General features: G+C 31.4%; 55 protein-coding genes (2 of these 55 cut by a window edge). 23 read left to right on the top strand and 32 right to left on the bottom strand.

The annotated features are described in order from the left end of the window. The 11 genes from ETU08_RS02635 to ETU08_RS02585 all read right to left on the bottom strand — a co-directional run. A protein-coding gene (locus ETU08_RS02635; RefSeq protein WP_146261462.1) for a class I SAM-dependent methyltransferase crosses the window boundary here: on the bottom strand, nucleotides 1–391 show its 5' portion. The gene continues 209 nt to the left of window position 1, outside the view; 391 of the gene's 600 nt are visible here — the first part of the coding sequence; it begins with the start codon at nucleotides 389–391; its stop codon lies beyond the left edge, outside the window. 178 nt (nucleotides 392–569) lie between these two features. Further along, complete coding sequence (gene argH, locus ETU08_RS02630) at nucleotides 570–1,850, bottom strand: argininosuccinate lyase (protein WP_146261461.1); 1,281 nt, start codon at nucleotides 1,848–1,850, stop codon at nucleotides 570–572. A gap of 23 nt (nucleotides 1,851–1,873) precedes the next feature. Next, entirely contained in the window at nucleotides 1,874–2,956 is a 1,083-nt protein-coding gene (locus ETU08_RS02625; protein ID WP_146261460.1) for a M20 family metallo-hydrolase, read from the bottom strand. Beyond that, entirely contained in the window at nucleotides 2,957–3,739 is a 783-nt protein-coding gene (argB, locus tag ETU08_RS02620; RefSeq protein ID WP_146261459.1) for an acetylglutamate kinase, read from the bottom strand. A gap of 90 nt (nucleotides 3,740–3,829) precedes the next feature. Beyond that, complete coding sequence (locus tag ETU08_RS02615; protein ID WP_146261458.1) at nucleotides 3,830–5,173, bottom strand: hypothetical protein; 1,344 nt, start codon at nucleotides 5,171–5,173, stop codon at nucleotides 3,830–3,832. An 83-nt stretch (nucleotides 5,174–5,256) separates the two neighbouring features. Continuing rightward, the gene (locus ETU08_RS02610) at nucleotides 5,257–6,207 is read right to left on the bottom strand and encodes an N-acetylornithine carbamoyltransferase (protein WP_146261457.1); all 951 of its coding nucleotides are present in this window, start codon (nucleotides 6,205–6,207) and stop codon (nucleotides 5,257–5,259) included. Nucleotides 6,208–6,229: 22 nt separating this feature from the next. Continuing rightward, nucleotides 6,230–7,357 carry an aspartate aminotransferase family protein gene (locus tag ETU08_RS02605; RefSeq protein ID WP_146261456.1) on the bottom strand — a complete coding sequence of 376 codons (1,128 nt, stop codon included), beginning with the start codon at nucleotides 7,355–7,357 and terminating at the stop codon, nucleotides 6,230–6,232. A gap of 14 nt (nucleotides 7,358–7,371) precedes the next feature. Further along, a complete protein-coding gene (gene proC / locus ETU08_RS02600) occupies nucleotides 7,372–8,166 on the bottom strand; it encodes a pyrroline-5-carboxylate reductase (RefSeq protein WP_146261455.1) in 795 nt (264 codons plus the stop codon). Nucleotides 8,167–8,192: 26 nt separating this feature from the next. Continuing rightward, a complete protein-coding gene (gene argC, locus ETU08_RS02595) occupies nucleotides 8,193–9,173 on the bottom strand; it encodes an N-acetyl-gamma-glutamyl-phosphate reductase (protein WP_146261454.1) in 981 nt (326 codons plus the stop codon). Nucleotides 9,174–9,209: 36 nt separating this feature from the next. Next, nucleotides 9,210–10,397, bottom strand: coding sequence for an argininosuccinate synthase (gene argG / locus ETU08_RS02590; protein WP_221410534.1), 1,188 nt, complete (start codon nucleotides 10,395–10,397; stop codon nucleotides 9,210–9,212). Nucleotides 10,398–10,457: 60 nt separating this feature from the next. After that, nucleotides 10,458–11,081, bottom strand: coding sequence for a GNAT family N-acetyltransferase (locus tag ETU08_RS02585; RefSeq protein WP_146261452.1), 624 nt, complete (start codon nucleotides 11,079–11,081; stop codon nucleotides 10,458–10,460). 521 nt (nucleotides 11,082–11,602) lie between these two features. Here ETU08_RS02585 and ETU08_RS02580 point away from each other — a divergent pair. Further along, entirely contained in the window at nucleotides 11,603–11,890 is a 288-nt protein-coding gene (locus tag ETU08_RS02580; protein ID WP_146261451.1) for a rhodanese-like domain-containing protein, read from the top strand. A gap of 249 nt (nucleotides 11,891–12,139) precedes the next feature. Here the strand turns inward: ETU08_RS02580 and leuB are convergent, their stop codons facing one another. From leuB to ETU08_RS02540, 8 genes are all read right to left on the bottom strand, one after another. Next, nucleotides 12,140–13,210: a 3-isopropylmalate dehydrogenase gene (leuB, locus tag ETU08_RS02575; RefSeq protein ID WP_146261450.1), complete on the bottom strand. Its 1,071-nt coding sequence runs from the start codon at nucleotides 13,208–13,210 to the stop codon at nucleotides 12,140–12,142. A 30-nt stretch (nucleotides 13,211–13,240) separates the two neighbouring features. After that, nucleotides 13,241–14,755: an alpha-isopropylmalate synthase regulatory domain-containing protein gene (locus ETU08_RS02570; RefSeq protein WP_260390978.1), complete on the bottom strand. Its 1,515-nt coding sequence runs from the start codon at nucleotides 14,753–14,755 to the stop codon at nucleotides 13,241–13,243. 90 nt (nucleotides 14,756–14,845) lie between these two features. Continuing rightward, complete coding sequence (gene leuD / locus ETU08_RS02565; RefSeq protein WP_146261449.1) at nucleotides 14,846–15,442, bottom strand: 3-isopropylmalate dehydratase small subunit; 597 nt, start codon at nucleotides 15,440–15,442, stop codon at nucleotides 14,846–14,848. A gap of 21 nt (nucleotides 15,443–15,463) precedes the next feature. Beyond that, nucleotides 15,464–16,858 (bottom strand): 3-isopropylmalate dehydratase large subunit, encoded by a 1,395-nt coding sequence (gene leuC / locus ETU08_RS02560; protein WP_146261448.1) that lies wholly within the window; start codon nucleotides 16,856–16,858, stop codon nucleotides 15,464–15,466. Between the two features lie 40 nt (nucleotides 16,859–16,898). Next, on the bottom strand, nucleotides 16,899–18,389 hold the full coding sequence (locus tag ETU08_RS02555; RefSeq protein ID WP_146261447.1) for a 2-isopropylmalate synthase: 1,491 nt from the start codon (nucleotides 18,387–18,389) through the stop codon (nucleotides 16,899–16,901). A 221-nt stretch (nucleotides 18,390–18,610) separates the two neighbouring features. Continuing rightward, the gene (locus ETU08_RS02550; protein WP_146261446.1) at nucleotides 18,611–20,245 is read right to left on the bottom strand and encodes an ArnT family glycosyltransferase; all 1,635 of its coding nucleotides are present in this window, start codon (nucleotides 20,243–20,245) and stop codon (nucleotides 18,611–18,613) included. After that, nucleotides 20,235–20,903 carry a lipid-A-disaccharide synthase N-terminal domain-containing protein gene (locus tag ETU08_RS02545; RefSeq protein ID WP_146261445.1) on the bottom strand — a complete coding sequence of 223 codons (669 nt, stop codon included), beginning with the start codon at nucleotides 20,901–20,903 and terminating at the stop codon, nucleotides 20,235–20,237. The genes ETU08_RS02550 and ETU08_RS02545 overlap by 11 nt, the downstream gene beginning before the upstream one ends. Further along, nucleotides 20,900–21,616, bottom strand: a complete 717-nt coding sequence (locus ETU08_RS02540) for a glycosyltransferase (RefSeq protein ID WP_146261444.1) — start codon at nucleotides 21,614–21,616, stop codon at nucleotides 20,900–20,902. Before ETU08_RS02540 ends, ETU08_RS02545 begins: the two co-directional genes overlap by 4 nt. A 162-nt stretch (nucleotides 21,617–21,778) precedes the next feature. Between ETU08_RS02540 and mdh the strand changes: the two genes are divergently transcribed. Next, nucleotides 21,779–22,717 carry a malate dehydrogenase gene (mdh, locus tag ETU08_RS02535; RefSeq protein WP_146261443.1) on the top strand — a complete coding sequence of 313 codons (939 nt, stop codon included), beginning with the start codon at nucleotides 21,779–21,781 and terminating at the stop codon, nucleotides 22,715–22,717. Nucleotides 22,718–23,156: 439 nt separating this feature from the next. Continuing rightward, the gene (locus ETU08_RS02530) at nucleotides 23,157–23,348 is read left to right on the top strand and encodes a hypothetical protein (RefSeq protein WP_146261442.1); all 192 of its coding nucleotides are present in this window, start codon (nucleotides 23,157–23,159) and stop codon (nucleotides 23,346–23,348) included. A 151-nt stretch (nucleotides 23,349–23,499) separates the two neighbouring features. On the opposite strand, the gene ETU08_RS02525 is transcribed toward ETU08_RS02530, so the two are convergent. Beyond that, nucleotides 23,500–25,305 carry a MutS-related protein gene (locus tag ETU08_RS02525; protein ID WP_146261441.1) on the bottom strand — a complete coding sequence of 602 codons (1,806 nt, stop codon included), beginning with the start codon at nucleotides 25,303–25,305 and terminating at the stop codon, nucleotides 23,500–23,502. Between the two features lie 155 nt (nucleotides 25,306–25,460). Between ETU08_RS02525 and ETU08_RS02520 the strand changes: the two genes are divergently transcribed. After that, the gene (locus ETU08_RS02520) at nucleotides 25,461–25,886 is read left to right on the top strand and encodes an HU domain-containing protein (RefSeq protein WP_146261440.1); all 426 of its coding nucleotides are present in this window, start codon (nucleotides 25,461–25,463) and stop codon (nucleotides 25,884–25,886) included. 5 nt (nucleotides 25,887–25,891) lie between these two features. Here the strand turns inward: ETU08_RS02520 and ETU08_RS02515 are convergent, their stop codons facing one another. Both ETU08_RS02515 and ETU08_RS02510 read right to left on the bottom strand, forming a co-directional pair. Beyond that, complete coding sequence (locus tag ETU08_RS02515; protein WP_146261439.1) at nucleotides 25,892–26,683, bottom strand: UDP-2,3-diacylglucosamine diphosphatase; 792 nt, start codon at nucleotides 26,681–26,683, stop codon at nucleotides 25,892–25,894. After that, nucleotides 26,662–27,105, bottom strand: a complete 444-nt coding sequence (locus tag ETU08_RS02510) for a 6-pyruvoyl trahydropterin synthase family protein (protein ID WP_146261438.1) — start codon at nucleotides 27,103–27,105, stop codon at nucleotides 26,662–26,664. The genes ETU08_RS02515 and ETU08_RS02510 overlap by 22 nt, the downstream gene beginning before the upstream one ends. Nucleotides 27,106–27,153: 48 nt before the next feature. Between ETU08_RS02510 and ETU08_RS02505 the strand changes: the two genes are divergently transcribed. Next, a complete protein-coding gene (locus tag ETU08_RS02505) occupies nucleotides 27,154–27,822 on the top strand; it encodes a ComF family protein (protein WP_146261437.1) in 669 nt (222 codons plus the stop codon). Nucleotides 27,823–28,016: 194 nt separating this feature from the next. Here ETU08_RS02505 and lon read toward each other — a convergent pair whose 3' ends face one another. Both lon and ETU08_RS02495 read right to left on the bottom strand, forming a co-directional pair. Further along, on the bottom strand, nucleotides 28,017–30,428 hold the full coding sequence (gene lon, locus ETU08_RS02500) for an endopeptidase La (protein WP_146261436.1): 2,412 nt from the start codon (nucleotides 30,426–30,428) through the stop codon (nucleotides 28,017–28,019). Nucleotides 30,429–30,615: 187 nt separating this feature from the next. Then, on the bottom strand, nucleotides 30,616–30,969 hold the full coding sequence (locus ETU08_RS02495) for a T9SS type A sorting domain-containing protein (protein ID WP_146261435.1): 354 nt from the start codon (nucleotides 30,967–30,969) through the stop codon (nucleotides 30,616–30,618). A gap of 164 nt (nucleotides 30,970–31,133) precedes the next feature. Here ETU08_RS02495 and ETU08_RS02490 point away from each other — a divergent pair, with 164 nt between their 5' ends. Both ETU08_RS02490 and ETU08_RS02485 read left to right on the top strand, forming a co-directional pair. Then, the gene (locus ETU08_RS02490; RefSeq protein WP_146261434.1) at nucleotides 31,134–32,117 is read left to right on the top strand and encodes a hypothetical protein; all 984 of its coding nucleotides are present in this window, start codon (nucleotides 31,134–31,136) and stop codon (nucleotides 32,115–32,117) included. 225 nt (nucleotides 32,118–32,342) lie between these two features. Continuing rightward, nucleotides 32,343–33,320 carry a polyphosphate kinase 2 family protein gene (locus ETU08_RS02485; RefSeq protein ID WP_146261433.1) on the top strand — a complete coding sequence of 326 codons (978 nt, stop codon included), beginning with the start codon at nucleotides 32,343–32,345 and terminating at the stop codon, nucleotides 33,318–33,320. Between the two features lie 370 nt (nucleotides 33,321–33,690). On the opposite strand, the gene ETU08_RS02480 is transcribed toward ETU08_RS02485, so the two are convergent. The 8 genes from ETU08_RS02480 to ETU08_RS02440 form a co-directional block, all read right to left on the bottom strand. Beyond that, entirely contained in the window at nucleotides 33,691–35,001 is a 1,311-nt protein-coding gene (locus ETU08_RS02480; protein WP_146261432.1) for a hypothetical protein, read from the bottom strand. Nucleotides 35,002–35,714: 713 nt separating this feature from the next. Next, complete coding sequence (locus ETU08_RS02470; RefSeq protein ID WP_146261430.1) at nucleotides 35,715–36,212, bottom strand: hypothetical protein; 498 nt, start codon at nucleotides 36,210–36,212, stop codon at nucleotides 35,715–35,717. A gap of 9 nt (nucleotides 36,213–36,221) precedes the next feature. After that, nucleotides 36,222–36,800, bottom strand: coding sequence for a DUF3119 family protein (locus ETU08_RS02465; RefSeq protein ID WP_146261429.1), 579 nt, complete (start codon nucleotides 36,798–36,800; stop codon nucleotides 36,222–36,224). 101 nt (nucleotides 36,801–36,901) lie between these two features. After that, complete coding sequence (locus tag ETU08_RS02460; RefSeq protein ID WP_146261428.1) at nucleotides 36,902–37,483, bottom strand: hypothetical protein; 582 nt, start codon at nucleotides 37,481–37,483, stop codon at nucleotides 36,902–36,904. Then, entirely contained in the window at nucleotides 37,480–38,553 is a 1,074-nt protein-coding gene (locus ETU08_RS02455) for a LysM peptidoglycan-binding domain-containing protein (protein WP_146261427.1), read from the bottom strand. The genes ETU08_RS02460 and ETU08_RS02455 overlap by 4 nt, the downstream gene beginning before the upstream one ends. A gap of 5 nt (nucleotides 38,554–38,558) precedes the next feature. Next, nucleotides 38,559–39,581, bottom strand: a complete 1,023-nt coding sequence (locus ETU08_RS02450; RefSeq protein ID WP_146261426.1) for a phage baseplate assembly protein V — start codon at nucleotides 39,579–39,581, stop codon at nucleotides 38,559–38,561. Beyond that, nucleotides 39,581–40,747, bottom strand: coding sequence for a phage late control D family protein (locus ETU08_RS02445; RefSeq protein WP_146261425.1), 1,167 nt, complete (start codon nucleotides 40,745–40,747; stop codon nucleotides 39,581–39,583). The genes ETU08_RS02450 and ETU08_RS02445 overlap by 1 nt, the downstream gene beginning before the upstream one ends. A 328-nt stretch (nucleotides 40,748–41,075) precedes the next feature. Further along, entirely contained in the window at nucleotides 41,076–41,840 is a 765-nt protein-coding gene (locus ETU08_RS02440) for a Kdo domain containing protein (RefSeq protein WP_185145261.1), read from the bottom strand. Between the two features lie 118 nt (nucleotides 41,841–41,958). Here ETU08_RS02440 and porW point away from each other — a divergent pair, with 118 nt between their 5' ends. From porW to ETU08_RS02360, 16 genes are all read left to right on the top strand, one after another. Next, nucleotides 41,959–44,301: a type IX secretion system periplasmic lipoprotein PorW/SprE gene (gene porW / locus ETU08_RS02435; protein WP_146261423.1), complete on the top strand. Its 2,343-nt coding sequence runs from the start codon at nucleotides 41,959–41,961 to the stop codon at nucleotides 44,299–44,301. Nucleotides 44,302–44,410: 109 nt separating this feature from the next. Next, nucleotides 44,411–45,535 (top strand): 5-(carboxyamino)imidazole ribonucleotide synthase, encoded by a 1,125-nt coding sequence (locus tag ETU08_RS02430; RefSeq protein ID WP_146261422.1) that lies wholly within the window; start codon nucleotides 44,411–44,413, stop codon nucleotides 45,533–45,535. Beyond that, on the top strand, nucleotides 45,532–46,047 hold the full coding sequence (purE, locus tag ETU08_RS02425) for a 5-(carboxyamino)imidazole ribonucleotide mutase (protein ID WP_146261421.1): 516 nt from the start codon (nucleotides 45,532–45,534) through the stop codon (nucleotides 46,045–46,047). The genes ETU08_RS02430 and purE overlap by 4 nt, the downstream gene beginning before the upstream one ends. An 89-nt stretch (nucleotides 46,048–46,136) precedes the next feature. Continuing rightward, nucleotides 46,137–47,846, top strand: a complete 1,710-nt coding sequence (gene recJ, locus ETU08_RS02420; protein ID WP_146261420.1) for a single-stranded-DNA-specific exonuclease RecJ — start codon at nucleotides 46,137–46,139, stop codon at nucleotides 47,844–47,846. A 17-nt stretch (nucleotides 47,847–47,863) separates the two neighbouring features. Further along, entirely contained in the window at nucleotides 47,864–48,439 is a 576-nt protein-coding gene (nadD, locus tag ETU08_RS02415) for a nicotinate (nicotinamide) nucleotide adenylyltransferase (protein WP_146261419.1), read from the top strand. Nucleotides 48,440–48,492: 53 nt separating this feature from the next. Then, the gene (locus tag ETU08_RS02410; RefSeq protein ID WP_146261690.1) at nucleotides 48,493–49,116 is read left to right on the top strand and encodes a 7-carboxy-7-deazaguanine synthase QueE; all 624 of its coding nucleotides are present in this window, start codon (nucleotides 48,493–48,495) and stop codon (nucleotides 49,114–49,116) included. Nucleotides 49,117–49,333: 217 nt separating this feature from the next. Continuing rightward, nucleotides 49,334–49,972, top strand: coding sequence for a peroxiredoxin (locus ETU08_RS02405; protein ID WP_146261418.1), 639 nt, complete (start codon nucleotides 49,334–49,336; stop codon nucleotides 49,970–49,972). Nucleotides 49,973–49,996: 24 nt separating this feature from the next. Continuing rightward, nucleotides 49,997–50,311, top strand: a complete 315-nt coding sequence (locus ETU08_RS02400; protein WP_146261417.1) for a thioredoxin family protein — start codon at nucleotides 49,997–49,999, stop codon at nucleotides 50,309–50,311. Next, a complete protein-coding gene (locus tag ETU08_RS02395; protein WP_146261416.1) occupies nucleotides 50,292–50,549 on the top strand; it encodes a DUF6952 family protein in 258 nt (85 codons plus the stop codon). Before ETU08_RS02400 ends, ETU08_RS02395 begins: the two co-directional genes overlap by 20 nt. A gap of 149 nt (nucleotides 50,550–50,698) precedes the next feature. Then, nucleotides 50,699–52,879 carry a peptidylprolyl isomerase gene (locus ETU08_RS02390; RefSeq protein ID WP_146261415.1) on the top strand — a complete coding sequence of 727 codons (2,181 nt, stop codon included), beginning with the start codon at nucleotides 50,699–50,701 and terminating at the stop codon, nucleotides 52,877–52,879. 102 nt (nucleotides 52,880–52,981) lie between these two features. Further along, on the top strand, nucleotides 52,982–53,230 hold the full coding sequence (gene yidD, locus ETU08_RS02385; RefSeq protein WP_146261414.1) for a membrane protein insertion efficiency factor YidD: 249 nt from the start codon (nucleotides 52,982–52,984) through the stop codon (nucleotides 53,228–53,230). Then, the gene (lgt, locus tag ETU08_RS02380; RefSeq protein WP_146261413.1) at nucleotides 53,227–54,075 is read left to right on the top strand and encodes a prolipoprotein diacylglyceryl transferase; all 849 of its coding nucleotides are present in this window, start codon (nucleotides 53,227–53,229) and stop codon (nucleotides 54,073–54,075) included. Before yidD ends, lgt begins: the two co-directional genes overlap by 4 nt. A gap of 6 nt (nucleotides 54,076–54,081) precedes the next feature. After that, nucleotides 54,082–55,116 (top strand): glutaminyl-peptide cyclotransferase, encoded by a 1,035-nt coding sequence (locus ETU08_RS02375; RefSeq protein ID WP_146261412.1) that lies wholly within the window; start codon nucleotides 54,082–54,084, stop codon nucleotides 55,114–55,116. A 41-nt stretch (nucleotides 55,117–55,157) separates the two neighbouring features. Continuing rightward, on the top strand, nucleotides 55,158–56,516 hold the full coding sequence (gene pyrF / locus ETU08_RS02370) for an orotidine-5'-phosphate decarboxylase (RefSeq protein WP_146261411.1): 1,359 nt from the start codon (nucleotides 55,158–55,160) through the stop codon (nucleotides 56,514–56,516). Nucleotides 56,517–56,530: 14 nt separating this feature from the next. Beyond that, entirely contained in the window at nucleotides 56,531–57,088 is a 558-nt protein-coding gene (gene ruvC / locus ETU08_RS02365) for a crossover junction endodeoxyribonuclease RuvC (protein WP_375764688.1), read from the top strand. Beyond that, on the top strand, nucleotides 57,085–57,671 hold the 5' portion of the coding sequence (locus ETU08_RS02360; RefSeq protein WP_146261409.1) for a UbiA prenyltransferase family protein. 187 nt of this gene lie beyond the right edge of the window; only the first 587 of its 774 coding nucleotides appear in the window; the start codon lies at nucleotides 57,085–57,087; its stop codon lies off the right edge, out of view. Before ruvC ends, ETU08_RS02360 begins: the two co-directional genes overlap by 4 nt.

Below are 57,671 nucleotides of genomic sequence, written 5' to 3'. Positions count from 1 at the left end.
CGGGTTTTAAAACTCTATAAACTTCACTAAGTAGAAGATTAGGATTGTCAACAACAGCAATAACATGTGGTAGAATAACATAATCAAAACGATCATCTTTAAACAAAAGATTTTCTCCATTCATACAAATTAATTCAATATGTTCATAGCATCTTAAATACATCTTAGCTTTATTTAACATAGCCATTGATGTATCTATGCCTGTAATTTTGTGATTTTTATAGAATTCTAAAGTTTTGCCGTTTCCTATTCCTATTTCTAAAAGTTTTCCTTTAGGTAAACTATTTACTTTATCTATAAGTAAATTATTTTGAGATTTGAAAAAGGGTTCAATAAAATAATAAAAATTAGAAATCCGATCATAAAATTTATTGCTTTTAGCAGGTTTCATATATTAGAGACAGTAAATGTGATATATTTTTTTTACTTAAAAGTAAAAATTGATTACCCAAATAGCTTGTAAACTTATTTACGCAGTGTTTTAAAGCATATACTGGTAGTGATGCATGATCATGTATTACCTATAAGGGATTTTAAAATATTCATAATAGTTTTTATTTAGTTTTTAGTTATATAATTTTTGACATCTTCTTTTTAATTTCTTCTAAACATAAATTATTTATACTCCCTTCGTGGGTGTGGGTTGTTTTTTTAGGAGATGTAAAAGTTCCTTTTTCTACTTGTTCACCAATTATTTTATAGGCATCTCGAAAAGGTATTCCTTGGTTGACTAGCTCATTTAAGGAATCTACGGTAAATAAGTAATCGTATTTAGGATCATCTAAGATATTATCTTTAACCTGTATATCTTTTAAAGAATAATGTGCCATCTCTAGGCAAGATTTAATAGTTTGGATGGCAGGAATTAAACCTTCTTTCAATAATTGCAAATCCCTATGGTAACCGCTGGGAAGATTATTGGTGATAAGAGTAAGTTCATAGGGTAAAGCTTGAACTTTATTGCATTTACCACGAATTAATTCAAACACATCCGGGTTTTTTTTATGAGGCATAATGCTGGATCCGGTAGTAAGATGTGCAGGAAGACTAACAAAATTAAAATTTTGGCTCATGTATAAGGTTACATCCATGGATAGTTTAGCAAGAGTTGAAGCTAAGCTACTCAGTGCAAAAGAAGTACTTTTTTCAGATTTTCCCCGGCTCATTTGTGCAGCCACAGAGTTGTATTTTAATGTCTTAAAGCCCAGTTCTTGGGTTGTATAACTTCGATCAATAGGAAAAGAGCTTCCATAACCAGCGGCAGAACCTAGAGGATTTTGGTCTACAACTTCTAATGCCGCGTTTAGGAAAATTACATCATCAATTAAACTTTCCGCATACGCAGAAAACCATAAGCCAAAGGAGGAGGGCATAGCAATTTGGAAATGAGTATATCCAGGAAGTAAAACATTTTTATATTTCTCTGCAGCTTCCATTAACAAATCAAACAACTCCTTGGTTGAATCTTTGATTAGATTTAATTCATCTTTAAGATATAAATTCATGTCTACCAAAACCTGATCGTTTCGTGATCTTGCCGTATGAATTTTTTTACCCGCATCTCCTATTTTTTCCGTTAATAAGAATTCTACTTTGGAGTGAATGTCTTCAAAATCTTCTTCAATAGAAAAATTGCCTACTTCAATTTCGTTCAAAATTTCATTTAAAGCTTTTAAAAGATTCTCTTTTTCTTTTTCAGTAATTAAACCTACTTTACAAAGCATCTTCGCTTGTGCAATATTTCCTAACACATCGTATTTAGCTAAAACTAGATCAAGTTCTCGATCGTTTCCTACAGTAAAAAAATCAATTTGTTTATCAGTAGATATTCCTTTTTCCCAAAGTTTCATTTCAATTTTTTCTTTTTAAAAGTTTAAGATATAGTTAGGGTATGGTTTAATAATTCAATATATAGTGGTATGGCTTCTTCAATTTCTTTTCTATAAATAAACTCGTTAGCAGTATGAGAGCGCAAGGAATCTCCTGGGCCCATTTTTAAAGAAGGACAGTAAAGAACTGACTGATCGGAAATTGTAGGAGAACCATAGGTTTCTCTTCCCAATTTTATACCTGCTTGTACCAAAGGATGTTCTTTAGGTATGAAGGAGGATTTTAAATGCAAAGATCTGGGGGTTATAATCACTTTGTCTGATCCTATATTATTTACAATCGTGGAAAGAATATCTTCATTGGTATAGCAATCATTTACACGAATATCAACAACAATTTTACATTCATCCGGAACTAAATTGTGTTGTTGTCCGGAATTAATTTGGGTCACGCTCATTTTTACAGGGCCCAAAACCTCAGATTTTTTTTCAAACTCAAAAGTCTGAAACCATTGAATAATATTTATGGAATTATAAATAGCATTATCTATATTGGTATGTGCTGCATGGCTAGATGTACCTTTGATAATAATATCTAAAACAAGTAAACCTCTTTCAGCAATGGCTAAGTTCATTAAAGTAGGTTCACCTACAATGGCGCAATCCAACTTGGGTAAAAGTTCAAGAATACTTCTTAAACCATATTTGCCGCTGTTTTCTTCTTCTGCACTGGCGGCTATAACTAAATTATAATTTAAATCTTCTCTTGAATAAAAATAGGTAAAAGTAGCCAATAATGATACTAAGCATCCACCCGCATCGTTGGAACCTAACCCGAAAATTTTCCCATCTTTTTCTAGCGCTTCAAACGGATCGTGGGTATAACCTTTGTTGGGACGTACTGTATCTTGGTGTGAGTTAAGTAATAACGTAGGTTTACTACTATCAAAATGTTTATTAAGTGCCCAAACATTATTTTTTTCTCTTTGAAAGGGGATTTGGTGATGAATAAACCACGCTTCAATAAGTAGAGCAGTTTTATCTTCTTCTCCAGAAAAAGAAGGAGTTTCAATTAAGTTTTGAAGAAGAATAATCGCTTTTTCTGTTAACTTCTGTATAGATTTCATTTACATTGAAATATAGGTATGGGGTAGGTTTGGGTTTTTAATAATTTCAGGATTTGCAATCCTAATTTCCTTAACTCCTAATTGTAGAGCTTGGAAGCAATTTTCTAGTTTTGGAAGCATACCTGAATGGATAATATTTTTAGTTTTGAGTTCTTGAAAGTAATTAAAATTTAAACTTTCAATGACGCTGTTCTCATCATCTATATTTAAAAGTACTCCTCTTTTCTCAAAACAATAGGTTAAAGAAACATTAAATAAGTGAGCCAAACCAGTAGCTAAAGATTGGGCAATGGTATCGGCATTTGTATTTAGTAATTGACCTTTTTTATCGTGAGTAATAGCACAAAAAACTGGAGTAGTTCCAATTTCTAATAGTGATTTTATCCAAGAAGAATTTACTGAGATAACATCTCCAACAAAACCGTAATCAATATTAGAATTCTCTCTTTTTTTTGATAATATACTGTTGCCATCTGCTCCGGTAAGCCCCATGGATGGGGTACCCAATGCTTGTAACTTAGCAACAATTTTTTTGTTACACAAACCTGCATAAGTCATAACCGTAACATCCAGCATATCCTTATCGGTAACCCTTCTCCCATCCATCATAATGGTTTCAATTCCTAGTTTGCTGGCTAAACGGGTTGCTTCTTTTCCTCCGCCATGAACTAAAATTTTATATCCTTCTAAATTTGAAAAGTCTTGTAGAAATGAGGACAGTATTTTTGAGTCATCAATGACATTACCCCCTATTTTAACTATGCTTAGTTTTTCACTGTTCATCCTAACAACAAAAGTAGGAATTTTTTTTTCTATTAAATTTCAATACTTCATGATTTAGTGTATAAACATTTCATTTTTTCTCTAAAACTGTTAAAAATTAATGTTTATATCAAAACGCAATCGATTGCTGGATTTTTTGTAAGAAGGATCAATACCGTATAAACCTTTAATTTGTTCCATAAAAAATAAACGAGATTTAAATTCTAGGAATTTATTTAGTCGGTAGGAAATAGCAAATTCAGGTCCTTGGATATTGGTGGAAGCCCATGGAACGAAATCGTACTGTGCAAAGTAATCCATGGCGGCATATTTTTCCATGTATAAATAAGAGATGCCAAAAAAAATATTTTTAGGGATGGAAGAATTTCCTAAAGATACAGTACCTATAAAACCATTTCTTTGTTTCGTAAAATTAGGGGCTGTTTCTGAATTGAATTCTTTAGAGTTACTAAAAGAATTATATCCACTAGCATTATAGATATAAGAAGAAATGGGGTTTCTCTTATAGTTTTTCATATTATAGAAATAATCAAAGGCAAAAGTTAAATATTGCAATTTGGGTAAAGTTAAAGCCCAATGGTTTGTCCATATCATATAATCAGGAGCTAGATCTCCATCCATGTAAAGGTTATTTCCATTATTGTTCCAATCTTTAGTATACTTGGTGGGTAATTCGTTGGCTATTAAGAGTCCAGTTTCAAAAGTCCATGAAATATTTTCTTTTTTCTGTTGAATATTTATAGCTCCCCCATAAATTTTACCCTGTTCTTTAAAGGAGGTATTCCCTTTGTAATTTTCAATAAATAAAGCAAATTTAGGATTTAAGGTTAAAGAGCCTAGTAAGTATGAACTTTTAAAACTAATCCCATCGTGAGTAGGAACATCAAAAAGTACGCCTTGTTGATTTGTCCATATACGACTAGCATTTTGTCTTCCCAGCCGGAATTGGTTTTTTGAAAACTTCCAATCTAGCCATAATTCATCTAGAATGATGTTAAACCTCTCATCTGAATTACCACCAAAATTTATAAAACTATATTGTTTATTTCCCGTGCGTATTCTCGCATGAAAATCAAAGTTTGGAGATAAAGCCACATCAGTCATTAAATGAAAATTAAATCGAGACCAAAAACGTGTATGATCTTTGATTTTAACACCGTTGGTGGGATTTAAAGAATTTTGATTAAAATCCCATTCTCCTACTCTTAGGGTTGATTTTCCACTAAAAATTATTTTTCCTTTTAAAAAGGATAAGTTTGGGGAAGAATCTGATTGTTGGGTCTTTAATTCCTTTTTTTGAATATTTAATTCTTTTTGTACCTCAGTTCTTATTAAGTCTTGCAAATCTTTTTTAGAAATAAGTAAGGTATCTTTTTCTTGAGAGTAAGATAGAAGGCTTATAAAAATAAAAAAAACAAATAATCCCTTTTTCATTTAATTGTTTTAAATTAAACAAATATAAGATAAAAAAAGGGATTTTTATTTTAAATTAGGTTAGTAGAAAAATAATTTTATACCTATTCTAGGTTGTTTAATAAGCTTGTGATTATGGTTTGTGCAGAGTATGTGCGATTATTGGCTTGTGGAATTACGATGGATGAATCACTATCTAAGATTTCATCTGTAACCACAACATTTCTTCTGACTGGCAGACAATGCATAAATTTAGCATTATTAGTTAAATTCATTTGTCTACTTCCAATGGTCCAAGTAGGATCATTATTGGTGATTTCACCGTAATGAATGTAATTGCTCCAATTTTTTCCATAAATAAAATCTGCGTTTTTAAAAGCTTCATCTTGATTATATTCTATGCTTACACCTTTAGTTATTTCTGGATTTAATTCATAACCTTCTGGATGTGTAATTACAAAATCAACATCCATTTTTTTCATCATTTTTATAAAAGAATTGGGTACGGATTGTGGCAGTGCCTTAGGATGAGGTGCCCAACTAAGTACCACTTTTGGTCGTTTAGTTGTCTTATATTCTTCAATGGTTAAAGCATCAGCTAAGGCTTGTAGTGGATGTTCGGTAGATCCTTCTAAGCTTATTACTGGAACTGTGGAATGCTTTACAAATGACGATATAATGGATTCAGCTGCATCTTTTTCTTTATCTTTTAAGGAAGGAAAACTTCTAATGCCTATAAGATCGCAATATTGAGAAATTACTTTTGCTGCTTCTTTTATATGTTCGGAAGAAGAGCCGTTCATAATTGCTCCATCTTCAAATTCTAAAGTCCAACCTTCACTATTTAGATTCATAACTATACATTCCATACCTAAGTTTTGCGCGGCTTTTTGTGTGCTAAGACGGGTGCGTAAACTAGGATTGAAAAATAATAGACCTAGGGTTTTATTTTTTCCTAATTCTTTATAGTCAAAAGGATTTTCTTTAATCTTTTTAGCAAGTTGTAATATTTGATCTAAATTTTCAATATCGTCAACAGAAGTGTATTTTTTCATTTTCAATTGAATTATTTCTTATTTATTGCACACAAGATTTTAAGCTTTCAAATAGCGTATCTATTTCCTGATTTTTAATTGTAAGTGGAGGTAAAATGCGTAGTAATTTTTTGTTGTTTGAATTGCCGGTGAAAATATTTTTTTCGTAAATGAGTTTTTTTCTTAAATCGGCAATTTCAAAGTCAAATTCTAAGCCTAGCATTAAACCTTTTCCTTTAATTCTTTTTATTTGAGGAATAGTTTTGAATTTTTCTATAAAATATTGAGATTGTTCATTTACATTATCTAAAATTTTTTCATTTTTCATAACTTCTAAAACGGCTAAAGCGGCAGCACAAGCCAAATGATTCCCACCAAAGGTGGTCCCTAGTAAACCATAAGAAGCCTTAAATTCTGGAGATATTAGAATTCCACCCACAGGAAAACCATTTCCCATTCCTTTAGCTAAAGAAATAATGTCAGCTTTTATATCGTGATATTGATGCGCAAAAAATTTTCCAGATCTACCATAACCGCATTGTATTTCATCTAATATAAGAACCACTTGGTTTTGTTTGCATAATTTTTCAAGCTCTCTAAAAAAATCGGTAGTTCCTTCCTCTAATCCTCCAACTCCTTGTATGGCTTCTATAATAACAGAAGAAACATCGCCTTTTTCAAGTTCTTTTTTTAGTGAATCTATATCATTTAATTCTAGGAAAGTTACCTTTTGTTGAGCGTTTATTGGCGCTACAATTTTAGTATTATCAGTAGCAGCAACCGCAGCAGAAGTTCTTCCATGAAAGCTATTCTTAAAAGCAATGACTCTAGATTTTTGTGTATGGAAAGAAGCAAGTTTTAGTGCGTTTTCATTAGCTTCAGCCCCTGAGTTGCATAAAAACAAACTATAATCAGGATAGCCGGAGAATTCAGGGAGTATTAGACCTAATTTTTCTTGTAGTGGATTGATGATGGAATTGGAATAAAACCCAATTTTATTTACTTGTTCTGTAAGATAATTTACATAGGTTGGGTGAGAATGCCCGATTGAAATAACTCCATGCCCTCCATAAAAATCAAGATAGGGGATTCCTTTTTTATCCCAAACAGTTGCGCCTTTTGCCTTTTCTGGAGTGATATTATAAAGTGGGTAAACGTCAAATAAGCTCATGTTGATTGTGTTTTTTATTTATCAGTAATATGATTAACTTTATGAAAAGATGCAATAAGCCCCTTGATAATTGAGGAACTTAATCCATGATGTTCCATTTCATTTAAACCGGTAATGGTGCATCCCCCCGGTGTAGTTACTTTGTCAATTTCTTGTTCCGGGTTGTTGTTAGTTGATTTTAAAAGTTTAGCTGCCCCAAGACAAGAATGAATGGCCATATCTAGGGCTTCATCAGCTTCAAGCCCCATTTCCACAGCTCCTTCTGTGGTGGCGCGTAACATTCTCATCCAAAATGCAATTCCGCTTCCACAAATAACTGTAGCAGCAGACATATGTTTTTCAGTAATTTCTAAGGTATGTCCTAATGAATTGAAAATATTTAAAGCAAGTTTCATTCTTTCAACCCCACTTTTGTTGGAACATATACAGGTCATAGACTGTCCCACTGCAATTGCCGTATTAGGCATCGCTCGTATAATGGGGTGTTGAAAACCTATAATTTTTTCAATATTTTCAGTAGTATAACCCAACACTACTGAGATGATAGTTTTTTCATTGGTAAAAAGGTTTTTGTTTTGAATTAATATTTCTTCCAATTGATAAGGCTGAATTGCGAATATAATTACATCAGAATTTATTATAGCCTCTTGATTGTCACGGGTAAAGTGAATTTTATCAGAGGTTTTTAATTCTTTGATAGTATTAATATTTCTTTTTGTAATGTATAAAGATTTATATAGATCACTTTTTATAATGCCCTTGGCTATAGATAAGCCTAAATTTCCTGCTCCTATGATGGCTATTTTCATTGTAATATTTTTTTGTGTTTTGAAATTTAAAAGCCAATAGATTTTAAATGTAAACCTTCCATTTCATTGAAACCAAATAGTAGATTCATATTTTGTACCGCTTGCCCAGAGGCTCCTTTAGTTAAATTATCAATCACTGAAGTGATTAATAAAACATCCTTATGTTTTTGAATCTCTAATAAACATTTATTGGTATTGAGTACCTGTTTCATTGATAGAGGTTGATCGGAAACAAATGTAAAAGGATGTTCTTCATAATACTCATTATAAATATCTATAGCTTCCTCTCTAGATAGATCAGATTTTATATAAACTCCTGCTAATATTCCTCTTGGAAAGTCCCCCCGCATAGGAAGAAAATATAATTGATGTTTGTTTTGACCTAATTGGTAGATACTTTGTGAGATTTCCGCTTCATGCTGATGGCTAAATTCTTTATAAAAAGAGGCATTGTTGTTTCTCCAACTAAAATGTGTAGTTGGAGATAGGGATTGTCCTGCACCGGTCGAACCGGTTACAGCATTTATATGAATGTCTGAGTTTATTATTTTTTTATAAGCTAAAGGTAATAGGGCTAGTTGGATTGCTGTTGCAAAGCATCCAGGATTAGCAATATGTTGAGCCTCTTTTATTTTTTCTTTATGAAGTTCAGGTAAACCATAAGTAAAAACCTTTTTTTGAAAAGTATGATTGGGTTGAAGTCTAAAATCATTGCTTAAATCTATGATTTTGGTATTCGTAGAAAAAGGATTTTCTTCTAAGAATTTTTTTGAATTTCCATGGCCTAAGCATAGAAAAACCACATCAGATTCATAGTCTAAAGTATTAGTAAATACTAATTTAGTTTCTCCCAACAAATCGGTATGAATTTGGGTTATAGGATTTCCTGCATTCGTAGTACTATATACAGATTTTATTTCTACTCTAGGATGATGAATAAGAATTCGAAGCAATTCTCCGGCTGTATATCCTGCACCTCCAACAATGCTAACTTTTAATTTTTTCAATTTTTATTCATTTAAATTTAACAGGATTCTTATTGTTTAATTTTTATCTTTTAAGTTATGGTAAATTTTTAACTGATTACCAAAAATTTTTATAAATCCTTTTGCGTCTCTGGAATCCCAAGCATCATTCTCCTCACCATAGATGGCTACTTTAGACTGCATCATATCGTAAGGGGACTCTATACCGATCATTTTAAAATAATAGGGATTTAATTCTATGTGTACTTTTCCAGTGACATGATTTTGGGACGATTCTAAAAATTTTTCAATATCTCTCATTATAGGATCTAGATATTGAGCTTCGTGCAATAGAGTTCCGTACCAATTCGCTAAAGAATCTTTATGTAAAAGTTGCCAACGAGAAAGGGTATGCTTTTCAAGTAAATGATGTGCTTTAATTAGTAAAACTGGAGCTGGAGCTTCAAAACCAACTCTTCCTTTAATCCCTAGAATTGTATCTCCGATATGAATGTCTCTACCAATTGCATATTTACCTCCTATATCGTTTAATTTTTGAATGAGAGAGACAGGCTCCAATCTTTCTCCATTGAGTCCTATAGGCTCACCTTTTTCAAATTCCAATTCTATTTGTAAAGGATTATTTTCCGATAGTTGGGTGGGGTAAGCCTCCTCGGGAAGTGCTTGATTGGAAGTAAGGGTTTCCACTCCACCTACAGAAGTTCCCCAAATGCCCTTATTAATGGAATATTTTGCTTTTTCCCAATTCATATCAATACCCTGATTTTGCAGGTATTCGACTTCTTGTTGTCGTGATAGTTTTTCATCTCGTATGGGAGTTATGATTTTTGATTGTGGTGAAATTATAGCAAAGGCTAAATCAAAACGAATTTGATCGTTACCGGCTCCAGTACTGCCATGTATTATATATTCAGCATTTATTTTTTTTGAGTACTCGGCAATAGCTATAGACTGAAACATTCTTTCAGCACTTACAGATAGGGGATAGGTATTATTTTTTAAAATATTACCAAAAATTAGATAGCGTAAACATTCCTTATAAAATTTTTCAGTAATATCAATAGTTTCATGATGTTTGGAACCGAGCTGATAAGCTCTTTTTTCTATGTTTTTTAGTTCCTCTTCTGAAAATCCTCCTGTATTAACGATGACTGTATGAATTTCCATGTTTTGTTCTCTGGAGAGATTAACTAAACAATAGGAGGTATCTAATCCACCACTGTAGGCTAAAACTGCTTTTTTCATGATTGAATAACTTTTAGTTTAAATTAGGTTTTAAGTAAGGTTTTTAATTTTAATGATTGGTTATTTAAGCAACAAAGATTCTTTAATTTTTTTTAAACGATTAAGTATTTTTTTATCAAAAGAATTTTTCTTTTCCTGCGTAGAAGATTTTGTTTCAGTCTTAGGGTCAAATAGCATACCAGTGCACAAACACATTTTATTTTGTTTACTTTGTAATATATTAAAATTGGTGCAAGTTTTACAACCGTTCCAAAACTCTGGGTCTTCAGTTAATTCAGAGAAAGGTACTGGTTTGTATCCAAGCTCAGAGTTGATTTTCATTACTGCTAACCCGGTAGTAATCCCAAATATTTTAGCCTCAGGAAATGTTTTTCTAGTGTAATCAAACACAAATTTTTTAATTTTTTTTGCTAAACCAATGCTTCTGTAATCCGGTTGAACGATTAAGCCGGAATGAACTACAAATTGTCCATTTTGCCATTTCTCAATGTAACAAAATCCTGCAAATTTTTCACCATCTAAAGCTATTATTGCTTGACGTTGATCCATTTTATTTTGTATATATTCAGGAGTTCGTTTCGCAATTCCGGTTCCTCTTACTATAGCAGATTGGTATATGGTTTCGCAAATTTCCTCAGCATATTTGTAATGCTCTTCTGTAGCAACAACAATATTAATTTTCATATTGTAATATTGATAATGAGTTTGGTTAAAGTTTTAAATTAAAGAAATGCAGTGAGAATTTCTATAAGTCATGTAGTAGCGGCTTTGTAATTGATTTAAATTATAATCAAAGCCTAATCTGCCTATAAAAGGAATTTAAATAAAAAGAAATATTTGAATTAATCTTTTTCAATTATTATTCTTGTATTGAATTTCAATCCAAAATTAAATAAAAAAAATAAAATATAATTATAATTATAATTTTAATTTTAATTTTAATTTTAATGTTTTATTTATGTTAAGAAAAAATTATATTCTACAAAGCTGATTAGTAATTTATAGGTTATTAAATTTTAAAAAATTATTAAAATATATTTATATAAATAGCTCAATAAATTTTTTGCTGATAAAAATGGTTCTGAATTCATTTTATATGTTTCTACTTCTTAAATAGACATACATAAATTTCTTAAAGAGTAAAATGACTAAGATTTAAAGTGTATTTGTATTTTTGCTTATAATAGTTAAAGTATAAGTGAATTATGGAAATTGATAAAATAATAAAAGAACCTACAGTTACCTTTCTAGATGTTAGGGAAAAAGAGGAATTAATTAATGAAGGTGAAGTTAAGGGTGCGATTTTAATCCCCATGAGAGAAGTTCCCGAAAGATTGGATGAAATCAAATTGTTTTCTAAACCCTTAGTTGTGTTTTGTCGTTCCGGGAATCGTTCAGAGAACGTAGTTAATTTTTTAAAAGATCAAGGATTAACAGAAGTATATAACGGAGGAGGTTTTAATGAAGTTAATGTGCTTTTAAATGATCATTAAAGAATGTATTGAAAATTTTATAAACACAAATTCGGAATTAGTAAATGGTTGAACTAATTAATAGTGAAACTGAAGTAGTTGCTATTATATATTTAAAGTTAGAATTATTGGAGATGTAAAACACTCAAATATCTAAATACTTATTAAAGGGTTATTATTTTTAAATATTAACTTTCTGTGTAAACCAAATATAAATAGAAAAGACCTTTAATACAAAGGTCTTTTTTACTTCTTTATAAGTCAATAATTCTAATTATTTTTAATAAAATTAATTATCCATTCTCCGACTTCAGAGGTGGAATATGCTTTTTCTCCAGAGGCTATATCTTCTGTAACTACTTTTGCATCCATAGAAGCATCAACAGCTTTTCTAATTAATGCTCCTTCTTCTTTTAAGTCAAAAGCGTATTCAAGCATTAGGGCAGCTGATAAAATGGTAGCTAAAGGATTGGCTATATTCTTTCCTGCTGCTTGAGGGTATGATCCATGGATCGGCTCAAATACAGAAGTATGTATTCCAATAGAGGCAGAAGGAAGCATTCCTAAAGAACCAGTGATCACAGATGCTTCATCTGTAAGAATATCTCCAAATAAGTTTTCAGTAACTAAAACGTCAAATCGTTTAGGCCATTGTATAATTTGCATTGCAGCATTATCCACGAACATATATTCTGTTTCTATATGCGGAAATTCTTTTTCAATTTCCTGTGCTACTTGTCTCCATAAACGTGAAGTACATAAGACATTCGCTTTATCTACAATGGTTAATTTTTTATTTCTTTGTTCTGCCAATTTATAAGATAGCCTAACAATTCTTTCGATCTCTTCTCTGGTATATACACAGGTGTCGTAGGCCGTATTTCCATCTTCACTTCTACCTTGGGGGCGTCCAAAATACAAGCCTCCGGTTAATTCTCTTACGCACATAAAGTCAGCTCCATCTACCAGTTCTGCTCTTAATGGGGATTTATGAATAAGTGAAGGGAATGTATTAATGGGTCTTAAGTTTGCATATAAGCCCAAGTCTTTTCTCATTTTAAGTAAGCCTTGTTCTGGACGAACTTTTGCTGAAGGATTATTGTCGTACTTAGGATCCCCGATAGCTCCAAATAATACAGCATCTGATGCCATACATAGTTCATGAGTTTCTTGGGGGTAGGGTACACCTGTTTTATCGATGGCAATGGCTCCTACTAAAGCCTCTTTGTATGATAATTCATGATTGAATTTTGAACAAATAGCTTTTGTTACTTCTAAAGCTTGAGTAACAATTTCAGGACCTATTCCATCGCCTGGTAGAACTGCTATATTTAATTTCATGTTGTTGTGGGTTATATTAAATAAATTTAATTACATTTTTTCAATGATGTTGAGCATTTTTTCAGTGGCTTGAATTGCTGCTTCTGTCTGGTCAGCATCTAGACCACGAGTTTTAAATTCATGATTGTTATACTTCCATGAAATAACCGTTTGAACTAATGCGTCCGTATGTCCTCCAGGAGGAATTATAACTTTATAATTGGTTAAGATAGGTTTGGTTTTATTTAGTTTTTGATATATAAGTGCAACAGCCTTAAAAAAAGCATCGTATTGCCCATCTCCCGAAGAGGTTTGCTCATAGATTTTATCGTTAATTTCAACTTGAATAGATGCTGTGGGATGTAGCCCTTTGCTTAAGACTAAAGCATAGGATTTTATTTTTACCTTTTTTTCATTTTCATTGGTATTTAATACATCGGAAATAATAAAAGGTAAGTCTTCTTGAGTAATAATTTCTTTTCTATCCCCCAGTTCAATTACCCGATTGGTTACCTTTATCATTTCATCATTGTCCAGTTCAATACCTAAGGCTTCCAAATTTTTTTTAATGTTTGATTTTCCTGATAATTTGCCTAAAGCATATTCACGTACGCGCCCGAACCGATCAGGATACAAGTCATTGTAATATAAATTGTTTTTATTATCCCCATCTGCATGTATTCCAGCGGTTTGTGTGAATACATTTTCTCCTATTATGGGTTGGTTGGATGATATATTTAAACCGGAATATGTTTCTACAACACGACTTACTTTGTTAAGCAAACTTTCCTTGATAGAAGTTTTAATTTTCATTTGATCGTGTAAAACAGCTACTACGCTTGGCAATGGAGCATTACCGGCACGTTCTCCTAAACCATTCATGGTAACATGAATTCCTTGGACACCAGCTTCAACTGCTGCCATTACATTAGCAACTGCTAGATCATAATCATTATGAGCATGATAATCAAAGTGTAATTTTGGATATTTAGTTATAACATCTTTGCAGAATTTTTTTGTCGTATTCGGATTTAATATTCCTAAAGTGTCAGGAAGCATGAATCTTTTTATAGAAGTATCCTTTAGTTCATCAAGCATTTGATAAACATATTCAGGAGAATGTATCATTCCGTTAGACCAATCCTCTAAATATACATTTACCAGTATATTCATTGAATTTGCTAATTCTACATTTTTTTTTATATCATACAGATGTTGCTCAGGAGTTTTTCTAAGTTGGTTGGTTACGTGATTTAAGGATCCTTTAGTTAGTAAGTTAATAGTTTTACACCCGGATTTTTTAATCCATTCCAAAGAAATGCCATTATCTACAAAACCTAAAATTTCTAATTTATCTAAATGTCCAGAATTCTTAGCCCAATTAGCAATCTTTTGCACAGTGTTAAATTCACCTTCTGATACTTTTGCAGATGCAATTTCAAGGCGGTTTACACCCATTTCAGTTAATAAACGCGTGATACTTAATTTTTCCTGCGTGGAAAATGATACTCCTGAGGTTTGTTCTCCATCTCGGAGAGTTGTATCCATGATCTCGATTGTACTCATTTTTATTATATCCTTGACTTTTAATAAACTTATAGATAAATTTTAAAATAAGTCAGTTTACAAATATTTGTAAACTGACTTAAAATTATTTTAATAAGAATAAACTCTATTTTTTTCGTATTCTTCTATTTTATCTTTTTTAGATAAAAGATAATCTATGTCATCCAGTCCTTTTTGTAAGCACTCTTTTTTATAAGCGTTGATTTCAAAAGATTCACCTTCTCCAGTATGATTGTTGGTTATTATCTGTTTATCCAAATCAATGGTTATGGTATTTTTAGGATCGGCATGTATACTTTCAAATAGCTCTGATAAAAATTCTGGGCTAACAACTACTGGTAAAACACCGTTATTTAAAGAGTTGTTTCTAAATATATCTGCAAAGTAGCTGGATACTACTGCTCTAAACCCATAGCCGGAAACTGCCCAAGCAGCGTGTTCTCTACTTGATCCACTACCGAAATTTTTTCCTGCAACTAATATTTTTCCTGAGTAGGTAGGGTTGTTAAGAACAAAGTCTGGTTTAGGACTTCCATCCTTATTATATCTCCAATCAGCAAATAAGTTGTCTCCGAAACCTTCTTTATCTGTGGCTTTTAAAAAACGTGCAGGTATGATTTGGTCAGTATCAACATTTTCTATGGGAAGTGGGACACAGGTTGATGTTATCGTTTGAAATTTTTCCATTTTTTTAAGATTAAATTAGAATTAGTTAAGTTTTCTTGGGTCAGTTATTTTTCCGGTTACAGCTGCGGCAGCTGCTACTAATGGACTTGCCAATATGGTTCTAGCTCCTGGTCCTTGTCTTCCTTCAAAATTTCTGTTGGTGGTAGAAACTGAATATTTTCCAGCGGGAACTTTATCGTCATTCATGGCTAGACAAGCAGAACACCCCGGTTGGCGAACCTCAAAACCTGCATCTACAAGTATTTGATATAAGCCTTCTTCTTTCAATTGTTTCTCTACTCTATGACTTCCAGGTACTAACCAAGCAGTAACATTTTCTGCTTTTTTCTTCCCTTTTACAAAGTTTGCAAAAGTTCTGAAGTCTTCAATTCTTCCATTGGTACAACTTCCAAGAAATACATAATCTATAGGTTTACCTTCCATTTTATCTCCTGCTTCGAATCCCATATAGTTTAAGGATTTTTGAAATGATATTCTTCCGGTTTCATCCAATCCTTCAAGGGTAGGAATATTTCCAGTTATAGAGACCCCCATTCCTGGATTGGTTCCATAGGTAACCATAGGTTCTATTTTGCCAGCGTCAAATACATATTCACTATCAAACTTAGCTCCTTCATCAGTTTTAAGGGTTTTCCAATATTCAACGGCTTTTTCGTAAGCTTCTCCTTTAGGGGCAAAATCCTTACCTTTTATATATTCAAAAGTAGTTTCGTCCGGTGCGATCAAACCTCCTCTTGCTCCCATCTCAATACTTAAATTACAAAGAGTCATTCTCTCTTCCATATTTAAGTTTCTTATGGCTTCACCTGCGTATTCTACAAAATAACCGGTTGCACCTCCAGTGGTTAATTGTGAGATCATATACAATGCTAAGTCTTTAGCGGTAACTCCCTTTTGTAATTTTCCGTTAAAGGTAATTCTCATTGTTTTAGGACGGGATTGTAGGATACATTGAGTCGCTAATACCATTTCAACTTCACTGGTTCCTATACCAAAGGCAATTGCTCCAAAGGCTCCATGGGTGGAGGTATGGCTGTCTCCACATACAATGGTCATACCCGGTTGCGTGTATCCATTTTCAGGACCTATGATGTGTACAACTCCATTTCTTTCATTTCCAAGAGCATATAAAGTTAATCCAAATTCTTCAGCGTTTTTTGAAAGAGTATCTAATTGTTTTTTAGATATAGGATCTTTCACCGGTTGATCTTGATTACAAGTTGGGGTATTGTGATCTGCCGTTAGAGTGGTTTGGTTAGGTCTAAAAACTTTTAGTCCTCGCTCTCTAAGTCCATTAAATGCTTGGGGGCTGGTTACTTCATGACAGAAATGTCTATCTATGTATATTTGCGTAGGACCTTCTGGTATTTCTGAAACAGTATGCGCATCCCAGATTTTATCAAATAACGTTTTCATGTTTTTATTAGTATTTTAATATTATTAATCTTATTTTAATTTATACAGGAATTTTATTTATAGCATCAATAAAAGCTTCTACAGAGGCCGTTGTAATATCAGTATTGGCTGAGAATCCATAATAAACTACGTCGTTATATTCAATTTGCATATGTACTTTTCCTAAATCGTCGCTTCCTTTATTAATGGCTTGAATAAGAAATTCCTGAATTGTCACTTGTCTTTTAATAATCTCTCTCACGGCTTTAATTGCTGCATCAACAGGTCCATTTCCAAAGGAAGAATTTGTGAATTTTTCTCCAGCTATGTTTAAAGTAACTACTGCTACAGATTTCATTCCTTTCCCTGATGAAATTTGTAAATATTCCAGCTTAATTCGGTTAGTGCTGTTTAATTCTCTTCCGCATAAAATTAATAAATCTTCATCATTGATATCTTTTTTTCGGTCTGCCAACTCTAAAAATTTAGTATAAATTTGACTTAATTCGTCTACATCAACTTTTATATCTAATAAGTTTAATCTGCTTTTTAAAGCATGTCTACCACTTCGTGCAGTAAGAACAATGGAATTATCTTTTATACCCACTTCTTTAGGATCAATGATTTCGTAAGTAGATAAATTTTTTAAAACACCATCTTGGTGAATTCCTGAAGAGTGAGCAAAAGCATTTCTTCCTACTATTGCTTTATTGGGTTGAATTGGCATATTCATTAAGTTAGAAACCATCTTACTTAATGGATATATTTTTTGTGTATTAATATTTGTTTCTATATTTAATTCTTTGTGGCTTTTTATAGCCATAACAACTTCTTCTAAGGAGGTGTTACCGGCACGTTCACCAATTCCATTAATGGTAACTTCTACTTGTCTTGCACCATTAATTACACCCATAATTGAATTTGCGGTAGCCATACCTAAATCTTGATGACAATGGGTAGATAAGATTGCGTTTTTCATATCCACATGCTCAACTAAATATTTTATTTTCTCTCCGTATTCAGTAGGTAAACAGTAACCCGTGGTGTCAGGTATGTTAATAACTGTAGCACCTGCATTTACAACTGCTTGAACTACTTTAGCTAAGTATTCATTGTTAGTTCTACCAGCATCTTCTGCATAGAATTCGACATCTTCAACAAATTTTTTTGCATAGGATACTGCTGCAACAGCCCTATTTAGTATTTCCTCTTGGGTGGAGTTGAATTTATATTTAATGTGTAAATCAGAGGTTCCAATACCAGTATGTATTCGTTTGTTTTTTGCATATTTAAGGGCTTCAGCGGCAACTTCAATGTCTTTTTCAACTGCTCGAGTTAGTGCACAAATGGTTGGCCAAGTAACAGCTTTAGATATTTCGACAACTGAATTAAAATCTCCAGGGCTGGAAACAGGGAAACCTGCTTCAATTACATCAACTCCTAGTTCTTCTAATGCTTTTGCGACTTCAATTTTTTCAATTGTATTTAATTGACAACCAGGGACTTGTTCTCCATCCCGTAATGTGGTGTCGAAGATAAATAATTTCTCCATTGTACTTTTTATTCCTTGTTTATTTATGAAAAAAGCCTTTCTCTATACTAGGATGAGAAAGGCTTTTAATATTTTGTAATCATTTACTACATAAGCATTACTCATCCTGAGTTACGTCAGGATTAGAATAATACCTAAAATGTTAGTAAATATATTCATGTTCTTATTTTTCTGTACAAATTTATATACTTTTTACATTAAAAGCAAAACAAAACAAGATTTTATTTTTGGTACATTATAACAAAAGTTTTGTAAAGTCTGTCATTATAGTTTTCATTGTCAGGCGAAACTATATTTAGGTCAATATAAGAAACTTTCTTTACGTTAAATTTGTTTCCATACTCTTTTTGTAAATGTTTTATTTCTTGGGGTATACAAATTAAACCTATGTGTTTGTCTTTCATGTGTGGTAACATTTCTTTTAAACCATCATCTGTAATTGTCGGTATTTTTTTACCGTAATCCCACACAATTTCTGGGGTCATATATTTATAAGAATACAATTCTATATTAGTTTTTATAAGAGTTCTTAAATCTTTAGCAGATTTAAAATTGGTGTTGTGTGTAAAGCTTTTTGCTAATGGGAATACAAATACCATAATTATGCATTGATAAGCAATTAAAGTATAAAATCCTTGCTTGAAATTTTTTTTTAGTGAAAAATAAATTATTAAGCATCCAGTAAAGAACATGAATAGAGATGAGATGATTGCCCAGTTGAGTTGGGAAGAAATTTTTTCGTAAAATCCTAAAAATAGAACTAGGGGATACAATACCCCAACGATACCTAATAATATAAAATTAAACATTCCTAAAATTCTATCTTTTTTATTTTTCTTTCCATTAATCAGATATTCTATAAAAAATCCGGTATTTAGGGCTAGAGGTATTAAAGTAGGTAATAGGTATCGTACTTTTTTTTCAGGAATAATACTTAATAAAATTAAAGAAGATACAGTCCATAGAAGTGTAAATGTATAAGCTTTTTTATTAGAAACTTTATTTTTTAAATAAAAGTATTGAAGGCTAATTAAACTAGAAATACTCCAAATTCCTGATTGTAGAAAAAAGTCCCAATAATAGTAAAAGGGTTTTGAGTTGTAGTCACTAATCCATCTGGATGTTTCTATTTTCGTCATTGCAGCTAAGGGCTCAGGGTCTTTAAAATGTATATATATAGACCATGAACTTCCTATAATTACACCAATAATTATGTAAATCAATATGGATTTATTGACTTGTTTATTTCTTAAATTGAATTTATAGGTAAATCCATAAGCAATTATAAAAGGTAGCAATAATGCATACAAGGAAATGGGACCTTTGCTTAGGATTGAAAAAGCTAAAAAAATTCCACCTAGTAAAGTATTCTTTAAAGGCTTTGAATCTGATTGCAAAAGATTCCATAAATAATAAATGGATACAATCATAAAACTATGACAATATATATCCCATTGATTATCCCTGCCTGCAAAATATATATAAAAGGATGTTATTAGTATAAGTGCATTATTTAAACTAGATTTTTTTGATAAATTTAATTTTAAAGAGAATTTATAAATATAAAACACCATAATCATGGTAATTATGGCAGATGGTAACCGAAGGAAAGTGGTAGTTTCAAAATCTAAAACAAAACCAAATGCTGCTGTAATCCAAGTGGGAAGTGGAGGCTTCTCGTATCTGGGCATACCATTCATTGTGGTTAATAACCAGTTTCCATCTTCAACCATTTCACGGGCTGTAATAAAATTACGAGCTTCCATGATGTTTATGGGGATAATACTTAGATTTGCTAAAAGAATGATAGCTGATACAATAAAGATTAAGGTATATGTAGCTTTATTAGATTTCATTATTTTTTGTTAAAATAATTATATTTCTTGTATACACAATTATTCCCATACAATGTCCAGCAAATAACACGGGGTCTCTTCTTATAATTGAATAGATAAATATTATTAAAGATCCGGCTAAGCTTAGTATCCAAAAACCCATGGGTAGTTCAGATTTTTTGAGCTTTTCAGAATACAACCATTGGTAGATAAATCTCATAGTAAATAAAAGTTGTCCGACTGTTCCTGCAATTAATAGCCATAACGGCATTATTTCTTTGCTGAATAATTTAAATATATCAATAGTGCCATTCCATAAACCTAAGCTTATTGATAGTATAGGGAAAAAATAAATAAAAAATCGGAAAACAACAGGGTATTTTTTCCATGCGTTATGGAGCTGTATGTTTCTAATGTATATATAGTAGGTTATCAATTGTCCGAGCATGATTGAAAAATCATGACGTAGGTATCCGTAGATAAATAAAAAAAAAGAGGCAACTAAGCTCACTTGCCAAAAAATTAGATCTGAAGTTACCTTTTTGTTTTTTTCTGCGGAAATCCATTGAATAATCATACGGCTGGAAAAAAGTATTTGAGCTGTAAAACCAAGACCTAATGTTAAATAATAAATAAGATTATGAGGGGTAGAAGATATATCTAGTAGAGTAAAAGTCATATTTTCTTTTCTTCTACTTTATAATTAATATATTTTTTTTTCATCCATAAATATGCAAAGCAATCACTAAAGGGACCTATTAATCGGTTCCAAAAATGAAACTTAGATTTTCCAGCCACTCTTTCAAAATGTTCAATAGGGGTTTGGATTATTTTTCCATTTTGTAGCAAAATCATGGCAGGAAGAAAACGATGCAAACCTTTAAACATAGGGATTCTCTTAGCATATTTAGTTTGTAAAATTTTTAAAGGGCATCCTGTATCATCCATTCCGTCATGAGTGAATGTGCGACGAATTCCATTAGCTATTTTAGAAGATAGATTTTTAGTTATAGAATCTTTTCGATTCGCTCTTACTCCTGTTATAAGTTGGTAATCATCTGCGTAAGGTAAGAGTAAATTAAAATCCATGGGGGATGTTTGTAGGTCGGCGTCTATGTAACCTACCCAAGGGGTTTGTACATGATCAAACCCTGCTTTAATTGCAGGACTTAAACCATAGTTTTTATCGAATGAAATATATGAGAAATCGGTATTATTTTGACAAATTTTTTTAATAATATTTAGACTATTATCCTTTGATCCATCATTGACAAATAGAACTTTAGACTTTTTTTTTGCGCTTTTAATAAAGCGTTCCATTTCTTCTTTAACTCGTAAAAGGTTTTCTTCCTCATTGTATACCGGTATAATGACCGTTAATTCATATTCCATTGAAATCTGGATAAAAATAATTTTCAAATTTATTAAAAAATAACTAATTCTTTGCTTACAAAAAAATGTTAAAAACTGATATATTATATTTTTTTAATGAGTAATATAAATTACTTTTGAAAGTAATTGAAAATTAAAACATTAATATATAAATAGTAAAGTATGAAAGTAACCGTAGTAGGAGCTGGAGCTGTTGGTGCAACATGCGCTGATAATATAGCCAGAAAGGAAATAGTTGATGAATTAGTAATCGTTGATATTAAGGAAGGAGTAGCTGAGGGTAAGGCGCTAGATCTTACTCAGACGACTTCAATTTTGGGTTTTGATACATCAATTATTGGAAGTACAAACGATTATTCTAAAACTGCAGGAACTAACGTGGCTGTAATTACATCAGGTATTCCAAGAAAACCAGGAATGACTAGAGAAGACTTAATAGGTACGAATGCTGGTATAGTTAAAGATGTAGCGTCTAATATATTGAAATATTCTCCGGATGCAATTCTAGTAATAATTTCTAATCCTATGGATACAATGACATATTTAGCATTGAAATCTTTAGGGTTAAATAAGAATAGAATTATTGGAATGGGTGGAGCTTTAGATTCTTCTAGGTTTAAAACTTATTTATCTTTAGCATCAGGAGTATCTCAAAATGATATTCAAGCAACTGTGATTGGAGGTCACGGAGATACAACAATGATTCCATTAACAAGATTAGCCACTTGCCAAGGAATTAACTTTTCTAAGTTATTATCTTCGGAACAATTGCAAAAGGTGGCGGAAGATACTATGGTAGGAGGAGCAACGTTAACTAAATTATTAGGTACATCTGCTTGGTATGCACCAGGAGCAGCAGGTATGGCTGTTGTAGAATCTATTATTAGGGATGAGAAAAAGATAATTCCATGTTCCGTTTATTTGGATGGAGAATACGGTGAATCTGATATTTGTATTGGAGTTCCAGTAGTGTTAGGTAAAAATGGTGTTGAAAAAATTATAGAATTAGATTTAAATGAGATAGAAAAAGAAAAGTTTAAAGCCTCTGCTCAAGCTGTAAGAAATATGAATCAAGTATTATTCGACATGAATGTTTTATAAAACTATTTTATTCAAATCTATTTGTTACAAATAGATTTGAATATTTATTGCGTTTTTAATAGTTGATATTGTTAAATATTAATCGTATAATTCTACCATCTATCACATTAATATAGGATTTGCCTAACTTTTTGATCATAAATTATTTCATTTATTTTTCCAGTCATTTTAACTCGGTATTATTTCAATAAATTCTTTGAACTGTCTTGACTAATATTAAAATACAATTGAAATTTTTTAATGGAATGTTTCATTATATTATACTTTTCATTTATTGTATTTTCCATGTATTATGCAATTATTTATCATATAATAGTGTAGTGTTTGTTTAATTCGATGTTGTAATATTATAAATATATACAAAAAATGTTTACAAAATGTTTTTAAAATAAACAATAGGTTTATATATTTGTAATTATTTATTGAAATTAATATAGTCATGAATTTAAAGGAGTTAAAACAAAAAATGGAAATTGGAGATTATATTCTAGCTTCAAAGATGCTTAAAATTACACCAGAAAATGTAAGAATAAGGTTTTCAAGAGAAAAAAAAGATGTTCTTGAAGTTTTAAAATTGATTATAGATAATCGTGAAAAGTTAATAAAGAAATTCCAAGAAAATGAAAATTAAGTATTGTAAATACTACATTAATTATGGTTTGCAATAGTAAAATAGGAATTATATAAGTTTTTTTATTCTTTAATTTATTACATACACAGATATATAAAATAAACAAATTTAATTGCAGGATTCAAGGATTTGATAGATTGTAAAATTTAGACTATAATCCTGTAATTCCCATTTGTTTCATTAAAAAAGTTGCATTCATATTCTCAGCTATTCCTCTTTGCATTTTATAGGAAAAACTAAGTTTATTATCAATAATATGGGATTCAAAACAATAGTTTTCAATATGGGAGGGGTATTGAACCTCTAATTTTCCTAATTCAAGATCATGAGTGGCAATCATTCCGTTGGATTTTAGATGGATCAATTGTTGTAATAAAGCAATTGATCCTTTTTGTTTATCTTCAGAATTTGTTCCTTTTAATATTTCATCAAGAATAATAAATAAATGTTCTCCAGATTTTAAACGATCGATAATCATTTTTAATCGTTTCAATTCTGAAAAAAAATAAGATTCATTATTAACCAAGGAATCAGAGGTTCTTAAATTGGTTACTAAATTACTTGGGGTAAAAAGGAAATCCTCTGCATAAACAGGCGCACCTAAACACGCAAGTAAATAATTGGTTCCAATTGTTCGAAGATAGGTACTTTTCCCAGCCATATTTGCTCCAGTTATAACCATAAAAAAAGATTTTTTATTTATGGTAATATTATTTTTAACACAAGTATTTCTAGATAGTAAAGGGTGCCCAATTTCTTTTCCTTCCAATATAAATTGTTCATTGGTGGGGTTAGGGATAATATATTCAGGATGATTATAAGAGAAGGTTCCTAGGGAAACAAAAGCATCAAATCTTCCAAGGGCTTGCATCCAAGGAAAAATAGATGAATGATAGTTAGTTAACCACTTTTCTATTAAATAAGCATAACGAACATTCCAAAGAAAAACAGGATTGAAAAATAAAACGATTGGGTAAGCCAAACCCATGTTTAGGTTGGAACAATATCTAGAGAGTTTATAAATAATTCTAGATGCTTTTTCTTTATGAACTAGTAGTAGGTTTTGATTAGTTTTTAATAATTCACTAGCAAAATTTTCATCTTCAATAATCTTAAATAGGTAAGAGTAAGAGGAAAGAACATCCGTTTTTTTATCAAAAATATCAAGAATTTTATTAACTGTTTTTATTTGTAAAGTGCTTATGGTAAAAGTTATGATCCATAGTAAACCTAGCCAATATGATGAAATGATACCAGTTAATGCTAAAATTAAACCTATGAGATATGTAATTGGGACTAGATATATGAATAAGCTCCAGAGTTTATTTTTATAAAAATAAATTTGGTTAGGTTTAAAAGATTTAGAAAATTTTTCAATGCAAATATCTTCCTTTTTATCAATAGTTCCCGATACCCTAAAGTGATTCATTAACTTAGGTTTATTTTTAAGTTCCTGAATAGCTTTTTGACGATTTATGATTTCATCCTTATTCGTAGAGGGCGTAACAAAGTATTCAATTAAAATATTTTTACCTAATGAACCTATGGTTCTATTTATAGATTGAAATAGGGATTGATCTCCAAATATATCAAGATCAAAACTGAAGCTATGTTCAGGATTAATTTCTTCTGGGGCCCCATCAAATGAAGAAAAATTATTATTTAAACCTTTTAATTCATTTTCAGCCAGATGAATTAAGGCTAAAGAGTATTTCTTCTTATAAAAAAGTTTCTCATGAACTTTTAGTAATAAGATGAAACTTATTAAAAAAAATAAGAATAATGTGAAAGTTAAATAGGTATTCTCCCAGAATCTATAACAAAAAATAATTCCTAAGAGAATACAGCTCATGCGTAAACAGGCTACAATTAAAATTTTTTTTTGTAGTGAATGAATGTTTTCCTTTTCTTTATTTATGATTTCATTGTACGATTTTTCAATGTGTTCAATACTCATGTAATAAATGTACAAACTTTTTTAAAAGTTTATATAAATATTAAAATAATTGATATTATATAAAATTTTAAATGATAGGTTATTACTTAAATTTTTAGATATAAAACAAGTTGAAAAGTTTTTTACGATATTTGTAAAAAATGTATCATCTATTTATGGAAATAATTACTTGTATTTTATCTTTATTAGATAAAAATAAAGAAGTTGTTGTGCCAACCTTTGGAAAATTTAGTCTAAATTTTTCTTCAGTTACAGAGGATCATAGTACTGGAAAAGTATTACCTCCCCAAAAATATGTTGCTTTTGAACAGCCTCATAAGCTCAATGATATCTATTTAGTGAAAGAATTACAGGCTTATTTAAATATAAACCAGGATGAAGCAGAGAAAATCATGTTGGAAGAGATAGTGAAATGGAAAAATACTTTAAAAAATAGCAATTCCCTAACGTTAAAAGGTTTAGGGTCTTTTACACTTGATAAAGAAAGAATTACTTATGAAGTAAGCAAAGATTGTATTTTTAATTATAGAAATTATGGTTTGCCTGAATTGTATGTTTCGTTAAAAGATATTAAGGCTTAGAATTGTTAAGATTCTTTATAGTTTAATAATTCTAAATTCTGTCCATCAAAGACCGCATAGGTAAAATAAACAATCCAATCCCCCAAATTAACATATCGACTTTCCATGGTTGAGCTTAGAGATAAGTTCATAGGTAAATGCCTATGTCCAAAAATAAAATAGTCATAAAACTTTTCTTTTAATTTTTCTTTAGAAAACAGGATTAACCATTCATTATCCTCTCCTAAAAATTTAATATCTTCAGCTCCGCTAATTAATTTATTTTTTCTAGATAGATAATTCCCCAATGCAACTCCTATGTCTGGGTGTAACCACTGAAATAAAAATCTAGCAATAGGATTTGTAAACAATTTTTTCATCCGTTTATACCCTAGGTCTCCAGGTCCTAAACCGTCACCATGAGCAACAAAGAAGCTTTTTCCGTTTATAATAAATTCTTGTTCTTTTGTAAATAAAATTACTTGAAGTTCTTCCTGTAAGTAATCATTCATCCATAAATCATGATTACCTGTAAAAAAATAAATTTGAATTCCACGATCAGAAAGTTCTGCCAACTTGCCCAAAACCCTAATAAATCCTTTAGGAACTACCGTTTTATATTCATGCCAAAAATCAAATAAATCCCCTAACAAAAAAAGAACTTGTGCATCGTTACTAATTTTATTTAAAAATTCAATAAATATTTTCTCTCTTTTTTTAGAAGAATATTCATTAGGAGCTCCAAAATGCTGATCAGAAGCAAAATAAACCTTTTTACCTTCCAGTAATTCAATATTTATTGATCTTCCAATATCCATTCTCCGTAGGAAGTTTCAGTTTCAAATAATTTTAGTTTTGTTAAAACAATAGGCTCAGGAAGTTGAGAACTTATTTTGGAGGCAAAGTCCAATAACATATTTTCACAAGTAGGTTGATAGGGGGTAAAAACAACTTTATGACCTTCCAAAAGAAGTTTTTCTCCCAAATCTTTGTGTTTTGAGTTTACATTCAACAATATTGCATGGTCTAAAGGATCTATAATTAATTTTTTGATTATAGACTTTAAATCACCAAAATCCATTACCATTCCATTTTTTTTATGATTTAAATCCTCCAGAGGATTTCCTTTAATAGTAACATAGAGTTTGTAGGAATGTCCATGAATATTTTTACATTTTCCATCATAGCCCCATAAGGCATGAGCAGTTTCAAACGTAAAAATTTTAGTTAAACGAATCACTTTGTTTTATTTTTAATTACCTTTAAGCAAAGGTAAAATAAAAATACAATGTGGCAAACGTTCTTATCTAGCCTATTTCCTCTAAGATGTTTTGGTTGTGGGTTAATTATCCCTACACATCAAAAATATTTATGTGAAAAATGTCTGGGAAGGATGCCTTATACACATTGGCGGTTAGATTCTGAAAACTGCATGTACGAGAAAATTAATTCTTTAGTAAATATAGAATCGGCAAGCGCATTACTGTTTTTTGATAAAGATAATTTAACACAAAAACTGATTCATTTTCTAAAGTATAAAAATTATCCAGAACTTGGATCATGGATGGCTGATCTATGGTTTGAAAATCACAAAAATCAAACATTTCTTAAAGATATTAAATCTGTGGTTCCAGTACCCATACACCGTAAAAGATTAAAACTAAGAGGTTATAATCAAGTGGTGCCGTGTGCTCAAAGATTGGCTCATCTTTTAAATTGTGAGTATAACGATTCAACATTGGAAAGAACCTTACATAAAAAATCGCAGACAACGCTGAACAAGTTTGATAGAATAGCAAAAATGAAAAATACTTTTACACGTATAAACAATCACTCCTCTCATTATTTAATTGTTGATGATGTTTTTACTACAGGTTCTACGATTGTTTCATGTGCAGAAGAACTATTAAAAAATCCCCAATCAAAAGTTAGTGTTTTTACCTTAGCCATAGCGTAGAGGGATTTCAAGTGCTTAAATTCTAAATAAAATTTTAGGAATGTTTAAAGATTGATATATATATATATATATATATTAGAAGCTCATAAAAAGTGTTATAAATTCACAAGTGAAAATTGATTTATAGATAAAAAAAGATTCAAATTCGTTTAAGAATTTGAATCTTTTGTAAGTTAATTAAACCTTTGTAAATTTTAAACTTCTAAAGCTAAGTTTAAAACTTCAGACATTTCACTAACGTAGTGTACATTCAATCCTTTTATATATTCCGGATTTATTTTTTCAACATCTTTTCTATTCTCTTTACAAAGAATAACATCGGTGATACCGGCGCGTTTTGCTGCTAGAATTTTTTCTTTAATTCCTCCTACAGGCAGAACTTTCCCCCTTAAAGTAATTTCACCGGTCATGGCCCATTTGGATTTTACTTTTTTATGTGTAAATGAGGAGACTAAAGAGGTTAACATGGCAATTCCAGCCGAAGGTCCATCTTTAGGGGTAGCTCCTTCAGGAACGTGAATATGTACGTTATTATTTTCAATGGTATCTGTATCAATGCCTAAATCTTTGCTGTGGGCTTTTATATATTCTAAGGCAATAGTGGCTGATTCTTTCATAACATTACCCAGATTTCCGGTCATGCTAAGAGTTCCTTTGCCTTTGGATAATATACTTTCAATAAAAAGAATATCTCCCCCTACTTGTGTCCATGCTAGCCCGGTTACCACACCAGGAACTTTGTTTTCTTCAGATTCTTCTGGCATCATAGGAGGCCCTAATATTTCTTCAATCTTAGCCTTATTAATTTTTTTGGTATACTCAGTTTCTCTAGTAATTAATAATGCAATGTGTCGAACAATTTTTGCAATTTTTCTTTCTAAGTTTCTTACCCCAGATTCTCTAGTATAGGCTTGAATAATAAACTCCAGCTCTTTTTTTCCAATGGTTAGATCTTTTTTAGCTAATCCATGTTCAGAAATTTGCTTAGGCAATAAATATTTTGCAGAAATTTCAATTTTTTCTTCAATGGTATATCCGGATAGATCAATAATTTCCATTCGATCTAATAAAGCCGGTTGTATAGTTGCTAAATTATTAGCGGTAGCAATAAATAGAACTTTTGATAAATCATAATCAATATCTAAGAAATTGTCATGAAACTTATTGTTTTGTTCCGGATCTAAAACTTCTAGAAGAGAAGAGGAGGGGTCTCCATGTCCGCTTGTACCAATTTTATCAATTTCGTCAAGAACAATAACAGGATTAGAAGTTCCTGCTTTCTTGATGGACTGAATAATTCTACCCGGCATTGCTCCTATATAGGTTTTTCTATGCCCACGTATTTCAGATTCGTCATGCAATCCCCCCAAAGCAATACGTATATATTTACGACCCAGCGCAGAGGCTACTGATTTTCCCAAAGATGTTTTACCAACACCCGGAGGTCCATAAAGGCAAATGATTGGAGATTTCATATCTCCTTTTAGTTTTAAAACCGCTAAATATTCTAAAATTCTCTCCTTTACATCCGTCAATCCAAAATGATCTCGATTTAAAATCTTTTCTGCGTGTACAATGTCAAAGTTATCCTTGGAAAAGTGCTCCCATGGAAGCTCTAGCATTAGTTCTAAATAATTTCTTTGTACTCCATAATCAGGGGTTTGAGGATTCATTCGAACTAAACGGTTCAATTCTTTTTCAAAATGTTCATTGACTTCTTTGCTCCATTTCTTTTTGGAAGCTTTTTTTCTCATTTCTTCTGCTTCCTCTTCATGGGAAACGCCCCCTAATTCCTCCTGTATGGTTTTTATTTGTTGTTGTAAGAAATAGTCTCTTTGCTGTTTATTTAAATCTGAATTAACTTTATCCTGTATGGAATTTTTTAAAGTAATTTTTTGCAATTCAAGATTTAAGTGTTTTAAAGTTTCTGAGGCTCTGGATTCTAGGTTATTGATCTCCAATAATTCTTGTTTCTCTTTTACAGACAAATTTAAATTTGAAGCAATAAAATTAATCAGAAGAGTTGTACCTTCAATATTTTTTAAAGCAAAAGAAGCCTCAGAAGGAATAGCCGGATTTTCATGAATTGTTTTTATGGCAGTTTCTCTTAAGCTTTCAACAAGAACATTAAAATGTTCTGAATTTTTTTGGCTTACTTTCTTATCATTTAAAAGAGAAATTTCTGCTTTAAAATAAGGTTCTTCTTGAACAATTGAATTTAATGAAAACTTACGCATCCCTTGTAAAATAGCCATGGAACTGCCGTCAGGCATTTTAAGTAGTTTAATAATTTTTCCAATGGTACCTACTTTATACAAATCGTTTATTCCGGGTTCATCAATATTAGTATCCTTTTGTGTAATTACAGCAATGATTTTATCTTTTTTCTGTGCTTCAAGCAATAAGGATTTAGATTTACTTCTACCTGCAGTGATAGGAACTACAACCCCAGGAAACAAAACTACATTCCTAACCGTTAGTAAAGGCAATACGGTTGGAAACTCCTCATTCATCATTTTATCTTCCTCGTCTTGGGTGAGTAGAGGTATAATCTCATTTTCACCTTGTATGGCTTGGTTAAGTGACAATATGTCTAAATTAATCATGTTTTTTTTTTAAATTATAGGACAAATTTTCTTCTATTTTTAATAAGAAGACCATGTGAGTACTAAGCTATATTGTTAATTACTTGAAAACAAGCAGAATAGATAACAGTTGACCAGCTTAGCAGATAGTAAAATTCAATTAATATGCCAAAGGAAAGAGGGGGGATGTAGGCGATAAATGAAACAATTATATCTTAATTAAATTTAAAATTTCTTGACTTCCATTATGGTAAGAAATTTTAACAAAGTATCTACCACTAGGCAATCTAGAAACGTTTATGGGTTGTTCTTCCAGCTGGTTTCCCAGATCTTTATTAAGCATAGAACTGCCCACCATGGAAAGGATGGATATATTTTTAATTGGTAAGCTAGAAGAATTTTTAATTTGAATGTAATCGCGAGCAGGATTAGGGTATAATTTTGACTTGGTGCTAGACTGCTGTTCAATAACAGGGGTGTCATTCTCAATAGTTTCTGCTTGTGCAGGTAAAGAGATTAACAAAAGACTATATAGTAAAGTAAAAAATAAATTTTTTTTCATGCAATAAAGAGATAAAATAACACTTAGCAAAATTAATAAAATAATTTTTAATTTTTATCGTTTATAAAAAGTTAATTTTTATTGTTTATAGAACCTAATATTTTCAGTATATTTGCAGGATTTTTTAAAAAATCTTGATAAAAATAATTTTTCTTTAAAATTTAATGAAATATACTTCAAAACTACTAATTATTCTGAGTTTTTATTGTTCAACGATAAATTGTGTTAAAGGTCAAAATACTTTTGGTAATGTTAGGTCAGAATCCATATTTAAGGATTTTCCTTATACCAAATTTGTAGATATTGCTTATAGTCCTAGTACTTCTTCAGATTATAGAATAAAACAAGAAGGTTCTAAAATAGAAACGGGGAAGTTGCATGAGGAGAAAATGAGGATAAATTTTTTGGTGCCTGTGTACAAAAAACCAGGAAAATTTGAAATATTAGCAGGAGGTTCTTATAAGTACCAAACTTACCATTTTACAGAGGTTGAAAATGATAAAACAAATCCATCATTTTTCAATCTTAATTCTAAAGAAGAAACGCATTATTTTTCAGGAAACCTAACTGGAATTTATTATGCAAAAATCATGAATAAATTAGTGGTTTTAAATGCCAATTTGTTGGTGGATGGTTCCAACCAAGGTTATGAAAGAACAATTGCTAGTTTTACGGCGACCCTTCCGCTTTATAAAAGTGATAAAACGTATTTTGCCTTAGGGGCTTATTTTACCACTTCACATTCTCGCTTGTTACCCCTAATGCCTACCCTTATTTATCAACATAAAATAAAGGACGGTCCTTGGTATATAGATGCTGTTCTGCCTAAATCTTTGTATTTAAGGCGAATGATTAATGAAAAAAGTAGGTTTTCTGCCGGTTTTTGGTTAGATCCTTCTGCTTCCTTTATTTATCCAGACCAAAAAGGGTTTAAGCAGGTCTATGTTTTTAATAAAGTAGAGGTTAAATTGGATGTAAAATACGAACAAAATTTGAATGAGAATTTTGGGTTTCAAATACAGGGTGGAATTTCTCAACCTTACAAAGGAGTTTTTCGTGAAACCAATTCCAGCCGAAATTTTGCTGACTTGTACCAAGACATGAATTTTTACCTCAATGCCGGGATTTTTTATAAATTAAAAAAATAGGTCTCGCAAAAGTAATTTAGCTCTAAAAATTAGAGCTATAAACTAAGGCTTAAATATATATAGTTTTATCTAAAAACAAATTTTTATTATATTTAGATAAAATACAACTAAGCTTCTCAATAAAATGATCCTTTGGTTTTAGGTTGTTAAAGTTAAAAAAGTAAAGGTTTCCATTTTTTGGGTTTGTCTTTTAGTATGTATAACACTTATAATTGTATTGAAAGGATGGAAAAAAAAGTATTAAATAAATTTTTAGCTAAACCCAAAGAGAAACATAAGGTTGCAGATTTTAGTTCTAATTATACAGCAGATATAACCAAAGAAGAAGCGGAAACTTTATTGCAGAATAATATTCTTGAGATGAGAAAATTGCAAGATCGTTTGTATGCACAAGACCAGCATTCTGTGCTTTTAATTTTTCAAGCCATGGATGCTGCCGGTAAAGACGGAACTATTAAGCACGTAATGTCGGGGATTAACCCGCAAGGTTGCCAGGTATTTTCCTTTAAACAACCATCGCAAGAGGAATTGGATCATGATTTTCTTTGGAGAATTCATAAAGCCATTCCTGAAAAGGGTAGGATGGGTATTTTTAATCGCTCGCATTATGAAGATGTATTAATTACCAAGGTTCATCCTTCTATTTTATTGGGAAGTAAATTGCCACATATACAATCTCTGAAAGATGTGAATGAAGATTTTTGGAACCGTCGTTATAAACACATCAACGATTTTGAAAATTATTTGGTGGATAACGGAACGCTTATTCTTAAATTTTTCCTTAACGTTTCTAAAGATGAACAAAAAAATAGATTTCTGTCTCGTTTGGAAGATGAAACTAAAAATTGGAAATTTTCAATTTCTGATTTAAAAGAAAGGGCTTACTGGGACGATTATATGAAAGTGTATTCAGACCTTTTAACCGAAACTTCCACGGAGGTAGCTCCATGGTATGTAATTCCGGCGGATAATAAATGGTTTATGAGGTATGTGGTTAGCCAGATTATTTGCGATAAAATGAGAGAATTAAACGTACAATATCCTACTTTAACCCAAGAAGATAAAGAGAATTTAGAAAAAGCAAAGCTTTTACTCCAAGAGGAAGAAAAGAAGAAAGAGGATAAAAAGGACGACAAACCCAAGGTTGAGCCTACCTTAAAAGATAAGAAAAAGGATAAAAAGAAAGCCAAGAAGAAAAATTAATTTTTTTTCTTTCTACCAATTCAAAGAAATATTCCCAGCCTAAGTTTGTAAACTTAGGCTGAGTTTTTGGTAGTAGAAAACAACCTGTATTGTGTACAAATTTTAGCAAAAAAAGCAAATCTGTCTATTATTGATTGTTCATGCATTTCATAAACCCACTCCTAAATTTTTAAATTCTTTCATCGAAGATTACGAATGATTAACCAATAGTTTCCAACTAGTATTTAGTTGATCTAAATTTTATTTTCTCCCTTATAGATCCCAAGTTATATTGGCAGTATTTACTTTTTTCATATTTTGAATATTTCATGAAATGAAAAGCGCAGATATATTTTTGTATTTCATATAAATATTCCAACAATTGAAGGAATTAATCAATGGGCGTATTGGCAACAATATGGGTTCCGGCTACTTTTAAATCTTTTGCGGCTGCTCTTGCCAAATCAGAACGAGAGGCTTCAGAAAATAGCGTGGAAATAAAGGGCATTACAAATAAAACTCCTTGGGCAGTTGTTGTTAAACGAGTTTTGGTTGCTTCTGCTCCATCTTTTACCATAGTAGGATTTATTCTTCGTGGATTATAATTTTCCATGTCTCTTACTTGTTTGGAATATTTGCCATTATTCAGTTCTTCCAATAATTTTTGTGCCTCCGGGTCTCTATTCAACACCGGTCTGGACTTTCCTTTGTGCTTAGCCAATTTTATGTTTAGTTCAGCGTCTTTTAAAGTGTGAGGTAAATTTTTGGTTCCTTGAATTAAATTTTCTAAATAAATAATGTTGTATTTTCCGTTTGCATCTACGCCCACCTTGGCTATGTCCGAAACATCTTGTGTTACATCGTCCGGTTTTTCTACGGAGGGCCAAAAAGTATTTTTATCGATATTTGTCTCCTGTTCTTTTCCATTCACTACTTGGGTTTCTTTGTAATTGTTCATGGCATCGTAGGTAGCATTGTCTTTTAAATCGCCAATGTTTTCGTTCCATGTTCTTATACCTGCTCTTTCTGCATAAAAAATAGCACTAAAGGCAACAAATCCGGCTGCAAATTTCCCTGTAATAATACTTCCTGCCATAAATTTACCACCCAAGGTGGTTGCAGAGCCTACGGAGGCAAAGGCTGAGGGAAGGAAAAACCCGGCACCAAAGGAGGCTGCGGTATTCAACCCCAGTTCCCAGCGGTTGTTGGAAGCAATAGCTTCTGCGGCTTTTTTAGCAGTGGCTTCGCTAAAAAAAGGGGTTAGAACCCCACCGTTTCCACATTTTAAAATGGAAGAACGGGTAACTGCCGTATAACCGTTAAAGCGAACGCTTCCATGTACCAAAAACCATTTTCCGCCCCCTAAAGGGTCTGTGCATTTATGACTAGCTGCTTTTACTAAATAACATACTCCAATAGTAGCTGTTACTCCAACTGCAATCCAACCTATAGGTCCACTTGCAACTAAGGCTAATCCAGCAGCAAATGCTAAAAATGAACTAGCCAACGCCCAAGGAGATTTACAGGTAAAAGCCTCATTTAAATTTCGATCTTGAATGGTTAAAAGAACTTTTTCTCCACTGCTTTTGCCGTGAAAAACGCTCGGTTTATCACGCGAATGCGAGAATTTTTTAGGGTTGGTCCCTAGTTGGTAAGTGCAAACTGAAAAAACCTCATCTTTGGATAAATAAGAAGTGCCCATATTCTAATAATTTAAGTAATTACTTATAAATTCTAAATGTTGAAACCAACCTGTATTTCCCGTTAATAATGAAAATAAAATTATAAGGACAAACAAAAAAGCAGATAATATTAGTAGAAAAGGAATTAAAGCTATACTATAAATAATATAATCTAAGAATATTTGTTTTTTTGTGACTTTTTGTATGAAGGAATTTTTAAGAAGTGCAATGTTAGAGTAATCATCCCCACTCCATTTCATATTCTTATTATTTGTAGTAATCCAAAAATAAAAATTATCTTTTTTATGATTTATACGTAGTACATAACCTAACTTTTTCTTAGGAAATAAGGGAAACAGATTAAAATTTAAAATATCTGAATATAAAAAAATTTTGTTTTCTTTTCCATCAATTAATAATTGATTTTCTTTAAAAATTAAATTAAAAAACTTAGTTGATTTCTGTTCAAGTGCAATAAGAGATCCAACTATAACGATAAGTGAAAATATAATAAAATATATTCGATCATAATTGAATCTGCTGGAGATATTCATCACAAGTGTGAGTGAAAAAATTAACACTACTATTGATATAATAAATATTTTAAAATTTATAGTCCTTAATTGTATTTTTTTATTCATCATATTAAATTTTTAAAGAAAGAAAATTAACCAGATAAAAATGCCGAGAAGTATTAAAATCGAAAGGATGGCAATGATCCAAGGGAAATAGCCTAAAATTTTAAAAATGTATCTTGATAAGTTTCTTTTTTATTGAGAAGTAACATATTAAAATATTTATATATCTTGATAAAGTCTTGATCATCTGAATTTTGTCTATTATCAAAATTTTTAGGGCATATCCAATAATAATGATTTTTATTAGATTTGATTCTTATCATAAATCCCATTTTCTTTATAACCAAATAGTAAATATTATAATTCTTTATTTGATTGTAAGGGATATAGTAAACTTTATCTTCTTCACTATTTATAATTAATGAGTCCGAGGAAAAAGTGAAAGTAAATAGTTTTGCCATTCTTTTTATCCAAAAATAACCAGCCCCGGTAATTATAGATCCAAAACATATAATGAACATGGTTTGATTAGATGTATTTTGGATATTTTCAGCTAATTTAGCCATTAGAATAATAGCTAAAAAAATTATAGGTATAGATATTAAATATACCTTATTATCAAGTACACGCAATTGTATTTTTTTGTTCATCATGTTAAATTTTTAAAGAAAGAAAATAAGCCAAATAAAAAAAGTTAATAAGCATAAAAGTGATAATATTAGTAAACTCCAAAATAAAGGTTTCCAAAGTAATATTATCTTATCCCAAAAAATTTTCTTTTTATATAGAGGTGAAAGATTCAAAAATTTGTATATTTTTATATGATCATCATCATCAGTGGTCTGTTTCTTAAAGAAATTTTTAGGACAAACCCAATAGAAATAATTCTTATCTGCTTGAAATCTAATTAAATACTCTCTTTTTTTAAAGCTTACATAATATAAGTTGTAATTTTTTATATTGGAATAGGGGAAAGATAGCTTTTGCTTATCTTCTTTATAAATATTTAAAGAATTTTCAGTAAATTCAAAGGTTATTAGTTTTGTGCTTTTCTCTACGATAATAGCATAAATACCACCCACCAAATAACATAAACCTATTACAGCACCAGTTATATATGTGGTATTATGAATATATTCAGATATTAAATATGAAAATATCCCAAAAACCATAGCTACAAATATGAAACCGATAAAAAACACTTTGCTGTTTATAGTTCTTAATTGTATTTTTTTATTCAAAATATCTGTTTTTAATTATAAATATTAATCAAAATTTTAAGCTTTATTATCCTTAAAGTGTATAAATAATAAAAATAATAATAATTTAAGATAAAATTTAATTATTTATTATACAGATATAAAGAAATAACTACTACAATAATTGATAAAAATATAATAATTAAAGGCACATAAAATAAAAATAATATAAAATAATCTATTAATATTTTACCTCTATTAATATTTTTCTTATTAAAATTATTAGTTAGCTTTAAATAATCATCTTGTTTTATTATATGATCTTTATTCCAACTAATCCAATCGACAACATATAAATAATTTTTATCAGCTTCTATTCTTACTATATATCCCATTTTTTTTAAAATTAAATGATATAAATTATAATTTTTTATGGTAGGGTAATAGATGCTATATGTTCTCTTATTTTTTGAGATCATTTTTTCTTCTATAATTTCAATTTCATTATCTTTAAAAGAAAAAGTAACTTCTATCATTTGTTTTCTTAACAATGAATAAGCGAGAATTAAAAATGTAGTTAAAGAAAAAATTATAAAATAAGTTTGATTTACCGTTTGTTTCAACCATCCAGCAATAATATATATACCATAGGTTATCGGGAGAATTAGTATAAGCCAAAGAAAAACAACTTTTAATTTTACCGCTTTTATAATTACTTTTTTCATAGTTCTACCTGTTTAATTGTAAATTCAGTCATAGCTTCAAAATTATTTTTTATTTTTTCACATAAAGCTGCTTTTGCCTCTAGCAAATGGTTATTTTTATTTTCAATAGTATAAGTGATTCGGTATACATAAGAAAACTCCGTGTAACTATATTTAATAAGAGGTTTGTACCATTCGTTGTACATTTTTTCCAGTTCTTCCTCTAATATATGGGTACGATCCAAGGTACCTACCAAACGGTAGGTAGTTGTAAAATTATCTTCTTTTACTTTAGATTTTACAACAGGGATAGTAAGTTCTAAATTAGGAAAGAGCTGAGAAAACTGTTTAAGAGTATAATCCTTCAATTCATCTCCTACATTGGCACGGAGTAAAATATGGAAAAATAAATTTTTCCCTAATGTGCTACCTAAAAGCTGGGAGGATGAAAATTCTTTATTTCCCGTATCTATTACATCTTGTGCCTGTTTCGGGGTTTGTTCTTTTAAACTTTGATAAAGAGCATCAGTAGGCAAAACCTTATTTTTAAAGTTGTCCCATTCTTGTCTTAATTCCCCTAAGTTTAAGATTTCTCTTATTTCTCCTTTATTGTTCTGGGAAAAAGAAATTTTTTTCTTTAGCTCTTCAATTTTCTTTGCAAATTCAAAAGCTCCTTTAAAATGGATGGGTTCTACGGATAGCTGATAATCTTCAAGAAGAATTTGTAAAATTTTTTTGTCTTCTTTGTCTGCAGAAAAAAGATATTCTGTATTTATATGGGCAGAAAAGGTTATAATTTCTTGTTTTATTCTTGAAATGTTTAGCTGTTCGCACCTATACCTAGCCAGAGGTTCAAAATGGTAGGATGGCATTGTAGGTACTGTAGGTTTTATAACTATTTCCTCTACAACGGGAATCCTTATTTTTTGCATCGCCGAAGCATATTCTGCTCCTCCAAAGAAACCGCTGTAGAAAGTTCGCATTTCAGGATTGGCTTTCTTTAATTCCTCTATGCTTATATTATATTTTTGGGCAATTGCAGAAAGCTTTTCCTCGCCTTCTACCCAATGAAGTTTATATTCTTCGCTCATTGTATCTAATTTATATCAACTTCTTCCCCTTGGATATTTACATTTTTATCAATTTTAATTCCCGGATCTGCTCCTGGTTTTCCTACTTCAGTTAATTCAGATCCTATGACTTTGGTTTCTACCCCCGTGGCTGTTATTTTATTACCATTTATATGAATAGTGCCATCTGAGAACATTTCAAAAGTACTAGCACCTACATTTATTTTTAAACTCTTGGTACCGTTTAAAGTTATTTCTCCTGTGTTAGTCATGGAAAATTTCGCCTGCCCATCCGGAGATTCTTTGGTAGCCCCTACCGTAATCGTATGGCTGGCAGAAGTACCTAAGGAAGAATTTCCGGCCCCATCAAAATTCATACTAGTTTGTCCATGATCTTCTAATATTACTGAACCTGCCTGATCGTTCATTAATAATTTATTCCCGCTGGCAGTTTGTAAACCTTTGATAAAATTCCCGGCACCCCCGTGTCCGGATTTTCCTTTTCCGTTAAACATAGCGCCTAGGCTTACCGGCTTTTCTGCATTTCCATTTTCAAAGCTTACAATCACTTCTTCGCCGATTTCGGGTATTACATGCATCCCTTTGCCCTCTCCTGCATAGGGGGTGATGGATCGGATCCAAGGGCTTTGTCCTCCAAAGGCTTTTTGCCAAGGAAACTGCACTCGTATACGACTCATGCCCTCAGGGTCGTTGTTGTCGATAACAGTAGCCGAATGTTCTTCACAGACAGGGAAAGCATCTTCATCCATATAAGGAGGAACTTCGTTGTCTTTCGGGATGGCTACGATTTGGTTGTAATAAGCCTCGGTTACGTCTTGGAAGTGATAGATTTCTATAATGCGGTAGGTTTCTAAAGGAACTTCTCCATTTTTAAAGATAGGATGTCCCGGCATCCAAGCTTTAAGTTTTACATTGTCCCCTACTTTCAGGTTAGGATTATTGGTTTTGGCTTCCATAAAAAAGACATTTTGTCTTTTTTGTTTTTGTCTTTTTACGGCTTGTTTAAGTTCGTATTCGCCCCCTTCCATCAGGCTGTGGTTAAGGAGGTAGGTACTTTGGAATAGATGGTTTCTGAGGCTTGTATGGCGTATTGTTGGAAAGGGTTAACCAGACGTCTGCTAAGGGAAACTGATTCTGAGTCTACGTTATGCGCTTGGGCTTGTTTAGGATCGTAGGAAATATAGTTAAATTTTTGGGGGACTAGTTCCATTTTCAGGCTACAGTCGTAAACGTCTTGCTCTTCTACAAGCTCCCAGGTTTTTCCCGCGTAAGGACCGAAGACGATTTGTTGCCCGTCGTAGTACAGCCATTCTCCGTAGCGAGTGGCTAAGCGTTTGATAAAGTTCCAGTCGGATTCTCGGTATTGTACGGTGTAAGGTATTTTTTCTTTCTGTAGAGGTTGGATCTTCCATTGGACTAGGTCTTGAGGGTATTCAGCCGTGGCTTTTCGTATGATGTTTTCCAGGTCTGCGTTTTCAAAGCTTTGGCTGTCCAATCCATTTTCCAGCAATATAGTAGGCGATTTTCCGGTAAGGATGAGTTGGGATTCTCCGTTCTCTCGTTTGTTTTTTATATGAGTAATTATGCCCGTGTATACTTGTGCAGGAGCTCCGTACTGGATAAATTGTATAGTAGTTCTTTTACCAAGAAAACTGCGAGCTTTTTCTAAGGGATAGGCATTGGGGCCGTCAATGGCTTCGGCAGAGCATTTAATGGTAAAGGTATCATGCTCGGTAGCCTTTTGTTCAATTTCAACCACAAAGTGGCTGTCGGCAAGTACGCGTTCTCTACCTATGGTTATTTTGCTGTAAACAATATGGGAATTAGCTAGGTTGGTTTCGGGGTCTCCGCCGTAAGTGGCTATCAGTGAATTTACTCCTTTAAACTCAGCAAACTGCTCCGGAGTAATGAGTCCGTTGGGCAGGCTGGTTAAATCTCCTGGAATGATTTTTTTTATTTCTTGGGCTTGATGGGTGATTTCTTTTGCTGTTTCTGTAGCTTTTTTAGCTTTATCTATGGTTTCTTGCGCAGGAGCGGTGAGTTCGGTGAGTTTATCGGCAAGTTGATCTTCTAAATTAGATAATTTATTGTTGAGTCCACTTACATCTGCGGCGCTTTCAACTATATTTTTGGAAGAAAGGTTAGGTTTAGATAAATTGGCTCCTTTGTTTAAATTGGGGTCAAGTATGCTCATTATTATATTTTTTAATTAAAAATTTAAGATTAATTATAAACAAATGTAATAAAAAATAAGAAAGATTTAAAAATAAAAATTAAACCATTCTTTCAAAAGTAAGAACAAGGGAATTAAATTTTGAAAAGTAATTTCGGTGTTGTAATTGTTATTCAATACATCAATAGTTATAAACTAGTGATAGGGGATATGTTCTAAAGAAATGGGATGCGCAACGGTTCAATATCCTTATAAGAAAAAAAGTGCATTTTAACCATAGGAGAGAATTTAATAGCCTAAACCTCTTTATATAAGAATGAATTTCAGAAAAAATAAGTTGAAGAAGGATTTATATTTTTTTTCCCATCAGTTTCTTTAATCTCTTTTTTAAACGAGCTTTAGACTCAATTTTACGATTGAATATTTGCTGGTAATGGAACATCCTTTCACGAACTTCAGACAAAGGATAGCCGGATACTTTGGAATATTCTTCCATAAAAATATCTAAAAAAGGTTGTTCTTTAATATTGTTGGATAGGCTTTTCATCTTTACTTCAAAAGATAAATTCTCATGAAATTCCATACGGTTTAAATCCACCAAGTACATATTATATTCTTGGTTATTTCTTTGAACAAGAGTATTCCCCGGGGTGTTGTCCTTGATGTATACCCCTTTGCTATGTACATAAGCAGAAAATCTAGCGTAGGCTTGTACGGCTAAAAAAGCATCGGGTTGATCGTAGATTTCACGGATCGTAAAATCGTAAGGAGTGTATTGGCAAATGTAGTAGCTGGAAGTGATTCCAAAGAAATCAGAATTTTCAATATAAGCCATAGGCTCAGGATTTAAAATTCCTAATTGCAACAATTGCAATCCGTGTTCGTAAGAACGTCTAGCCTTAGATTTTCGCAGGTATTTATACGCAATTTTATTTACCCAGTGTGGTTTTTTAAAACTTTTGATAGCGATATATCCCTCCTGAAATGGAATTTTTTTAATCACATTTCTTTCTGGATTTCCCAAAATCTCCGAATAAGAATCAAAGTTTTCCACCATTTGTTTAAAATTTTTTTGGAAGCTCTTATATTTTGGGGATACAATAAATTTCTGCATGGCTATCTTTAAGTTAAGATATGCTTATATGAAGGATAAGCAATACCTTGGTGGATATGTGCAACAAATATAGAATATTTTCGTTTTTTTAAGTAGTTTTGTTTTAGTTTAAATAGAAATGAAAAAATTTTTTTGCTTGCTTTTCATGGCTTCGGTAGTAACTTCATGTTCTACCAAAAAAACAGGAGTAACGAGCCGTACCTATCATAGAATAACCTCTTGGTACAACACCATATTTAATGGGAATGTTACTTTGGAAGAAAATTTAAAGTCTAAAAGAGAAGCTTACAGAGATAATTTTTCGGAAATTATAAAAGTAGACCCTATAGATCCTTTTGAAGAAAGTTCTTTGGAAGAAGAAATGACGATGTATTCTATTCCTAAACAAAACAATACACTCTCAAACTTTAATTCAATTTTAGGTGTAGGCAATAATATCACTACAGAAAGTCCCAAAACCCAAGGATTAAACCGAGTAATAGAAAAGGGGAAAAATGCCATTGAAAATCATTCTATGCTAATTAAAGGAAAAGAATACAATTCCATGTTGGGAGAGGCTTATTTATTACTGGCAAGAGCCTATTATTACAAGCAGGAACCTTTTGAGGCTTTGAATTATTTAAATATAATGAATGGTTCCTTAGTGAAAAATAGACAAGAAAAAGAAGCAAAAATATATTTAGCCTTAGCCCAAGAACAAGCAGGAAATACCTTTGAGGCAGACGAGGTATATACACAATTGTTAAAAGAAAAGCTTAAAAAGCAAGACCGAAAGCTTTTGTACAATTCCTACGCACAGTACTTGCTTAATCAGGAACGTTACCCGGAAGCCATTACCTCCTTAGAAACAGCAAAAAAGTTCAATAAAGGGAAGTATACAAAAGGAAGATATAGCTTTATACAAGGGCAACTTTCAGAAAAATTAAACAAGGAGGAAGATGCTATCAATTATTATCAGATGGCTTACAAGAAAAAACCTTCTCCTGAATTAGAAATCAAATCACAGATCGCTTTGTCCGGTTTATTGAAAGGGGATTCAACAGATTACCAGCAAAGAATAAAGTTTTTGAAAAAACTAACCCGTCAGGGATTGTACCAATCTAGAAAAAACGAGCTGTACTATGCCATGGCGGTTGCTGCGCATAAACAAAAGCGAGACGAGGAGGCTAAGGAATTTTACATTCAATCTTTAAAAGAAAAAGAAAGTGATCCACAAATACGGGGGTTGGTATATCGCTCTTTGGGAGATTTATATTTTTCAAAACCCGACTATGTATATGCAGGGGCTTATTACGACAGTGCCGTTGCAAAGATTATGGATCCGGAGATGAAACGAAAATTAATGGTGAAAAATAAAACTTTAAAAGAGGTAATTCAAAAGTATTATTTGATAAAGAAAAACGATAGCATACTATCTGTAGCAAATATGAATCCGGATGAGCAAAGAAATTACTTTCAAAAACACATTGACCGTTTAAAAGAAGAGGAAGAAAAAAACCGAATCGCTTTGGAAAAGGAATTAGAGAGTGAAAATACTACGGTTTTTGAAACTGAATTTATGGGAGCGGGAACTACCCAAGTGGTAACAGCTACTCCAACGACAGGGAATAAGTGGTATTTTTATAATAATAGTTTAAAGCAAAACGGAATCTCTGATTTTAAAAAAAATTGGGGGGACAGATCCTTGATGGACAATTGGAGAATGTATAGAAAATCTTCAGTGAATTTAGATGAGGTGAAAGAACAATTGCTAGGAAAAAAAGATGCTAAAAACTCCCGAAGATTTGAAATCGACTATTACCTAGAAAAGTTGCCCAAAAACAAAGAAGATTTAGAGGCTTTAAAACAACAAAGAGACACAGCAGAGTTGTCTTTAGGGTTGATGTACTACGATAGATTTAATGATGTATCTTCTGCGGTGTTTGCCTTGGATCATTTAGTTTCCACCCCTCCTAAGGAGGATGAAGTGAAAGTGAAGGCTTTGTATAACCTTTACCGTATCAATAAAGAAAAGAATCCACAATTGGCAAGTAGATATTCCGACCGAGTGATTGCCGAATTTCCAAATACTAAGTATGCAGAAAGCATTTTAAACCCTTCAATAGACATTTTCAAATTAAATTCTACAGAGGCTACTGCTTTTTACGAAGAAGTTTACAAAAAATACGAAGAAGGCAAATACAAGGAAGTAAAAGCATTGGCAAATGAAGCTTTACAAAAGTTTCCGTCTGACGTTATGATTGGTAAATTTTCCTTACTAGCTGCATTTAGCGATGCCAAATTGGGAAATAAACAAGCTTTTTTAGAAAGTTTAGAAAGAATTTCCATAGCTTTTGAAGGGAAAGAAGAAGGGAAAAAAGCGAAAGAATTACTGAATTACTTTACTAAAAAAGAACTAGAAGAAAAAGCAAAACAATCACAGAAACCAAAAACTGAAAAAATTCCTCCCTCTGTACCCTAGGGGTTAGTCAAACTTTCAACTTTTTAAAATAAAGCTGTAAATTATCCGTAAGAATAGTGGGTAGGCAAGTAGGAAACTATTTATATTTGTGTGTAAATAATAAAGAGTAATGAAAATAGGAATTTTAGGTGGAGGACAATTGGGAAGAATGTTCATGCAGAATGCTATAAATTATCCATATACCATCGGTTTTTTAGAGCCAGATGCCGAAGCTTCATGTTCAATTTTTAAAAATTCTTTTACCGTTGGAGACTTTAAAGACTACACATCTGTACTAAATTTTGGAAAAGATAAAGATGTTATTAGTATAGAGATTGAGAATGTGAATGTAGAGGCTTTAAAAGAATTGAGAAATCAAGGAAAAAAAATTATACCAAGTCCAGAATGCTTGGAATTAATTAAAGATAAAGGGTTACAAAAAGAATTTTACAAAGAGAATCATCTGCCCAGTTCAGACTTTTATACGGTTCAGAATCGTAACGAACTTTTGAATCATCCTCAATTAAAATACCCTTTTGTACAAAAATTACGGGTGGGAGGCTACGATGGAAAGGGAGTACAAATTATAAAAAATGCGGAGGATTTGCAACAGGTTTGGGATGAGCCTTCGGTCATTGAAAATGTTGTTCCAATAAAAAAAGAATTGTCCGTTATAATTTCCAAAAATGAAAATGGGCAATCTTGCGTTTTTGACGTGGTAGAAATGGTTTTTGATGAGACTTTAAATCTTGTGGATTATCTTTTATCCCCAGCAGAAATTGAGGATAAAATAAAAGAAGTTGCTAAAGATATAAGTATACAAGCCATAGAAGCTTTAAATACACCCGGAATTTTTTGTGTAGAATTGTTTTTGTTGGAAGATGATTCGGTAATTATTAATGAAATAGCTCCAAGGGTCCACAATAGTGGACATCCTACTATAGAAGCCAATAGTTCTTCCCAATACGATCAAATGCTTCGAGTTTTAGCAAATCTACCCTTGGGGGATGTTTGTATTAGAGAGTGCTCTGCCATGGTCAATGTAATCGGTGATCCCAAACAAGAAGGGGAAGCGGAGTATGTAGGTATAGAAGATTTAATTTCCTTGCCCCAAACGTATTTGCATTTGTATGGTAAACGCATCACTAAGCCTGGAAGAAAGATGGGGCATGTAACCGTACTAGGGAAGAATAAGGAAGAAATAGTTGAAAAAATTAATTTTATAAAATCAAAATTTAAAGTTATAGCCCAATGAGCTCAGCCTTAGTAGGAATTATAATGGGAAGCGACAGTGATTTACCTGTTATGGAACAAGCCGTAGAAATCTTAAACGAGATGGAAATCCCTTACGAATTAACCATTGTATCTGCGCATAGAACTCCAGATCGAATGGTTGAATATTCAAAATCTGCGTATGCAAGAGGATTAAAAGTAATAATAGCTGGAGCCGGAGGAGCGGCTCACCTTCCAGGGATGGTAGCTTCGCAAACCACATTGCCCGTGATAGGTGTACCTATAAAATCCTCAAATTCAATTGATGGATGGGATTCAATTTTATCTATTCTACAAATGCCCAATGGTATACCCGTGGCAACTGTAGCTTTAAATGCTGCAAAAAATGCAGGTATTTTAGCCGCCCAAATGCTTTCTCCTTTTTCAGAAGAAATTACAAAAAAGTTAGAACAATTCCGAAAAGTAAATGAAATTAAAGTTCTTCAAGCGGTTGAAAAAGTAAAAAAAAGATTCCCTAACGATTACGATGGATAAGTTTTAAACCTGTTATCATTAACCCTCTATTTTAAAATATTCTACTACTCATTTATCAGACTCATTGAAAATGAGTATCTTTGTGAGCTATGCAAAATCGATGGGTTCTACGATCTAAATCTGACAAAGATCAAATCAATACGCTTGCAGAAGAGTTAAACTTTCCTGTTGAAATTGCTTGTCTTTTGTTACAAAGAAAGATTGATACCTTTGATAAAACAAAATTATTTTTTAAACCTTCTTTAGATGAGTTACACGATCCTTTTTTGATGAAGGATATGGAAATTGCAACAGAAAGAATTTTGCTTGCGATTGAAAAAAAAGAAAAAATACTCATTTATGGTGATTACGATGTAGATGGAACTACTTCCGTAGCTATGTTTTATATGTTTCTACATTCTTTTTACGAAAAGGTAGAATATTATATTCCAGACAGGTATCAGGAAGGTTATGGAGTGTCTTACCAAGGAGTAGATTATGCCATAGAAAATAATTTTTCTCTTATAATAACTTTAGATTGTGGGATAAAGGAAGTGGAGAAAGTTTTATATGCAAAAGAAAACCAAATAGACTTTATCGTTTGTGATCATCATTTGCCGGGGGAAATCTTACCGCCAGCAGTCGCAAACTTAGATCCCCAAAGACCTGATTGCGAATATCCATGCAAACATTTGAGTGGATGTGGAGTAGGGTTTAAATTAATGCAGGCACTGTCACAAAAAAAAAATATTTCTTCCCCTGATATATATTCCTACTTAGATTTGGTAGCTATAAGTATAGCTGCAGATATAGTTCCGTTGATAGAGGAAAATAGAATATTAACTTATTTTGGTTTGAGACAGTTAATAGAAAAACCTAGAGTTGGATTGAAATTTTTTCTACCAAAAGAAGTTAGAGAAACCTTTTCGGTTAGTAATATTGTTTTTGGAATAGCCCCAAAAATTAATGCTGCTGGTAGAATTAGCCATGCACATAATGCAGTAGAATTATTAATTTCACAAAATGAGATAGAAGCTCGTAGGATTTATTCACAAATCAATGAGTTAAATAATGAGAGAAGAGAGCTAGACGCTAATATAACTACCGAAGCTATTCTTGAAATAAAAAAAACTGGGCAGACAGAAAATTACTCTACCGTTGTCTATAACAAAAATTGGCACAAAGGAGTAATTGGGATTGTAGCTTCGCGATTGATTGAAGAATACTACCGCCCCACTTTAGTATTTACGGAGGGTAAAAATGATGATTTGGTAGCTTCTGCCAGAAGTGTAGTTGGTTTTGATATATATAGTGCTCTGGAACGCACTTCTGAATATTTAGAACAATTTGGAGGTCATATGTATGCTGCAGGACTTACTTTAAAAAAAGAAAATTTTATTCCTTTTAAAGAAAAATTTGAGACAATAGTTAAAGAAACCATCAAAGAAAACCAAAGAACGCCGGTCATAGAAATCGATGAAGAAATTTCTTTAAAATCAATAAACAAGCGGTTCTTTAAACTGATTCATTACTTTGAACCTTTTGGGCCAGGAAATTTAAGACCTGTTTTCCTTGCTAAAAATGTATCTTTTGGAGGATATTTTACTCTTATGGGAAGAGAAAAAGAGCATTTAAAAATGACAGTTTTTCAAGATAATCTTAAAAACTCTTTTGAAGTAATAGCCTTTAAAATGGGGCATTTAATCCATAAATTTGAAAAATATCCCTTTGATATGGTTTTTTCTCTGTATGAAAATTTTTGGCAAGGAAAAACATTCTATCAATTGCAAATTAAAGATGTATTATTTAAAGAAGAATAATTTCATTAAGCATACAAATGAATAAGATAGGTTTATTTTTTGGTTCCTTTAATCCTGTTCATATTGGACATTTAATTTTAGCCAATAGCATTGTAGAAAATACAGATTTAGACAAAGTTTGGTTTGTAGTTACCCCTCACAATCCTTTTAAAAATAAATCTACTTTGTTGGAGGATCACCATAGGCTAGAAATGGTAAATTTAGCAATCGAAAAGTACTCTAAGTTTGAATCTTCCAACGTGGAATTTTCATTGCCTAAACCTTCTTACACCATAGATACTCTTGTAGCGTTACAAGAAACCCATCCAAATAAAAAATTTGTATTGCTTATGGGGGAAGATAATTGGATACACTTTCCTAAGTGGAAGAACTACGAAGAAATATTAAAACGTTACGAAGTCTACGTCTATCCAAGAAGTCATGAATATACTACCATTCCTTTAGAACATCCTAAGATGTCGAAAATTGCAGCACCTAAAATTGAAATATCATCAACATTAATCAGAGAATACATAAAAAACAAAAAAAATATCCGCCCATTATTGCCACCAGAAGTATATAAGTATATCGATGGAAGCAATCTATATAAATAATCATTCTTTTTGTACCTTTAGTAACTATTTTAACTGTTTGAATTATGAAATCAATGAATGAGCAATCGGACTTAGACCTAGGATTATCACTCCCTATTATGGAACATTTTTATACCATACAAGGAGAGGGAAGACATACGGGGACAAGTGCTTACTTTATTCGTATTGGAGGTTGTGATGTTGGTTGTCATTGGTGTGATGTGAAAGAAAGTTGGAACCCTGATTTACACCCAGTAAGTTCAGCAGAAGAAATAGCTAAAATGGCAGTAAAACATTCCAAAACTATTGTTTTAACTGGAGGAGAACCATTGATGTGGAATTTGAGTCCACTTACTTCAATATTAAAAGAATTGGGATGCACGATACACATCGAAACTTCTGGAGCTTATCCTATGAGCGGAACGATAGACTGGATTTGCCTTTCACCTAAAAAAAACTCCTTACCACTAAAGGAGATTTATGAAAAAACACATGAGTTGAAAATGATTATCTATAATCAACATGATTTTATTTTTGCAGAGGAGCAAGCTGAAAAAGTAAATAATGAAGCTCTTTTGTATTTACAACCGGAATGGAGCAATAGAGAAAAAATGACTCCTAAAATTATAGATTATGTAATGAAAAATCCAAAATGGAAAATTTCTTTACAAACTCATAAATATTTAAACATACCTTAACTCTTAAAAAAATAGTAGGGAATAAATCTATTTAAACATTTGAAATAGAATAAATCTATACTTGTATAGTGGATTGTTATATTTTATTAAATTGTTAAACCTATTCTTATAAAACTTTTTTATTCTTGTATAAAAAAGATTAATCATCGATTGAGAATTAAATAGTCAATTAATTTGTACCTTTACGATAAGTAAAAAGAATAAAAAAAATTATCTTATGTCATTAGTAGGTAAAAAATTTCCAAATATTTCAGTAGATGCTATGGATCATATGGGAGATGATCTAAAGATTAATGTGTTTGAAGAAGCTACAAAAAAAAATAAAAAAGTGTTGTTGTTCTGGTATCCAAAAGATTTTACTTTTGTTTGCCCTACAGAATTGCATGCTTTTCAAGAAGCGTTATCAGAATTTGAAAAAAGAAATACTTTAGTTGTTGGAGCATCTTGTGATACCAATGAAGTACATTTTGCATGGTTAAATACACCTAAAGACAATGGGGGTATTGAAGGAGTGACGTATCCAATTTTAGCAGATACTACAAGAAACTTATCCAATATTTTAGGTATTCTTGATATTCAATCTTCTTCTTATGACGAAGATCATGATACAGTAATTATAGAAGGATCCAACGTTACTTATAGAGCAACTTTTTTGATAGATGAAGAAGGAAAAGTATTTCACGAGAGTGTTAACGATATGCCTTTGGGTAGAAATGTTCAAGAGTATTTAAGATTGATAGATGCTTACGCTCACGTACAAAAATACGGAGAAGTATGTCCGGCAAACTGGGAAGAAGGTAAAGAAGCAATGCATGCAGATAGAAAAGGTGTAGCTGATTATTTATCTTCTCATTAATTTAATTTTAAAACAAAAATTATTATGGTACAAGAATTAGATCAAGATAACCTTCAAGAAATTGTACAAAGTTCACCCATTGTTTTAGTTCAATATGCTGCCACATGGTGCGGGAATTGTAAGATTATGAAGCCTAAATTTAAAAAAATAGCTGCTGAAAATGAGAACATTCCATTCGTGATCGCAGATGCTGAAAAATTTCCTGAATCTAGAAAATTAGCAAATGTTACCAACTTACCTACATTTGCAGCTTTTAAAGATGGTAAATTAGTAAATCAAATACAAACAAACAAAATAGAACCTTTACAAGAGCTAGTCAATGAAGTTACCGGTAATTAAACATTTAACTCAATTTATTGAGAAAAATGATGAAGATTATGTGAATGAAACGATTGAAACTTTGGAAGATCTTACTGAATCACCAGGGTTGAAAGATGAAGAAATTGATGTAATTGGAGAATTAATTTCTAATATGTACGGAGCTATAGAGGTTCATAAAATGGTACAAGAAGGAATGGATCAAAAAGAAGCTTTAAACGCTTTTATGAAAAGAGTTTTAGGTTCTATTGATAAATAATTCATAGAAAGTAAAATAAAAATCCCTTAAAGTAAAAATTCTTTAAGGGATTTTTATTTAAAATACTATTTCATTTGAAATAATATTTTTGTAATTCATATTGAAATTGTATTTTCGTAAATTAAAAAAAATAATAAACATAAGATTAAATGGCTATTCTTGGACAAATAAGAAAAAGAAACGGGTTATTAATAGGATTTGTAGCAGTAGCACTGCTATTATTTTTATTGGGAGGAATCGATTGGAGTAGATTGGGAGGTAAAGATCCTAATGTTATCGGTAAGGTAAACAATCAGGTGATAACTAGACAAGAATATAATAATCAACTAAACTTTATTCAAAATCAATATCAAGGTCAAGTACCGTTAAATTTTTTAGAGGGACAGGTATGGAACACTCTGGTTCAAAACACATTAATTAAACAAAAATTTAATAGTTCAGGGTTTATTTTAACAGACGATATGATTTGGAATGCAGCAAGAAACTCAAACATATTTAATTCTCCTCAATATAAAGATAAAAATGGCAATATAAATGTTCAGCTTATAAAACAACAATTTGAACAACTTGAACAGAACCAGAATGCCAATTCCGAGTTAAGCCAAATGTATCAGCAATTTCTAGAACTTAAAAATAATTTGAGTGTACAAGCCATGTATAGACAATATTTTGGTTCTTATGGAGCAGGGTTATTAACCAATGCTAATGAAGTGGATATATTGTTAGGAAATAGAGTGAATTCTGCAAACATAGAATATGTAAAAGTTGATTATAATGCATACCAAAGCAAACATCCTGTAAAAGTTACGGATCAAGATTTGCAAAATTATATTAATGCACATAAAACTCTATTTAAAATAGATGAAAATAGAACTTTAGATTATGTATATTTTCCGGGAACGGCCTCTTCCTCAGACAAAAAACAAATTTTAGATCAATTAAATAAATTATTAACTAATACAATTATTGATGGCGATACCATACAAGCTTTTGGATCTGTTAAAAATGATTCCTTATATATATCTAAGTTAAGCTCAGATCAGTTGATTGATAATGATTTTAATCCAATATATAGAGCTGAACAACAGTTGCCACAAGCAATTAAAAACTGGGTAAAAACGGCAGCCATAGGGCAAGTCTCTTCAGTTTATGAAGATGGTGGGGCTTATGTTTACTCCAAATTAATAGGAAAGAAAAATGTTGATTCTATTCAAGGTAAAAATATATTAATATCTTTCACGGATTCAGGATCACAACTAAAACCAAAGACACCTAGAACAAAAGAGCAAGCCAAAGCACAAGCCGATCAGTTAGTTCAACAATTAAATGCTAACCCTAATGATTTTTCTAAATTAGTAGTTCAGTATTCAGACGATCCCGGAGTGTCAAGCAATGGTGGTGTAATAAAGTTAACAACTGCCCAAGATTTTAAAGGGGAATATAAAGGCTTACAAAGGGTACTTGAAAGTTCTCCTCTAGGTAAATATGAAGTGGTTGAAATACCTGAAGGATACTTTGTGATTGCGATCACTGATAGAAAACCGGTTGGAACTGTATATAAACTTGCTGACATAGCTAAGAATATTGAACCTTCTGAAGCAACTGTAGATTTAGTTAGAAAACAAGCCAATACATTTATTCAAAATATCAACGGAAAATCTTCACAAGAATTTCATAACGTAGCTAAAGCTCAAAAATTCAATGCTAAACAGCAAAGAGGTATATTACGTTTCGGTACTATGTTGGAAGGACTGGGTACTGACAAAGATTCTGATATAATTGCTTGGGCTTTTAATTCTAAAAGAAATTTAGGAGACACAGAATTATTTATTACCGGAGATCAAGGATATATAGTTGCTAGAGTATCTTCATTATTTAGCGGAGGTTTAGCTGATCCTTCAATAGTTAGAAAGCAAATTGAAACAACTGTAAGAAATGAGTTGTTAGGAAAAATTATAGCAGATAAAATTAATTCTTCTAACCAATCTTTAGACCAATTAGCCAAAGATTTTCAAACGACGAAGGAACAAGCAAACATAACTTTTGATAATCCTTCCATAGGAGGTTCTTTTGAACCTAAAGTAGGGGGAGCTGCTTTTGGTATTAAACCCAATGAGAAATCTAAGGCTATTGAAGGAAAAGCTGGGGTATATGTTATAATAACAAAATCCATTACTAAAGGAGATAGTGGAGATAAGAAAACATTTAAAGAGCAATTGATGAGCATTTACTCTCAACAAATGCCAAACTTACTTTTACAAACCCTATATCAAGAAGCAAAAATTGATGATTATAGAGCAGATATTTTAAACTCTAACCCAAGAAATTAAAGCCTCAAATAATTATAAAAAAACTCTTTTTAAACTTTAAAAAGAGTTTTTTTATAAATAAAAACCTAATATTTAGAATTATATTTGTACGAGAAATTGGGCATGATAAAGAAAATAACCATATTTCCATTCATTCTATTCATAAGATTTTATCAGTTAGCTATATCGCCATGGTTAGGATCCAATTGTAGATTTACTCCCACTTGCTCTCAATATATGCTAGAAGCATTAAAATTGCATGGATTAGTTTATGGCTTTTGGTTAGGTTTAAAAAGAATATTTAGCTGTCACCCCTGGGGCGGAAAAGGATATGATCCAGTGCCTTTAAAGAAAAATAAAAAAAGTAAATGAATCAATTATTACACATTATTTGGGATCCCAGTATTGGCATTCAAATAGGAAACTTTACTTTAAGATATTATAGTCTAATGTATGTAATTGCATTTAGCATAGGTTTTTATCTTATGAGTAAAATTTTTAAGAAAGACAATGAAGATCAAAAGTTATTAGATCCCTTATTTATATATATGTTCCTAGCTGTTATTATTGGAGCTCGTTTAGGACATGTATTATTTTATCAAAAAGAACTTTTTATAGAAGATCCCTTGGCAGTTTTTTTACCATTCAGAACCAAGCCTGAATTTCAATTTACAGGATTTTCTGGATTGGCAAGCCATGGTGCTGCCATTGGTATAGTAATCTCCTTATACTTTTACAATAAGAAATATTTAAAAAGGAATTTACTTTGGATTTTAGATAGGATTGTAATTCCTGTGGCTATCGGAGGAATGTTTGTACGTTTAGGTAATTTTTTTAATTCAGAAATTTTAGGGAAGCCTTCAGATCTGCCTTGGTCAGTATTATTTAACCAACAAGATGTTCATGAGTATGGAGAAAGGGTATCTAGACATCCGGCTCAGTTGTACGAAGCCTTTGGGTATTTAATTTTGTTTTTCTCTCTCGTCTTTATATATTTTAAAACCAATAAGAAAAAATTTCTAGGTTGGATATTTGGTTACTTTTTAATCATACTTTTCGGCATACGTTTTATAGTTGAATTTTTTAAAGAACCACAAGGGGAGGAATATATCAATTGGTTTGGATTAAACACAGGACAATGGTTAAGTATTCCCTTTATATTAGTAGGAATATATATATTACTCACTTCAAAAAATCGTATTTATATTACTAAATAACTTATCATGAAAGCAATTGTTAATAAATTAATTATAGGCACTGTATTACTTATGGTAGCTATAGGATGTAAAGATTCTAACAAAATAAGTATAAGTACAAATTTTGATCAGTTAAGTGATAAAGGGTTACACATGGGAGATAAGCTCCCTTTAGAAATAAGTTCTGAAGATGGCACCATAGACTCGTATACTGTAAAGTTAAACGGTAAAGACTATGAGAGTAATAACATCGTTTTAGATTCCACAAACTCTAGCTTAGGCGCGAATACTCTAGTGGTAAATATTAACTATAACGGGAATCATAAAAAAGAGATTGAGACAGTTTTTAACATTTATTCAAACGTAAAAGAAAAAGAATTTAGTTATTCAATTATCCAAGAATATCCACATAATCCAGAATTGTTTACACAAGGATTCACCTACAAAAATGGTGTTATAACTGAAAGTTCAGGTTTGTATGAAAAATCTAAATTGGTGCGTTATAATTTAGGGGAGACAGCATTTAAACAAAGCATTTCCCTAGCGCCACAATTTTTTGCAGAAGGTTTTGCTGTTTTAAACAATAAACTTTATTTGTTAACTTGGAGAGAAAAAACTTTATTAATATATAACCAAGCAACCTTTGAATTGGAAAAGCAACAACCTTATCCCAATAATCTATCAGAAGGATGGGGGGCTACCACAATTGGAGATGACATTGTGGTATCGGATGGTTCTTCAAAGTTAAAATTTTACGATCAAAATTTTAATCTTAAACGAATAATTTCTGCCATAGGATACAATCAAATATATTCCAATCTTAATGAATTGGAATATGCCAATGGACTTATATACGCCAATATATTTGAACAACCTATCATATTAGCCATAGATCCAAAAACAGGAGTTGTAGTTGCAAAAGCAGATTTTTCTGATTTAGCTAAAAAAAACCAAACCAATGCTGATGCTGTATTAAATGGAATAGCACATGTAGAGGAAAACCATTTTTTAATAACCGGGAAGCTTTGGTCAAAAATATATAAAGTTATTTTCCAAGATTAGAAATTAAAAAAATTCATTTTATATAAAATAAACAAGTAAAAATGATTGATAAAGAAAATTTTTTGTTAAAATCTTATGAATTAGGGATTATAAAATTTGGTGAATTTACTTTAAAAAGCGGGATACAATCTCCCTTTTATATAGATTTGAGACCTTTAGCCTCAAGTCCAAGTTTGCTTAAAGAATTATCAGAACTTTTGTTAGAAGAAATACAAGAACCTAATTATCAACTCATTTGTGGTGTTCCTTATGCAGCCTTGCCTATGGCGACAGCCATGTCTTTAAAATCTGAGATTCCATTAATTATCAAAAGAAAAGAAAATAAAGGATATGGTACCAAAAAAATGCTCGAAGGCATTTTTACGGTAGGACAAACTTGTTTGCTTGTAGAAGATGTAATAACTAGTGGTAAAAGCTTATTTGAAACTATTGAAGAGGTTGAAAGAGAAGGATTAAAAGTAAAAGATATAGTAGTAGTTTTAGATAGAGAACAGGGAGGAATTGAATTATTAAACGAAAAAGGATATAAAGTACATAAACTATTTAGCATCCAAAACGTAATAGATATTTTATATAAAAATAACTTGTTAAAAGAGAAAGAAGTTTTAAAGATTAAAGATTTTTTAAATGGTAATTCTTTAGCTATTTCTAAAAAGCCAAGATTAAAATATGAGGAGAAAAAAGAATTGCAAGAACATCCGGTAGCAAAAAAACTTTTAAGTATTGCAATTGAAAAGAAGTCAAACTTAATTGCATCGTTGGATGTAACGCAAACCTCTGAAATTTTAGATTTAGCAAAAAAAATTGGAGATTATGTAGTAGCAATAAAGTTGCATACAGATATCCTTACTGATTTTTCTGTAGATTATATAAATGAATTAAAATCTATAGCCCAAGAAAAGAATTTTTTATTGTTTGAAGATAGGAAATTTGGGGATATAGGAAATACACAACAATTGCAATTTGAACTAGGGATCTATAAAATATCAGATTGGGCAGATTTAATTACTTCTCATGTAATTGCTGGAGAGAATAGTTTAAATGTATTTAGTGAAAATATAGGGGTTGTTACTATAGCTGAGATGTCATCAAAAGGAACTTTGACCGATGTTACTTATAAACAAAAAGCGATACAAATATCAGAAAAAAACTCTAAAGTCATTGGTTGTGTCGCACAATCCTCTTTGCCAGATTCCTTATTGTTGTTTACTCCAGGAGTAAATCTAGATTCAAAAGGCGATTCAAAAGGCCAGCAATTTAATACCCCAGAAAAGGTATTTAGAGAATATTACACAGATTTCATAATAGTAGGTAGAGGAATTTATAAATCTGCTAATCCGGTTGAGGAAGCCCAAAAATATAGAGAGGAAGGCTGGAGATCTTATGAGGCAACGCTTTAATTATAATATTATTAGTGGAAAAAATAATTATTGGCATTGATCCTGGGACGAATGTAATGGGCTATGGGGTGATTCGTGTTCTTAACAAAAAAATGGATTTAGTTTGTATTGATGAATTAATTTTAAATAAAATTGACTCTCACGCTTTAAAACTTAAAAAAATTTTTGATAAAACACTCGCTTTAATCGACACCTATCATCCGGATGAACTAGCGATTGAGGAACCTTTTTATGCGAAGAATGTGCAATCCATGTTAAAACTAGGACGAGCGCAAGGGGTGGCTATGTCGGCTGGACTTTTAAGAGAAGTTCCAATTACAGAATATTTGCCAAAAAAAGTTAAAATGGCAATTACCGGTAATGGGAATGCTTCCAAAGAACAGGTGGCAGGAATGCTTAAAACCCTATTAAAATTAAAAGAATTTCCGACAAAATATCTGGATGCTTCAGATGGTCTGGCGCTTGCCGTATGTCATTTTTTAAATAGTGGTACTTCTTCATTAGCAAATAAAAAAAGTTATACCGGTTGGGAAGCCTTTGTAAAAAATAATCCAAAGAAGGTAAGTAAGTGATAAAAGTTATACAGGAATTTCTTGTAAATACTAAAATATGGGTATCATTAATGATTACCGCCTTATCCGTATTTTTAGGGTTAGCTAATCATCAAATAGATTTAAATAAACAACTAATACTTTTTTTTTCTTCATTGGCAGCCTATAATTTCATATGCTTTTATGAAATATGGAAAACTAAAACTTTAAATCATAGATCTTTATATATCTTCATTTTAAGTATAGGGACAGTTGTATATTTATTTTTTAAACAAAATAACTTATACACGCTTATAGCTCATACTATAATTTTATCAGTATTAGTTTTAATGTACAATTCAAGAATATTAAAGCTACATTTTAGATCTATCTCTTTACTCAAAATATTTATAATATCATTTGTGTGGACCTATGCCATATTTTGGATGGGTAACGCAATAGATTTTTCCATTGGATTATTTATATCTGTGTATTTATTTGTATTTGGAATAACTATACCCTTTGATGTTTATGATATAAGAGAAGATAAAATACTCACGATTCCCAAATGGATAGGTATTAAGAAGAGTAAATGCATATCTTACTTTAGCTTAGTAGTTTCATG

This window comes from Apibacter muscae, from assembly GCF_007845635.1.
GTDB classification, from domain to species: domain Bacteria; phylum Bacteroidota; class Bacteroidia; order Flavobacteriales; family Weeksellaceae; genus Apibacter; species Apibacter muscae.
The sequence above is the reverse complement of the archived record's forward strand: the minus strand, read 5'-3'. Positions and strand labels throughout refer to the sequence as shown.

Excerpts from the sequence above, each read along its gene's own strand:
- ETU08_RS02615 (WP_146261458.1), bottom strand. The coding sequence starts at position 5,173 with ATGAAAAAGGGATTATTTGTTTTTTTTATTTTTATAAGCCTTCTATCT.
- leuB (WP_146261450.1), bottom strand. The coding sequence starts at position 13,210 with ATGAAATTAAATATAGCAGTTCTACCAGGCGATGGAATAGGTCCTGAA.
- leuC (WP_146261448.1), bottom strand. The coding sequence starts at position 16,858 with ATGAAAACGTTATTTGATAAAATCTGGGATGCGCATACTGTTTCAGAA.
- proC (WP_146261455.1), bottom strand. The coding sequence starts at position 8,166 with ATGAAAATAGCCATCATAGGAGCAGGAAATTTAGGCTTATCTATAGCC.
- purE (WP_146261421.1), top strand. The coding sequence starts at position 45,532 with ATGAGCTCAGCCTTAGTAGGAATTATAATGGGAAGCGACAGTGATTTA.
- ETU08_RS02375 (WP_146261412.1), top strand. The coding sequence starts at position 54,082 with ATGAAAGCAATTGTTAATAAATTAATTATAGGCACTGTATTACTTATG.
- ETU08_RS02550 (WP_146261446.1), bottom strand. The coding sequence starts at position 20,245 with ATGAAATCTAATAAAGCTACATATACCTTAATCTTTATTGTATCAGCT.
- ETU08_RS02570 (WP_260390978.1), bottom strand. The coding sequence starts at position 14,755 with ATGAGTACAATCGAGATCATGGATACAACTCTCCGAGATGGAGAACAA.
- ETU08_RS02605 (WP_146261456.1), bottom strand. The coding sequence starts at position 7,357 with ATGAGCTTATTTGACGTTTACCCACTTTATAATATCACTCCAGAAAAG.
- leuD (WP_146261449.1), bottom strand. The coding sequence starts at position 15,442 with ATGGAAAAATTTCAAACGATAACATCAACCTGTGTCCCACTTCCCATA.
- lon (WP_146261436.1), bottom strand. The coding sequence starts at position 30,428 with ATGATTAATTTAGACATATTGTCACTTAACCAAGCCATACAAGGTGAA.
- ETU08_RS02610 (WP_146261457.1), bottom strand. The coding sequence starts at position 6,207 with ATGAAAAAATACACTTCTGTTGACGATATTGAAAATTTAGATCAAATA.
- ETU08_RS02390 (WP_146261415.1), top strand. The coding sequence starts at position 50,699 with ATGGCTATTCTTGGACAAATAAGAAAAAGAAACGGGTTATTAATAGGA.
- ETU08_RS02555 (WP_146261447.1), bottom strand. The coding sequence starts at position 18,389 with ATGGAGAAATTATTTATCTTCGACACCACATTACGGGATGGAGAACAA.
- ETU08_RS02625 (WP_146261460.1), bottom strand. The coding sequence starts at position 2,956 with ATGAAATCTATACAGAAGTTAACAGAAAAAGCGATTATTCTTCTTCAA.
- ETU08_RS02505 (WP_146261437.1), top strand. The coding sequence starts at position 27,154 with ATGTGGCAAACGTTCTTATCTAGCCTATTTCCTCTAAGATGTTTTGGT.
- ETU08_RS02490 (WP_146261434.1), top strand. The coding sequence starts at position 31,134 with ATGAAATATACTTCAAAACTACTAATTATTCTGAGTTTTTATTGTTCA.
- ETU08_RS02460 (WP_146261428.1), bottom strand. The coding sequence starts at position 37,483 with ATGAAAAAAGTAATTATAAAAGCGGTAAAATTAAAAGTTGTTTTTCTT.
- porW (WP_146261423.1), top strand. The coding sequence starts at position 41,959 with ATGAAAAAATTTTTTTGCTTGCTTTTCATGGCTTCGGTAGTAACTTCA.
- ETU08_RS02495 (WP_146261435.1), bottom strand. The coding sequence starts at position 30,969 with ATGAAAAAAAATTTATTTTTTACTTTACTATATAGTCTTTTGTTAATC.
- argB (WP_146261459.1), bottom strand. The coding sequence starts at position 3,739 with ATGAACAGTGAAAAACTAAGCATAGTTAAAATAGGGGGTAATGTCATT.
- ETU08_RS02485 (WP_146261433.1), top strand. The coding sequence starts at position 32,343 with ATGGAAAAAAAAGTATTAAATAAATTTTTAGCTAAACCCAAAGAGAAA.
- argH (WP_146261461.1), bottom strand. The coding sequence starts at position 1,850 with ATGAAACTTTGGGAAAAAGGAATATCTACTGATAAACAAATTGATTTT.
- ETU08_RS02480 (WP_146261432.1), bottom strand. The coding sequence starts at position 35,001 with ATGGGCACTTCTTATTTATCCAAAGATGAGGTTTTTTCAGTTTGCACT.
- pyrF (WP_146261411.1), top strand. The coding sequence starts at position 55,158 with ATGATTGATAAAGAAAATTTTTTGTTAAAATCTTATGAATTAGGGATT.
- recJ (WP_146261420.1), top strand. The coding sequence starts at position 46,137 with ATGCAAAATCGATGGGTTCTACGATCTAAATCTGACAAAGATCAAATC.
- nadD (WP_146261419.1), top strand. The coding sequence starts at position 47,864 with ATGAATAAGATAGGTTTATTTTTTGGTTCCTTTAATCCTGTTCATATT.
- ETU08_RS02450 (WP_146261426.1), bottom strand. The coding sequence starts at position 39,581 with ATGGAAGGGGGCGAATACGAACTTAAACAAGCCGTAAAAAGACAAAAA.
- ETU08_RS02470 (WP_146261430.1), bottom strand. The coding sequence starts at position 36,212 with ATGATGAACAAAAAAATACAATTGCGTGTACTTGATAATAAGGTATAT.
- ETU08_RS02395 (WP_146261416.1), top strand. The coding sequence starts at position 50,292 with ATGAAGTTACCGGTAATTAAACATTTAACTCAATTTATTGAGAAAAAT.
- mdh (WP_146261443.1), top strand. The coding sequence starts at position 21,779 with ATGAAAGTAACCGTAGTAGGAGCTGGAGCTGTTGGTGCAACATGCGCT.
- ETU08_RS02455 (WP_146261427.1), bottom strand. The coding sequence starts at position 38,553 with ATGAGCGAAGAATATAAACTTCATTGGGTAGAAGGCGAGGAAAAGCTT.
- ETU08_RS02410 (WP_146261690.1), top strand. The coding sequence starts at position 48,493 with ATGAATGAGCAATCGGACTTAGACCTAGGATTATCACTCCCTATTATG.
- ETU08_RS02520 (WP_146261440.1), top strand. The coding sequence starts at position 25,461 with ATGGAAATAATTACTTGTATTTTATCTTTATTAGATAAAAATAAAGAA.
- argG (WP_221410534.1), bottom strand. The coding sequence starts at position 10,397 with ATGAAAAAAGCAGTTTTAGCCTACAGTGGTGGATTAGATACCTCCTAT.
- ETU08_RS02405 (WP_146261418.1), top strand. The coding sequence starts at position 49,334 with ATGTCATTAGTAGGTAAAAAATTTCCAAATATTTCAGTAGATGCTATG.
- yidD (WP_146261414.1), top strand. The coding sequence starts at position 52,982 with ATGATAAAGAAAATAACCATATTTCCATTCATTCTATTCATAAGATTT.
- lgt (WP_146261413.1), top strand. The coding sequence starts at position 53,227 with ATGAATCAATTATTACACATTATTTGGGATCCCAGTATTGGCATTCAA.
- ETU08_RS02530 (WP_146261442.1), top strand. The coding sequence starts at position 23,157 with ATGAATTTAAAGGAGTTAAAACAAAAAATGGAAATTGGAGATTATATT.
- ETU08_RS02400 (WP_146261417.1), top strand. The coding sequence starts at position 49,997 with ATGGTACAAGAATTAGATCAAGATAACCTTCAAGAAATTGTACAAAGT.
- ETU08_RS02515 (WP_146261439.1), bottom strand. The coding sequence starts at position 26,683 with ATGGATATTGGAAGATCAATAAATATTGAATTACTGGAAGGTAAAAAG.
- ETU08_RS02545 (WP_146261445.1), bottom strand. The coding sequence starts at position 20,903 with ATGACTTTTACTCTACTAGATATATCTTCTACCCCTCATAATCTTATT.
- ETU08_RS02445 (WP_146261425.1), bottom strand. The coding sequence starts at position 40,747 with ATGAGCATACTTGACCCCAATTTAAACAAAGGAGCCAATTTATCTAAA.
- ETU08_RS02585 (WP_146261452.1), bottom strand. The coding sequence starts at position 11,081 with ATGAAAATTAATATTGTTGTTGCTACAGAAGAGCATTACAAATATGCT.
- ETU08_RS02580 (WP_146261451.1), top strand. The coding sequence starts at position 11,603 with ATGGAAATTGATAAAATAATAAAAGAACCTACAGTTACCTTTCTAGAT.
- ETU08_RS02540 (WP_146261444.1), bottom strand. The coding sequence starts at position 21,616 with ATGGAATATGAATTAACGGTCATTATACCGGTATACAATGAGGAAGAA.
- ETU08_RS02430 (WP_146261422.1), top strand. The coding sequence starts at position 44,411 with ATGAAAATAGGAATTTTAGGTGGAGGACAATTGGGAAGAATGTTCATG.
- ETU08_RS02440 (WP_185145261.1), bottom strand. The coding sequence starts at position 41,840 with ATGCAGAAATTTATTGTATCCCCAAAATATAAGAGCTTCCAAAAAAAT.
- ETU08_RS02525 (WP_146261441.1), bottom strand. The coding sequence starts at position 25,305 with ATGAGTATTGAACACATTGAAAAATCGTACAATGAAATCATAAATAAA.